Consider the following 57671-nt stretch of genomic DNA (forward strand, 5'->3'; position numbering starts at 1 on the left):
GACCCATGTGCGTTACCGCAATGACGATGTCGGCTTGTTGGCGCAATTTAGGCACCAATTTCTCTGCCACTTTAATGGGCGATTCAATCTTAATGTCTTCTAGGTATTCTGGGTTGCCCAATTTAACCGTATCGTCTGTTGTTAAACCCATTACGGCTACTTTTAAATCATCCACTTGGAAGATTTTGTAAGCATCAAACAATGGCTTACCTGTTTTCGCATCTGTGATGTTGGCCGATAGGAAGGGGAACCCCGCCCATTCTTGCTGTTGTTTCAGGACGGAAAGTGGGTTATCAAATTCATGATTACCCAATGCCATAGCGTCGTACTGCAACATGTTCATGCCGCGAAAATCTGGCTCAGCATCTTGCAGATCCGACTCAGGTACACCTGTGTTAATGTCACCGCCTGATAACAATAGCGAGTTGCCATCGTCTAGGGCCACCTCTTCTCGAATGTTGTCGATGAGGGTTTTACGAGCGGCCATACCGTATTCACCACGACTGTTTTGCCAAAAACGACCGTGATGGTCATTGGTGTGCAAAATGGTTACTCGATATTCTTTATCTGCCTGCCAATCAGGCTGTTTTGGTCCCATCATTGAACAGCCGGCAATGGCGAGGACAAGACTAGAGATGGCAAGATGCGTCACAAAACGCGTCGTTGATTTCATGTGGTGAGATTCCTTCATTGTGATATTGAGTTTGGTTGAACAAAGTCATTAATCGAATGCATTTATGTAATAGCACTTCTGATCAATTATTACTGAAATGTATCTTATCTTGGTGGTAAGTTCGAGAGATTAAGGAAAGAAAGTTGACCATTTGTACAGATTTTAATCAAATAAGCAAAAAAAAGCCCACTCAGCAAAGTAAAGCATCTGAACGGGCTAAAAAGCGTTTTGTGCGAAAAAACACAATGTGTTAGATAGTGCGCATAACTTTATTGATCCAGTCGCTTACCTGATTGAGTATCAAATACGACTGCTTTTGATGTATCGAACATCATTTCGATCACTGAGCCCGCATTTGCAGGGTAGGCTGGATTAGAGCGACAGTTGATTTCAGCATCACCTATGCGGGTGATGACCATGGTGTCGGCGCCCATTGGTTCGGTCACTTCTACCTCGATGTCTGTGGTAGTAACAAAGTCCTGACCTACCTTATGTGGCTGAGGTTCGGTAATCATTTCCGGACGCAGACCAAGCAAGATTGTTTGTCCAACATGCTGAGCAAGTGCTTCTGGTTTCGGGAATGGCAAGCTAACGCTAGACTTAGTTGCCAGTTCCAACATGGGTGTGCCATCGACAGAGACGACTTTTGCTGGAATGAAGTTCATGGCGGGCGACCCCATGAAGCCTGCGACAAACAAGTTGGCTGGATTATCGTAGATTTCCTGCGGTGTACCAAGTTGTTGTACTTCACCATCTTTCATGACCGCGATACGATCAGCCAAGGTCATGGCTTCGATTTGATCGTGGGTTACGTAAACAATAGTGGTGCCCAGTTTCTGGTGCAGTTTTTTGATTTCAGTACGCATTTCCACACGCAGCTTGGCGTCCAAGTTGGATAATGGTTCATCAAATAAGTAAAGCTGAGGACGACGAGCCAAAGCACGCCCCATGGCAACACGCTGGCGTTGACCACCAGACAATTGTGCTGGTTTGCGATCCAACAAGTGGCTGATTTGTAGCAATTCTGCGACACGTTGTACTTCAACATTACGCTCTTCTTTTGGTACTTTGCGCATTTCCAAACCAAAGGAAATGTTTTGCGCCACTGTCATGTTCGGGTACAAAGCGTAAGACTGGAACACCATGGCGATGTCACGATCTTTCGGGCTGGTGTAGGTCACGTCGTTATCGGCGATTAGAATACGACCTTCCGATACGTCTTCCAGACCTGCAATGGAATTCATCAGTGTGGATTTGCCACAGCCTGATGGGCCAACTAGGATAAGAAATTCGCCAGCCTCGATGGAAATATTGATGCCCTTTAGTACTTCAGTCGTACCGTAGCGTTTCTTCACATTATCAATGACTAAATTTGCCATGTTATTACTCCAAAATGTTATCTCACCCAAGCTGTTGAGGCTTGAGTGTTCGCTGCCGAAGGACTTACCCCTTCACGGCACCTGCTGTTAGACCGCGGACGAAATACTTACCTGCGAGCACATAAACTGCCAAAGTTGGCAAAGCGGCGATGATGGCAGCGGCCATGTCCACGTTGTATTCTTTACCGCCAAAGCTGGTGTTAACCAAATTGTTCAAGGCCACGGTGACAGGCTGAGTGTCAAAACCTGAGAAGGCCACACCGAATAAGAAGTCATTCCAAATCTGCGTGAATTGCCAAATCACGGTGACCACAATGATGGGCACAGAAAGCGGTAGAATGATGCGATAGAAGATGGTGAAGAAACCAGCACCATCAAGACGCGCTGCTTTCACTAATTCGCTCGGAATCGCTTGATAGAAATTACGGAAAAACAGTGTGGTGAAGGCCACGCCATAGACCACGTGTACAAATACTAACCCTGTGGTGCTATTCGCAATGCCTAACCAACCAAGGGTACGGGCCATTGGCAACAAGATGACTTGGAAAGGAATAAAGCAGCCGACTAGCAAAGCTGCAAAAAATAAATCACTGCCACGGAATTTCCACATGGAAATCACATAACCGTTAATGGCACCGAGTAAGGTCGAAATGGCTACGGCAGGCAATACGATCTGGAAAGAATTCAAAAAGTAGGGCGATATGCCTGCACAGTTGTTACCGGTACAAGCGCCGCCCCAAGCTTTACTCCAAGCACTTAAGTCGAGACTACCGGGAAGCGATAACAGGGTGCCCGTACGGATTTCTTCCACGTCTTTTAGTGAGGTTAACAACATCACCAAGAAAGGCATCAGATAGACGGCAGCCATGATCAGCAAAACCGCATACAGAGCAAAACGTAAGGCCTTTTCTATCCAAGTTGTTTGGCGGCCAGTAGAAGCATTACTCATGGCGTTCACCTCGCAATTCAGAGTACAAGTAAGGAACCAAGATAGCTAACACACAGCCCAACATCACCATAGCAGAAGCGGAGCCTAGGCCAATTTGACTGCGTGTAAAGGTGTGCGCGTACATGAAGTTAGCAGGTAAATCAGAAGAATAGCCAGGGCCACCATTGGTTAATGCGGCAACTAAGTCAAAACTCTTAATGGCAATGTGTGACAAGATGACCAAGGCACTGAAAAATACCGGCTTAAGCGATGGTAAAATAATGCGGCGGTAAGTGGTAAAGGTGCTGGCACCGTCTAGGTGAGCGGCTTTGATTAAATCACCATCCACACCACGTAATCCGGCTAAGAAAAGTGCCATAACAAAGCCCGATGCTTGCCAGACAGCGGCGATCACCAAACAGTACACCACCATGTCTGGATTGATTAGCCAGTCAAATTTAAAGTTCTCAAAGCCTAGATCGATCATGAGCTTTTCAAAACCGTTGGTTGGGTTAAGCAACCACTTCCAAGCGGTACCTGTGACGATGAAAGAAATCGCCATAGGGTAAAGATAAATGGTTCGGATTGCGCCTTCGGCACGAATCTTTTGATCTAAGAAAATGGCCAAGATCACACCAAGGAACAGGCAGATGAGGATAAATAGCCCACCAAATACACCTAGGTTGGTTAAGGCAACAATCCAGCGATCATTGTTAAATAGACGCTCATATTGATCGATACCGACAAATTTATAGGTCGGTAACATGCGTGAATTGGTAAACGACAGAATGGCGGTCCAAATCATGTAGCCGTAGATACAAACTAGGGTTACGATAACAGTCGGCGCCATCACGATTTTTGGCATCCAGTCAGCCAAACTAAGGCGTGCAGATTTCATAATTGATGCTTCACTTCAGAGAAGAAACAAAGAGGCTGGCCTGAGGGCCAGCCTCGATTACACTTGGCAGTTTTAGTCTGCCAAATCGGGTTTACATGCTGGCTTTAATTGCACGAGCAAGTTTGTCTACCGCTTCTTGAGATGTCATAGACTCATCGTTGAAGAAGTTGGTGACCACGTCAAAGATGGCACCTTGAATCATAGAGTTCACTGCCATGCCATGTGCCATACTTGGTACTAGATCACCCGTAGTAGAGCTTGCTAAGAAAGCGTCCATTGATGAGTGTGCACAAGTATCAAACTTTTCACGAGGCATGTTTAAGCGAGCCGGGATAGAACCCTTGTTCAAGTTAAAAGTTTCTTGGAATTTAGGCTCAAGAATTAAACGCGCTAGGTCTTTTTGAGCGTCTTGTTGGTCGCTACCATCAACGGTAAACATTGCCAAAGAGTCAATGTTGAAGGTGAAGGCGCCACTGGTGCCTGGTGCTGGGTAACAAACGTAATCTATGCCAGCTTTTTTACCCGCAGCGGTAAATTCGCCTTTTGCCCAGTCGCCCATGATTTGCATGGCTGCTTCACCATTGATCACCATAGAGGTTGCAATGTTCCAATCACGGCCAGAGAAACCTGGATCTACGAATTCACGCATTTGTTTGAAGGTATCAAAAACATCGACCATGTCTTGGCTACGAAGGGTTGTATCAGAAAGTGCAATAAAGGCGCTGTTGTAAAATCTTGAGCCTTTTGAAAGAGCAATGGCTTCGAACAGAGTCGCGTCTTGCCAAGCTTGGCCACCGTGTGCCAGAGGAGTGTAACCTGCGGCTTTGATTTTCTTGGCTTCGGTGATGAACTGATCCCAAGTGGTTGGGATAGCTGCGCCAGCTTTACGGAATACTTCAGGGTTTGCCCACATCCAGTTTACACGGTGAACGTTGACAGGTGCGGCAACATAGTGCCCATCGTACTTCATTACTTCGCTGACAACGCCAGGTAGGATAACATCCCAATCACCTTCTTCAGCAACGTCATCAAGGTTGGTTAGAAAGCCTAGATCACCCCATTCTTGAATGGTAGGTCCTTTGATTTGCGCAGCGGAAGGAGGGTTGCCAGCAATGGCGCGAGATTTTAGCACTGTCATGGCAGACTCACCGCCACCACCTGCGACTGCGAAGTCTTTCCAAGTGTGGCCTGTTTCAACCATTTCTTCTTTAAGAACATTGATCGCAGCAGCTTCACCGCCGGATGTCCACCAGTGAAGTACTTCTACTTCACCTGCTTGGCTGTGTGCAGCAGCCAATGAAAGAGCAACAGAAGTTAATCCTAAGGCAATTTTTTTCATGATAGAAACCTTTGTTATTGTTATTTCGTCTTGTCAAATACAGTTAGGTTTTGACATTGCATATTGTTTTACGTTTCGACTCCGTCACCTGATTAATCAGTCATCTCTGAAAATCAGCTTAACTTTTGTTCGAATTGACGAATTTAGCAAAGTAAAGAAAGTACGAGGGTAAAGTAGAGCAACCTAATGTAACAAAGTCTTGCAAAACAGTATTACTCCACTGCATTTAATGGCGAGGTAACCAGACTTTGGCTTCCAAGCCTTGCTTAGGATGGTTGCTCAATGTCACTTCACCACCATGCGCACGGGCGATATTGCGTGCAATACTCAAACCTAAGCCCATGCCAGTAGGGTGGCCATTGTGTTCATCAATTAGGCGAGTATAAGGTTGAAAGACCTTATCTATCTTGTCGAGCGGAATGCCGGGACCTTGATCGCAAATACGGATACAAACGCCTTCTTCATTATCTTCTATATGAATCGTGGCGCGTTTACCGTAGTACAAAGCGTTATCCACCAAATTACCCAAACAGCGTTTAATGGCGAGTGGCTTACCAATATATGGATAGTTAAGTTCGCCTTTTAGAATGATTTTGAGGCTGTGTAAGTTGGCCGTCATCTGCATGTCTTTGAGCATTCGACTTATGTCCACTGCGACACGATTTTCATGAATGTCTGTCTCTTTTACACTCTGTAGTGCGCCTTTTACCAACATGTCCAAATCTTCAAGGTCGCGGATCATGGCGTCGCGAATGTCGTCTTCATCAAGCATTTCAGCGCGCAAACGTAGGCGAGTAATGGGGGTTTTTAAATCGTGGGAAATGGAGGCAAACAATTTTTCTCTATCATTCAAATAGCGTTGAATACGGCGCTGCATGTCGTTGAAGGCTTTTGCTGTGTTGCGTACTTCAACACTGCCGTCTTCTTTGATGGGTTGCCAATCCCCCTGACCAAATCGTTCTGCGGCGCGCGCTAAGGTGGCGAGAGGTCTTGTGACGCGGCGTAAAATGATGATGCTTAACAACAACACTGTCATTACTGACATGGCCATGGAGAATAAACGATCACCACTTAAGGCGGTGGTATCATCCAAGAAGTAGGGATCGGGCATCAGACTGGCAAGATACAGCCAATCTTTTTCATTGATCGGGATTTGAATGACAATAATAGGTGGCGTCAGTGGTTTTACCAATAAACTGTGGTGTCCCCAACGTTCGGGTAAATCGATAAGGCGGGTCTGATTGTTAATAACGTGCAAATCGCTGGGGCTAGAAAAAGTGATTTTGGCGTTGTTGATACCCAATTGTTTGACCAGCGTCGATTGCACTTCCTGTTTGACTATGTCTTTTAAAGGAGAGTCTGCCAGCGGGTTAATCAAGATTTCTTCTTTATTCAGAGTGACAAAAAATCGTGTGCCCCCCATGTCTTGCAGTTGGTCTATTACTATGTGTCGGTAATTGGTTGGTAAAGAGGTGAAATAGCTGACGGTGGCCGCAATACGAAACGCCATGTGTTTAGATACTTCACGGACATTTTGTTCTGTGTCGGACTCTAATTGGCGTAACCAAAAGCTTGAGCTGATGAATTGCGCACTGGCCACACCCAGTGCCATGATGATGAGAATTTGTCCCGTTAATGATTGCGACCAAGTTTTTAAGCGTGTTGCAAAATTGTCTGAACGATTAGTTGACATGCTCTTCTGCTCTTACCGATGCGGTCAGAATATAGCCTTGACCGCGAACGGTTTTAATCAGTTGGGGATGGCGAGCATCTTCACGCAGACGATGACGTAAACGACTGACGTGCACATCAATAAAACGATCTAATGGTGCACTGTCTCGGCCTCGAGTATTTTCAGCAATGTGTTCACGCGTCAGTACTTCTCCTGGATTGTCTAAGAACAGCATTAAAAGGTTGTAATCCGCACCTGATAAAGATTCTTTTTCTTGCTGGTAATGTAGCTCGCGTGACAGGGTGTCTAAAGTAAAATCCGCAAAATGATAAAGGCGAGGGTTCTCATGATGCTGTGCGGGCTCATGGCTGATTTCGATTTGCTCCATTCGTCTTAGAATGGCTTTCATTCTGGCCAGTAACTCACGAGGGTTAAAAGGTTTGGCTAGGTAGTCGTCGGCACCAATTTCTAAGCCAATAATACGATCCATTTCATCGGAATTGGCGGTCAGCATAATGACGGGAACGTGGGACTGTTCGCGTAAGGCTCGACAAATGGAAAAGCCATCTTGCCCGGGTAGCATTATGTCTAAGATGACCAAATCAATGTCTTGTTCCGGTCGGAAGTCTGCCAAAAAGGCTTCTCCAGAATCGGCACTGAAAACGGTAAACTGATGCTTTTCCAAATAGGATTTGAGCAGGATTCGAATGTCATCATCATCGTCTACCACATAGATACGTTTGGCTTTGGTCATGCTATTTGCTCAGTGTTATAGTCTTTTTTATTGGCATTGAGTCTAACAAGAAAGTCGCGGTGAACCAATTCGCAGTCGGCATAGTGAGCGTGGACGAGAGAGTGAGTTTGTGATTATAGGTTAGAGATTGCACTATTCGTTTTAAATAAATTAAATTGATTTAATTGTTTCTGCCCTGCATAATTTTTCGGCTAGTCTTACCCTTGTTTATTTTTTTAAGAGATCAACACAATGACAACGAAAGTGATGGCTTTTGGTGAAGCCTTAATTGACTTTTTATCCAATGGCGCGACCCAGGCAGGAGAACTGGAATCCTTTACTAAATTTCCGGGTGGAGCGCCTGCTAATGTAGCGGTGGCGGTTGCGCGTTTGGGGGGGGATAGTCACTTTGTTGGTCAAGTGGGAGACGATGCTTTTGGTCACTTTTTGAAAGCGTCACTGGATCAATATGGCGTCGATACGGGAAAAATGTTGATGACCAAAGAAGCAAAAACCGCATTGGCTTTTGTGAGTTTGGACGAGTCTGGTGAACGCAGCTTTGAATTCTACCGTAGTCCATCGGCAGACATCTTGTTCCGTGAAGAAGATTTTGAGGCGGCTTGGTTTACTGATACCAAGGGGGTATTTCATACCTGTTCAAATACCTTAACAGATGCGGACATCACCAAAGCCACCTTGGCTGGTATTCAAATGGCGAGACACGCCAATTGGATTGTCAGTATTGATGTGAACTTGCGCACTAACCTATGGCCAAATGGACAAGTCGACACTCAGCGCGTGATCGATTGGATGCAATCGGCGGATGTGGTGAAGGCCAGCTTAGAAGAGTTGGCAGTGATGGCTGAAGATCCTTTTGCTTTGATTGAAGAGTCACTGCAAGCAGGTGTGACCTTGTTTGTATTAACGGATGGCGGCAAGCCAATTCGTTTCTATACCAAGGGCGAAGTGGAAGGCACAGTGGCGACGCCTAAAGTAGAAGTAAAAGACACTACGGCAGCGGGTGATGCCTTTGTTGGTGGTTTACTGTATCAATTGGCTGAACAAGGGGGCAATCGTCAATCTTTGATGAATTTATCACAACAAGATCTACATAATGTGATTCGTTTTGCGGCAGCTTGTGGTGCGGATTCGGTGACTAAGTTAGGTGCTTACCCTTCTTTACCAAACCTAGAGCAGGCAGAAGCGCAATTAAAGCGCTTTTGAACACCACTGTTTGACGTGAATTTAGGCATTTCTGTTAAACGGTTAAGAATAAATTCAGCGAGTTAGCAGTAATATGAAAAGCGTGTCTTGATCACGCTTTTTTTGTGTCTGTAGAGTTCTGACTTGAAGCAAAGAAATGTTAGAAAAAATGATCACTTAATCGATTTTAAAGAACTTTAACACCCTGAAATATAGTTAAAAAAACAACCCTGTTTGTTTTTTGAACAAAAATAGGAATGAAATAGTGCTCGCTTTTTTGCCAAAGTCTACTAAATTGAAAAAACAATTAAGATAATATTAAGGATATATGAAGCTTGAAGCTGGGCGTTTGATTGTTAATAATCAAAATCCTTCTTAATCCTTATAGAAGAACATGATTACCTTGTTTCGACTCATGATAATAACAAACAAAGGCAAGCTTAGGGTTTCCTTGGCGAGTCTGTAAGGAGCAATGATGAAAAAATCAATTCTGTCCATGGCGGTTGCCATGACTCTTTCTGCCACTGCTGCTGGAGCAGCAGATCTAGTATTCAAGCCAGGCGAAGATTCTCGATTCCACTGGGAAAGCTACGAAGCTCTAAAATCTCTCGACCTTTCTGGTGAAACCATTTCTGTTTTTGGTCCTTGGTTGGGCGATGAGAAAGCTAACTTCGATCGTGTCATCGCGTATTTTGAAGACGCAACGGGCGCGCAAGTCGATTACGCAGGTTCTGATTCCTTTGAGCAACAGATTGTAATTGATGCGCAAGCGGGCAGTGCGCCAAATGTCTCTATTTTTCCTCAGCCAGGTTTGGCTGCCGATTTGGCGGCAAAAGGTTTCTTGACGTCGCTTAGTGACGATGTAAAAGATGCCATTGCAAAAGACTACGCTGCTGGCCAATCCTGGGTTGACCTAGCGACTTTTAAAGACGGTCAAGGCAAAGACGAGTTTTACGGTGTCTTCTATCGTGCTGATTTGAAATCCTTGGTTTGGTACTCTCCTGATAACTTTGCTGACGCGGGTTATGAAGTACCAGAAACCATGGAAGCGTTAAAAGCGCTTACCAAAGAGATAGTAGCAGATGGCGGTACGCCTTGGTGTATCGGTCTGGGTTCTGGCGCGGCAACAGGCTGGCCAGCAACGGACTGGGTAGAAGACTTGTTGCTTCGTACACAGCCTGCGTCTGTTTACGACCAATGGGTAACTAACGAAGTGAAGTTCGATGATCCACGCATTGTTGGTGCCATCGAAGAATTTGGTTGGTTCGCGCGCAATGACGAATATGTTGATGGCGGTGCCGGTGCGGTGTCTTCAACTGACTTCCGTGACAGCCCGAAAGGTTTGTTCCAGTCACCACCTAAATGTTACATGCATCGTCAAGCGTCTTTCATTCCTGCTTTCTTCCCAGAAGGAACTGAGCTTGGTTTGGATGCTGACTTCTTCTACTTCCCATCTTACGAGTCTAAGGACCTAGGTAACCCAGTATTGGGTGCGGGTACTTTGGTAAGTATTACCAATGACTCTAAGGGTTCTCGTGCGTTTGTGGACTTCCTTCGTTCGCCAATCGCTCATGAGTTGTGGATGGCGCAAAAAGGCTTCTTGTCGGCTCATTTGGGTGCTAACCCAGAGCTATACTCAAGCGATGCTGCGCGTAAGCAGGGTGAGATTTTACGTTATGCTACCACCTTCCGTTTCGATGGCTCTGATTTGATGCCAGGTAAGATTGGCGCTGGTTCTTTCTGGACTGGTATGGTCGATTACACTGGTGGCAAAGATGCCAAAGACGTTGCGGAAGATATTCAGAAAACATGGGATGCGTTGAAGTAATTCCATTTCGTAAAGCCCCTAAGTGATCTGTTTACTTAGGGGCTTTTTGTTATTTTTTGCCTGACAAAAGATGAAGGACGTGAGTCCTGCTCATCAAGAGATGTATTTTGGAGATGCTATGGCCCAGCTCGCTTCCGCATTAGCGATTATGATAATGGGTGTATTAGGATGTGCTGCCTATTTTTATGGATCTAATTTTGTATTAGATAAAATCTTTCCAACTAAGGATCGCCCAGCAGATCGTATTGCGCGTAACTTGCGCATCGCGAACAGTGTGCGCCCTTGGTTGTTCTTAGGCCCCGCCGTTCTGCTATTAACCTTTTACCTGTTTTACCCTGTGATCGACTCGTTCCGTTTGTCGTTTTTTGATCGCACTGGTGATGAGTTTGTTGGGCTTTCCAATTATGTTTGGTTGTTTGGCAGTGATGAGTTTTTCGAATCTTTCCGCAATAACATGTTGTGGTTGATCGTTGTTCCAACGGCGGCGACGTTTTTTGGCTTAATCATTGCGACCATGACGGACCGCATCTGGTGGGGCAACATTGCTAAAAGTCTGATTTTCATGCCGATGGCCATTTCTTTCATTGGTGCCTCGGTTATCTGGAAGTTTATTTACGATTTTCGCAGCGGTGACGACGCACAGATTGGTTTGTTGAATGCCATTGTGGTGTTTTTTGGTGGTGAGCCGCAAAACTGGATCACCATTCCTTTCTGGAACAACTTTTTCTTAATGATCATTCTGATTTGGATTCAAACGGGCTTTGCTATGGTGATCTTGTCTGCCGCGCTGCGTGGCATTCCAGATGAAACCATTGAAGCCGCGGTATTAGACGGTGCGAACGGTTTACAAATTTTCTTTAAAATTATGGTGCCGCAGATTTGGGGAACCATTGCCGTGGTGTGGACCACCATTACCATTCTGGTGCTGAAGGTATTCGATATCGTGTTGGCCATGACCAATGGCCAATGGGATACACAAGTATTAGCTAATCAGATGTTTGACTGGATGTTCCGTGGCGGCGGTGACTTTGGCCGTGGTGCGGTAGTCGCAATTGTTATTATGGTGTTGGTCATTCCTATCATGATTTGGAACATTAAGCGTGCCAACGCAGAAATGGAGGGTCGTTAATATGATTGCCTCTTCAAAGCGTACGCCGTTAACTTTTTTGGTCCATGCTACCGTATTGTTCTTGGTGGTGATTTGGACTATCCCAACCGCGGGTCTGTTTATTTCTTCGATTCGTGACAAAGACCAGTTGTCTGTGTCAGGTTGGTGGACAGCATTATCCACTTCGGAGCAACGCCTAGTTGCGCGAGCTGAAACGCCGCAATCGCAAGTGCAAGAAGGCGATTTATTTGTTATCCGCGGAAATTTGTTGGAAGGTGGAAGTGGTGAAATAGCGCGTTTTGGCTATAGTTCATTAAAGCCCGAAGACTTTGCCGTTGGTGAAGTCGCTGAAATGAAAAAGGGCCGCTCTTTACAAGTGAATGCGAATGGAGATTATGTCTTGTCTTCGCCAACCGAATGGAAAGGCTCTCGCGGACAACGTATTTTCTACACTGCTGAAGTGCCACCTCGATTCACCTTAGATAACTACCGTGAAGTATTAAGTGCAGAAGGACTTGGACAGTCTTTCATTAATTCCCTAACAGTGACAATCCCAGCCACCATTATTCCCATATTGGTAGCGGCTTTTGCGGCGTATGCTTTGGCGTGGATGCGTTTTCCTGGACGTGCTTTGCTGATTGCTGGCGTGGTGGGGTTACTGGTGGTTCCTTTGCAAATGTCATTGATACCTCTGCTAAAGAGTTACAATCTAATTGGTGAATTTTTTGGCGTTGGTTCAAAAACCTATGTGGGGATATGGCTGGCCCACACGGGCTTTGGTCTTCCATTAGCGATTTATTTACTGCGTAATTACATCTCAGGTTTACCTGGTGAAATTATTGAGTCGGCACGTGTCGATGGGGCGTCTGACTTTGATATTTTCCGCAAAATTATTTTGCCTTTGTCTTTCCCTGCGCTGGCCTCTTTTGCCATCTTCCAGTTTCTTTGGGTGTGGAATGACTTGCTGATTGCCATGGTGTTTTTGGGGAACAATCAGGAGCATTTGGTGCTGACGGGGCAATTGCGTGAGTTATTGGGTTCTCGTGGCGGTAACTGGGAGATCCTGACAGCGTCAGCTTTCATTACCATCATTATTCCGTTATTGGTTTTCTTCAGCTTGCAGCGTTATTTAGTACGCGGTTTGCTGGCAGGTTCTGTGAAATAAACCACCTAAGCGAGTGGGTTGAGCTCAGCTCCCCGCTCAAGGTAAGCATTTAGATTGAGGCATTAAAATCATGGCTGATGTTAAGTTAACCCATGTAAAGAAAATTTATTCGAACAAAGTTGAAGTTTTAAAAGACATCAATTTGGACATCAAACAAGGTGAATTCATTGTGTTTGTGGGTCCATCTGGTTGTGGTAAATCAACCTTATTACGCATGATTTCTGGATTGGAAGAGATTTCGGCTGGTACGTTGGAAATCGATGGACAGGTGGTAAACGATATTCCGCCAGCCTTGCGCGGCATTGCCATGGTATTCCAAAGCTACGCTTTATATCCGCATATGACGGTCTATGACAATATGGCGTTTAGCTTGCAAATTGCGAAAGCCAGCAAAGAAGAAATCGATCAACAAGTGCGTAAAGCGGCAGACATGCTGCAATTAACGCCTTATCTTGATCGCTTGCCAAAAGCCTTATCTGGTGGTCAGCGTCAGCGTGTAGCGATTGGCCGTGCCATAGTGCGTCGTCCTAAAGTCTTCTTGTTTGATGAGCCTTTGTCTAATTTGGATGCGGCGTTGCGAGTGGCAACACGTATGGAAATTGCCAATCTGAAAGACAGTATGCCGGATTCAACTATGATTTATGTCACCCACGATCAGGTTGAAGCCATGACCTTGGCAGATCGTATTGTGTTGTTGTCAGCGGGCAACATTGAACAAGTGGGTTCACCTTTAGAGTTATATGAAAACCCTGCCAATGTGTTTGTTGCTAAGTTTATCGGCTCTCCGGCGATGAACATCTTGCCGTGCCGTATTGAGAAAACGGGTGAGCAAACAGAACTGTCTTTGTCGGCAGACATGTCGGTAACCGCGCCAATCTCAACCGCGGCCAGCGAACAGTCTAAGGCGGCTTTCTTTGGTATTCGTCCAGAAGATTTAAGCGTGGTGGCGACGGCAGAAGAAGGTTTCTTATCGGGTAGTGTGTCTTTTGTTGAATCCCTAGGTGAAGCAACCTTGCTTTACGTACAAGTACCGGGCTGTGAAGACATGGTGATTGCGAAAGAGTCAGGCACTTTGAATACCCAACGTGGTGACCAAGTTCATTTGTCTGCATTGCCAGAAAAAATGCATTTATTCGACGAGCAAGAATTGTCTTACCGTCGCTAATTTTCAATCTGATTGTTGCTTGGGATGAGGCGCTGCCTTGTCGCAAATTTATTGTTTTTGGAGAGTCAATATGACAACCAATTTGAATTGGTGGAAAGGCGGGATCATTTATCAAATCTACCCGCGTAGTTTTATGGATGCTAATGGCGACGGTGTGGGCGATTTGGATGGTATTACCAGTAAGTTGGATTACGTAGCGTCGTTGGGAGTGGATGCCATTTGGCTGTCACCGATCTTCACTTCACCAATGAAAGATTTTGGTTATGATGTTTCGGATTATTGCGATATTGATCCAATGTTTGGTAGCTTGGAGGGTTTCAAAAAACTCGTGAATCGTGCACATGATCTGGGTTTGAAGGTCATGATCGATCAGGTGATCAGTCATTCGTCTGATGTGCATCCTTGGTTTGAAGAAAGTCGTCAGGACAAGACTAATCCGAAAGCGGATTGGTATGTTTGGGCTGATCCTAAGCCAGACGGTTCGCCACCAAATAACTGGTTGTCTATCTTCGGTGGCAGTGCTTGGAAATGGGACAGTCGTCGTTTGCAATACTACTTGCACAACTTCCTTGAGTCTCAGCCAGACATGAACTTTCATCATCCGGAAGTGCGTAAGGCGCATCTAGATAATATGCGTTTTTGGCTAGAGTTGGGAGTCGACGGTTTCCGCTTGGATACGGTGAATTTTTACTTCCACAGTAAAGGCTTGGAAGACAATCCTCCAGTACCACCGGGCGAGCCTAAAACCAAAGGTGCGCCAGAAGATAACCCATACTCTTACCAGCGTCATGTATACGATCTAAGTCGTCCAGAAAACTTGGCATTCCTGAAAGAATTGCGTGCTTTGATGGATGAATTCCCTGGCAGTACCACTGTGGGGGAAATCGGTGATGATTTTCCTCTGAATCGTATGGCGGAATACACTTCTGGCGGTGACAAACTGCACATGGCTTATACCTTTGATTTGTTGAATAAGCCCCATTCACCTGCTTATATCCGTGATGTGTTGAAAAACATGCAGGACATAGTCGGCGATGGTTGGCCATGTTGGGCGGTTTCTAATCATGATGTAGTTCGTTCACGTACTCGCTGGGGGGCGAATGAAGATGCTGAAGCTTATCCGTTGATTGTTACCGCCTTGATTGCTTCTATTCGTGGCAGTGTTTGCCTATATCAAGGAGAAGAGCTTGGTTTACCGGAAGCGGATGTACCTTATGATCGCATCCAAGATCCATATGGTTTTCCGTTGTGGCCGGTTTTTAAAGGTCGTGATGGTTGTCGTACTCCTATGGTTTGGGAAAACAAGACCCAAGGCGGCTTCTCAACGATTGAGCCTTGGTTACCAGTGGATAAAGATCACTTGCCATTGAGTGTGGAAGAGCAAGAAGCTAAGTCGGATTCTTTGTTGCATAAGATGCGTCAGTTCATCAAATGGCGTCAACAACAACCCGCTCTAGTGAACGGTGAGTTAACCCAGATTGATGTTGCTAATGGTGAGTTAATTGCCTTTGTGCGTGATTACCAAGAAGAGTCTTTGCTTGTGGTATTGAATATGACAGGTGAAGAACAAGTTGCCACTTTAAACACTGGTGATTTAGAGCTTCTTGAAGGTCATGGTTTCCAATGCCAGTTATCGAATCAAACTTTAACTTTACCTGCTTATCAAGCTTGTTATGCGCGTCAGCGCTAAGGACGTGGTGACTTTTGCTGGTTTGTTGTTTATTGGGATCCAGTAGAGGTCGAGGTATTCGTACTTGTTAGAAAGCTTGATAGAATACTTGAGTCTTGTATTAAGGAGAAATGGCCTCTCTGTTAAGAGTGCTTGAAAGGTATGAACATTCCTGCTCACTCTTGCCTTGAAAGGTCGTTTCTTTGATAAGAGCGATGTTTAGAAGACTTATTCGCACCTTCTTTAGGCAAATGGAACTGAATCGGCAAGGCTCTTATTTCTAGTGAGTGTTCATATGAAGAAAAACATAAAAAAGTTGACCTTGAAAGATGTAGCGGAACGCTTAGAGGTCTCCACCGCAACCATTTCAAACGCCTTTAATCGACCAGATCAATTATCGGCGAGTTTGCGTGAAAACATTCTGGGTGAATGTGAAAAAATGGGTTATTTTGGCCCGAATGCGGCAGCACGTAGTTTGCGTACAGGGCGAACTGGTATTGTGGGTATTGTACTCTCGGATGACTTGAGCTACAGCTTAACCGATCCGGTTGCTAATCAATTTTTGAAAGGCATGGCGGAGGTTTTTGAAGCGAATGAGTACAATATGCTGCTGTTGTCTTCTGATCAGGTAGAACAAGACGCCCAAAGTCGCATGCAATCTTCCATGGTAGATGGCTTTATTGTTTATGGACACAAACCTCAACAGTGTATTAATGCGCCTTGGTTAATGCCCAACAAAAACATCATCACAGTGGACAGTTTTATTCCCGGTACCACCTCGGTGAATGTGGAAAACCACAGCGGTGCTTATACTATTGCCAAACATGCCTTGACGCATAATCCACAAAGTGTGGCTATTTTAGGCTTGAGTTTATTAGATACCGATCGTGTCTGTCGTATTCGTGAAGATGAGTTGTTTGATCGCGCTGCATCGATCTCGATTCAACGTTTATACGGTTATTTTGAAGCTCTCAAAGAGCATCAAATTGTTGTACCGTCAGAGTGTATTTGGAATATTCCTGAAAACAATCACAAATTGGCTTATCAAGCGGCTAGAGAAGCTTTGACCATGGCCAACCGTCCACAACTCTTACTTTGCATGAGTGATTGTATTGCCATTGCTGCCGTGCAAGCAGCATTGCAGTTAGGCATTCGTGTACCAGAAGATCTGCAAGTAGTGGGTTTTGATGGCATAGCTGAAAGTGAGAACTTTCATCCCTCTATTACCACCATCCATCAACAAACAGTGGAAAAAGGGCGTGTCGCAGCAGAAGTCTTTTTAGGGTTACGCGAAGCGAAAGACGTAGTGTTAGAGACAGAACTGGTAATACGTGAGAGCTGTCCAGCCTTGTAAGGCTGAAAGATGATATTTAAAGCCAGTAGTGGCCGATGTTGGCTTCTAGATCCATATGATAGGCAATTTGGGCTTGTAGTAGTTCCGCCGATGATAGGGCGTCTGTCAATGCGTGATGGGCTTTGTATCTCGGCAAATGGTAGCGTTGTCGACACGCATCTAAACGCAGGGACGGTGCTTTACCGAAGCGTTTCCACCATGGCTTATGCTGCGCCTGCCGTTCTATGTCCATGGTATCCAGTACCGGAAAATACAAAGGGTAACCATAGTGTTTTAAGGAGGCTTCTAGGAGGAATTGCCTTTCAATCGCCACGCAATGCACTACGACAACCTGTTTTGACATGACATCTAGAATGTCGTCCAAAATGTGATCCAATTGTGGTGCGTCGGCGAGCTCAGAATGGGTGATTTCGTGAATGGTCACCGATTCGGCATGCAAAGTTTGCTTGGGCTGCGCCATCCAGTAGCTGGCCCCCTGACAACGAATGACATTGTGTGTCATGGGCATCAACCCCAAGCTGATGATCTCGTCGTTTTTCGTATCTAAACCAGTGGTTTCAAGATCCAATGCGAGTAAAGGCACATCCTGTAAAGGTGTCTCGGCAGTAATCATGCCAGCTTGATAATAGCGCTTTAAGGCCCCTTCAGGCGCTTCTTCTGCCCATTTTTTGAAATGTTCTGGCCAATCAAACGGCGTTATGTGTTGATTAGAAATACGTACTGTCATAACTTAACTGCGCTTCCCCGCATAGCGGAACTTAATAAATTCTTGTTGACGAGCGACGATGTCAAAAGCGTCTCTAAGATGACGTTTTTCAAAGGAAGACAAATTGGCAGGATTTACGTGGTTATTTGGCGATTCTCCCGTATCGATCTGTTCTTTTTGGTGTCGAATACGTACCATGCCAATCATTTCCAGTGCCAGAGCCAAATCTTTGGCGCGACCATCAGGTAATAGGCTTGCGCCTTCAATGTCTTCAAGGCGCTCAAGCGTATTTAACTTATCACTACCAATGGCTAAGGCATGTACGCGAACTATGTCGATGATAGGTGCAATGCCTCTTTCTTTGAGGTTAAAAGTACGTGACTGCTTGCCTTCTCCGTCCAATACGAATTGGCGGAAAAAACCGAGTGGTGGCTTCCTTTGGTTGGCATTGCGTGCCATAAAGGTTAGAAAGCTGGCGTGTTCTTTTGCTTCTTTGCGTATGTGTCGATTGATCTGTAGTGCGAGACTTTTATCACCATATATGCCCCGTAGATCAAAGAAGATGGACAATCTTAATAAGGCTTCTGCTTTGGGCTCACGAATCCATTGACTGAAATAGTCTTTCCACACGTGTAATGGTTGACGCCAGCGTGGATTGGACGCCATGATGTCGCCACTACACAAGTCGTAACCGCATTTGTCTAAATTCTGACAGACCCAATTACTGAGTGAAGTAAAATACTCACCATGTACTTTAGCGTCGTATTTATCACTGAGAATCAGGGCGTTATCTTGGTCGGTTTTAATGGTTTGTTCTTCTCGAGCCTGTGAACCCAAGGCAACAAAGCAGTATGGCACTGGCGGTTTGCCAAATCTTTCTTCTGCTAATTGGAGTAGGCGTTTTACAAAGGCGATACCAATGTGGGACATGGCATTACCTATCATTTGTGTATTCGCATCAGCCACTACCAGTTGAGTAAAGGTATGGGTCATTTTACGGCTGATACTTTGCAGACCTTCAATGTTGCTTTGCTTAAAAATATCACTGATTAAATAAACGCTGCCATGACTTTCTCTCTGAACAATATCACCTGCGCTAATTACGCCAATAGGCTTACCATCTTTAATGATGGGTAAATGATGAACATTTCGCGCCATCATTTTGAGAATGGCTTCAGAGGCGTAATCGTGGCTATCGAGGACAACAGGGTCAGGTGTCATGATGTCGGCGATGGGGGTGTCAAAAGCCAGTCCCTTTGACAAAGCACGGGTGCGCAAATCGCGGTCGGTGACGATGCCAATCAGCTCTTCTTGATCTGTGATTAGCAAGCTGGATACCCGATGTTCTGTCATAATTTGCGCGGCGGTTAGTAAATTTGAATCCGCTTGAGTGGAGATTGGCTGACGCCTTAATAAACTGGTTACTGGACAGGTCATGAGTGAAACGTCAGAAGTTTGTGAGTCCATAGCGAGACGCAGACGTACTTCACGAGCCAGTTCGAAAAAGTCCGAAAAGGTATCGTTTTCTTCATACAGCTTGAGAAACCAACGAGCAGGAATGCGATACAGTAAGCTGTCTTCGATGGTTCTCATCTTTTGTGAAGATTTACCACCTCTAAGTATAGAGGCGTAACCGAAAAGTTCTCCTTCGTTCATGCGACGTATCAGTTTATTGTCTTTATTGAGCGCTTCGATTGCGCCACTGCGGATGAAGAAAAGGGTGTTATTCAAGGCGTTGGTAGAAATGACCCATTCTCCTGCACGCACATACTGAATCTCGATTTCTTTTGTCATGTCTGCCAAGGGGGCTTCATCTGCAATGTCATTGAAGGGAGCGTACTGGCAAAGCGCGTCTAAAATTTCGGTTAATTCAATATCCATAGTGAAACCTTTTATTGCAGATAGGGCGAGACTAGAGTAATCATGCCAATGACGATGAACAGTAGGCAGGCTAATTGACGGGTGCGCTCAGGTTTTATTTTATCCATCAACCAGCGACCGGCAAAAACCACTGGTACATTGGCTAACATCATACCTAACGTAGAGCCTAGCAAGACCGCCCACACGCTGCCATAGTGTGCGCCAAGTAATACCGTAGCGATTTGTGTTTTGTCGCCGATTTCGGCCAAGAAAAACAACATGAAAGTGGCGCAGAAAGCACCGTATTTCAATAATTGATTGTCTGTACTTTCGTCCTTATCGGGAATCAATAACCATAAACCTACGGCGATAAAGCTAACACCCACAATCCAATTCATTATATTGTCTGGAAGCCATTGTGCTAATTCTGCTCCAAACCATGCCGACACAGCGTGATTCAATAAGGTGGCGAACAAAATACCCAATACTATGCTGGTTTTTGAGGCAAATCGGGTCGCTAGAAACAGAGCCAATAATTGGGTTTTATCGCCCATTTCGGCTAAGGCAACGGTTGAAGTAGAAGTTAACAGTGCTTCCATTAGTTGATGTGTCCTAGGTGGGCGATAATACAAAAGACAAATAACTTGAGCCCACCAGAGTCAAGTTCTTGTCTTAAGTCTCATCAATCCTGTACTTGGCATCAGGACTTCTTTGCCATGAGCATGAGGCCCAATTATGTTGACAAAGAATCTTCGTAAAACGAAGAAGATTACTCCCCTAAGATGCGCAGATAATAGAGTATTTTTCCTATTGAAACAAGAAGGGCGGCCTAGGCCGCCCGTTGAATACTTATTAAGGTTTACTTATACAAGTGAATGTCACTGCGTAGACCTTTCCATAAACTGATACACATGATCAGCATCAATAGAGTGAAAGGTAGTCCGATAGTGATAGCAGCCGCTTGAATCGCACCAAGCGCCTCAGAACCACCACCAACAAGTAGGGCAATGGCAATGATGCCTTCCAATACGGCCCAGAAAACACGCTGAATCATAGGCGCATCGGTTTTACCACCGGCGGTAATACCGTCGATTACCAACGAACCAGAGTCAGAAGAGGTCACGAAGAACACCAATACCAGCACAATACCGACAAAAGACGTGATGGCGGTTAGTGGTAGATTTTCGAACATCTGGAACATGGCTAAAGAAGAATCACCAATGCCATTGGCTAGGGCGCCAACGCCATTTTGGACTTGTTCAATGGCGGAACCACCGAAAATTGCCATCCATACTAGGGTAACTAAGGTAGGGACAAGCAATACCGCAATGATGAATTCACGAATGGTACGACCACGAGACACACGTGCGATAAACATACCAACAAACGGTGACCAGGAGATCCACCAAGCCCAGTAGAATACTGTCCAACCGTGGTAGAAGGTTTCATCTTCACGACCAATCCAGTTACTTAGTGGAATGATGTTTTCAACGTAGTTCAATAAGAAAGCACCGAGAGCAGCGAAAATAGCGCCGGTATGACCAACAATCACAATGAAAATAGCCAATGCGGCTGCAATGATCATATTGACGTTTGAAAGGAGTTTCACACCACCTTCAAGGCCCCGCGCTACGGAGAAAATGGCCACTGCGGTAACCACACAAATGACTAAGATTTGTGTGGTTAAGGTGTTTGGGACGCCAAATAGGAAAGCCAAACCACTGGTGGCCTGTTGAGCACCAAAACCAAGTGATGTTGCCAAACCAAAGATAGTCGCAATCACGGAGATAATGTCGATCACATGACCGATTCCGCCCCATACTTTTTCACCGAATAATGGGTAAAAAGCAGAACGAATAGTCAGTGGTAGACCTTTGTTGTAAGCGAAGAACGCCAGAGATAGCGCAACAACCGCATAAATAGCCCATGGATGAAGACCCCAGTGGAACATGGTTGCGCCCATGGCTAAATCTTTTGCTTCAGGAGTGTTTTTCATAACTTCAAATGGTGTGCCATACCAGCCTGTATAGTAAGCAACTGGTTCTGCCACACTCCAAAACATCAGGCCAATTCCCATTCCTGCCGCAAATAACATACAGAACCAAGTAAGGGTAGAATGTTCTGCTTTGGCTTCTTTACCACCAAGACGAATTTTGCCGAATGGCATGAGGATCAGTGCTAAACAAAATAGAACAAAGAGGTTACCGGCGACCATGAAGAACCAATCAAAATTGCTGATAGACCAGTTTTTCGCGCTAGAAAGTAAGGCGCTAGCATCGGAAGGGAAAAGAATACTGCCAATGATGAAGGCGAGTATGATGATAGCACTGGTACTGAAAACAGGGTTTAACACATCCAAACCGAGAAATTGGACGTTATCCTGACCCACTTTGTAAGAAGTGTTGTATTCCGCCCGACCATTGTCAGGTGTTTGATTACTCATAATATTCTCCTGAATGAGTGAAAACGCAGCCAGCCTTTTCTATTTCACGATGAAAATTACATGCATTAGAAACAGTGGCCTTTTATAACCCTATAAGAGTCGATTATTGAGCAATGTTCTTATCGCGACTTATTCTGTTCTTTTTTTGATCATATGAATAAGAACCAACTTAAAATTCAAAAAGTGTGAATGTTAAGAGGTCAAAATAAAACGGAATCTTCATTATGAAATTAATGATTGGCTGGCATCACTATTTGATAGTTCCAACTAGACTTGAGTAAAAAGACCATTAAAGACGATCTTTTTACATCGTCGAAGTAAGCGTCACATCAATTTATTTAGATGTCAAATTATATGAAGCAAGTTGAACCTTATCTAAAGAAAGAGTTCGAGTAATTCGTTGAGGAATAGTTTGCCTTTTTCTGTGGTTTGAATACGTTGATTTTGCCAAGCTTGAGCATCCAATAAGCCGCGTTTTAAAGCGGCTTGGCAAGAATTTACTAAATTTTTTGGTATGTTTTCTTGTGCATATTGTTGATATTCCAATAGATTAAAGCTTTCAAACAGGCGTAAGCGATTCATCATGAATTCTAATGGCATTTCATGTGGTGCAATGGTTTCCTTTGTAACTAGGGCAGCAGGCAAGTTATTGAGATAATGATTTGGGTGACGAGTCTTTCGAGTACGAAATATTTGACCATTAACTAATGTGATTTTGCCGTGTGCGCCAGCCCCTATGCCGAGATAATCTCCGAAGCGCCAATAGTTCAGATTATGGGCTGCTTGGCGACCTGTTTTGGCGTTGGCCGAGACTTCATATTGATGGTAGCCATGTTGGCTTAGCAATGTTTGTCCTGTGTCTTGGATTTCCCATAAGGTGTTGTCTTCTGGTAACGCGGGAGGGCGGCGATAGAATTCGGTATTGGGTTCAATGGTCAATTGATACCAAGACAGATGTTCCGGGTTCAGCTCAATCGCCAGAGACAAGTCTTCCATTGCCATGGCCAGGCTTTGTTCTGGCAAACCGTGCATCAAATCCAAGTTGATGTTATCAAAACCTGCAGCGCGTGACTTTTCCACAGCATGAATGGCTTCTTCTCGGTTGTGGATTCTTCCTAGAGTTTTCAACAGCTTGGGTTGAAAACTTTGAATGCCAATGGACAGGCGGTTGATACCTGCTTGGCGAAAATGGCGAAACTTTTCTTGCTCGAAGGTACCGGGATTGGCTTCCATGGTGATTTCTGCCTGCTCTGCCCATGTCAGCTTGCTGCGCAGCGCATCCATTAAGCGATAATAAAAGTCTTCGCTCATTAAGCTGGGAGTGCCGCCACCAATAAAGGCGGTTTGAATAGGACGATCAGCCACATACGCCATGTTTTCGTCTAAATCCGCAAGCAGTTGTTGGAGATAGGCTTCTTCCGGTAATTGATCGTTTTGATGAAAGCGATCCGCTTGGTGGGAATTAAAGTCACAATAGGGGCACTTCTTCACACACCAAGGCAAATGGATGTAAAGACTAAGTGGCGGTAACTGGATAGTCACTTAGAGGCACCCTGTTGGAAGGCCGCTAAAAGCTGTTGTAATGCTTTGGCGCGATGACTGATTTGGTTTTTCACTTCTTTTGGTAAGCTGGCTGCACTGCAATCGCACTCGGGCACATAAAATAACGGGTCATAACCAAAGCCTTCTTGACCTGTTAACGATTCCAAAATTCGGCCTTCCCATACGCCATGAAAGACTTTCGGTGTTGGATCGTCTTTGTGACGCATATAAGCTAATACACAATGGAAGCGGGCGCTTCTTTGTTCCGTTGGAACGCCAGCCAGCTTTTGCAACAGTAGCTCATTGTTTGCCTGATTGTTGCCATGTTCACCCGCAAATCGAGCCGAATAAATGCCGGGAGCACCGCCTAGATAATCCACTTCAATTCCGGAATCATCTGCTAATGCAGGCAAGCCCGTTTTTTCGCAAGCATGACGTGCTTTTAATATGGCATTTTCGATAAAGCTTAAACCGGTTTCATCGGCGTCTTCTACGGCAAATTCTTTTTGCGCTTTAACGTCAAAACCAAGGTCGCTAAGCAGGGCGTTAAATTCTTTGATTTTACCTGCGTTATTACTGGCTAATACGAGCGTTTTGTTCACGGGGTTGTCCTCAAACTGAGTTTCCGTCAGGCGGTCATGGCATGGACAGCCTGACGGAGGAATTAGGCGTTACGACTGATGTGGAAAATCGCCGTTTCACTAAAAAGGTTCGGCATGGAGCGAATCCACCAATGGTCTTTGAGTTGACCATCTACTGCTGCCCAACGTAATACTTTGATGTTCTTTTCTTGACACAAACGTTCAAAATCCTGAAAGGTAAAAAAGTGGATGTTGGGTGTGTCGTACCAGTTGTATGGCATAAATTCGGATACTGGCATTCGGCCTTTCAACGCCAAATGTAAGCGGCTGCGCCAGTGACCGAAGTTAGGAAAGGTGATGATGCATTCTTTGCCAATGCGCAGCATTTCGTCGATCAGTAAATCAGGGCGACGGAATTGCTGAAGGGCATGGGTCATTAAAACAAGATCGAAACTTTGATCTTCAAAATTCTGCAAACCTTCATCAATGTTTTGTTCTAAAACAGGAATGCCATTCTGAATACAGGTATTTAAATCGTCGGCACCGATTTCCAAGCCATAACCGCTGATTTTCTTGTGATTGATCAGGTGATGCAATAATTCACCTGGGCCACACGCCAAATCCAAAACACGTATGTTGGGTTCAATCCATTCATCAATGATTTCTAAATCAGGACGCATTGGCGGACTCCTTGTGCTGACTCTCAGCAGTCACTTGATTGGCGATGCGCGTTAAAAAACTATTCAAGGCTTTCATATAGCGAGGGATTGGAAATAAGAAGGCATCGTGTCCTTCACTGGCTTCAATTTTTGCGTACGACACCGCTTTTCCAGCTTTGATTAATGCGTTGACAATTTCTTCACTGCGCTGTGGCGAAAAGCGCCAGTCTGTGGTGAAGGAGACCAATAAAAACTCACACTTGGCGCGGCTTAATACCGCGGCTAAATCGTCATCAGTTTGTGCCGCGGGATCAAAATAATCCAATGCTTTGGTCATCAACATATAAGTATTAGCGTCAAAGCGCTTGGTAAAGGCTTCGCCTTGGTAGCGCAAGTAACTTTCAATCTCGAATTCAATACCATAATTGTATTGGTAGGCGTCATGGCGCATCTGACGACCAAACTTTTCTCCCATGGCATCGTCGGACAAATAAGTAATGTGTCCTAACATGCGAGCAAGACCTAAACCATTCGTTGGTACTGAATTGTTGGCCAGATATTGCCCTTCAAAAAATTGCGGATCACGACGAATAGACTGACGTGCTACTTCATTGAAAGCAATGTTTTGAGACGATAATTTGGGGGCCGATGCAATGATAACGGCAGCCTTTAATCTCTCAGGATAGCGGATGCTCCATTCCAGAACTTGCATACCGCCAAGACTGCCGCCGACGATGGCTGCAAAGTTGGCAATACCGAGTTGATCCGCTAGGCGCGCTTGGCTTTCTACCCAGTCTTCTACTGTGACAATAGGAAAATCAGCTTGCCACGCCTGACCTGTGGCAGGGTTTATACTGGTGGGACCAGTCGAACCGCCGCAGCCGCCAAGGTTATTCAACGCAATGACAAAGAAATGATTGGTGTCGATAGCTTTGCCGGGACCGATGGCAGAATCCCACCAGCCGGGTTTTTTATCTGTTAGATGGTGATAGCCGGCTGCGTGATGATCGCCACTCAGAGCATGGCAAATCAGAATAGCATTGGAAGCGTCCTGATTCAGTGTGCCATAGGTTTCATAAATCAGCTGATACGATGCCAAAGTTTGCCCGCAAGCTAAGGTTAGAGGCTCGTCAAATTGCGCTGTCTGAGGTGTGACTATGCCCACAGAATCAGCAGGAATGGCGTCTGGCATGGGTTTTGATAATCCTAATGAAATATCCATGTTTCCATGAAAATGATGAGGAAACAGACTCGAAAAATAATCCACACAGTCTAGCGGCTGAGCGGAATACCATCAAGTGAAGATAGGACAAATGCCCCTATTTAGACAAAGAGACTAAATGGGGGGCGCTTGCGTGAATGTAGGTTAGGCGAGGCTAAAAACACGCGTTTTCTCTGCCAGTTGTTGTGATAACTGCTGAATCTGTTGCGTCTTGTCAGCCATGATGTCGATTGATCCTGTATCTTCTGTCAGTTGCTGAGCAATTTGGTCCATTTCTGCGCTCATTTGTACCGCTGTGCTGGCTACATCTTGGATGGCTGCCGCCATGGAATCCGTTGATTGTGTGCCTGTCATGGCGAAGCTTTCAATATTACGCATGGCTTCTTCAGCTTTACTGCCATTTTCACTGATGACACTTAAGTTGGATTTACCGCTTTCCATGGTGGTGATGGCGGAGTGAGTAGAAGTTTGAATGGTGCTAACAATTGCTGTGATATTTGACGTTGCCTCCACGGTTTTTTCCGCCAAAGCGCGAACCTCGTCGGCCACTACAGAGAAACCTCGGCCTGCTTCACCGGCGCGAGCTGCTTCAATGGCAGCATTCAGTGCCAATAAGTTGGTTTGATTAGCAAGATCGTTGATCATGGCAATCACATTATCTATGTCTTTTGATAGTTGGCCGAGATGGTTTAATTGTTCACTGATGACCTGTACCACATTGACTGTATCATTGATGCTGGTTAATACTTTGTTGATGGTATCAGCGCCCGCTTTCGCAGATTGGTAAGTATCATTCGATTGGTTTTTCAACAAATCTGTAGTGTTAGAAAGTTCAGTCAGTCGGCTGGAAATGTCGTCTGTGGCGGTTGCCAGTGAATCAGTTCGTTGGTTCACCATATGGTTGCTGCTGGAAATATTGCCGATGGTGTTGTTCAAATCGGTCGACATAGTGGTAAAAGTGTCTGTCGTGGTGACCACATCTTTAAGCACACTATTTAATCCTTTGGCCATCTCATTTAGGGAAGTGCCCAGCAAATCAAATTCGTCATTACGCTTGGTGTTGATTGCCACTTGGGTTGTCATGTCACCTTGTTTGACATTATTCAGGTCATTGCCAATGCTTTTCAAAGAAGCGTTGACACTGCGGCCAATAGTAATCATCAACAAGGTTGCCAACACGATAACCACTAAGCTTACAGTAAGTAGGGTGGCGTTGGCTTGGTTGGAGCTATTTTCCGAGTCAGCTTCTGCATTAATAATCAGTTGCTCAATGTGTTTACTGGCTTCGAATTGACTACTGCTAAAGGTGTGCTTATGACTATCAAAGGTCGCTTCAATGTTTTCTAAGGCTTGAAACTCTTCACCGTATTTTAGGATGGCATCACGGTAAGCGTTTGCGGTGACACCGTGTGTACTTTGAAAACCGAAGTTCGAAATACGGCGGTTAAACTTCTCGAAATTACTATTAAATTTCTCAAGGTTGTCCGTTGTCGGATCGGACAAATAGCTGGCTTCGGCTTGTCTTACACTAGAAAATTCACGCTTTAATAAACTTAAGCTGCTGATATCGTCAGTGAGCTTAGTACCAAGTTGATCTATCTCACCGCGCATTCCTGAGGTTGAATCAAAGCCAATAAGGTTTTGTTTATTCACCAAAGCAAGAAGCGATTGGCTATATTCTTCTATCTTGATTAAATTGCCTTTAAGTAATGTTTTGAGCTCGTCATTACTGGCTAATGTCATGTTTTCTTGGATAATATTTTCGTTGTATAGAGCCTGATCTTTTACCTTTTGAACATATTGTTCAATATTGCTACTGGTTACAGAACGCAAGTTGTCAGCACTGGCCAGCATATTAATGCTGACTTGATCATTTGATGCCTGAATTTTTGACAGTGTCCTAAGTTCGTTGTTTGCATTTTGCTGCGAAGATAAGCCTTCAATAGCAACAAACGTCACCAAGATAAAGCCAACAATGGCGGAAACGAGTAACAGTGCGAGTTTGGATTTAAAAGAAAGGTTACTAAGCATTACTTACACCTACCTGCCTTTTGAGCGGTTAATGGATCATTGTTTTTTATGTGAGCGGTATGCAAGTATCATGCAAAAAATCAATGAGATGCGTAAAGTAGTGAAATTCTATTCTGAGGTAAAGAGGAACTTTTTAATTTGCTCTTTTTTGGTGCGATTGACATTTATAGTTTAAAATTAGCTTCCTTAAGTGGCTTCTCTAGAAGGCTGGTGTCTTACAAGTCATAGTAAATTGATGGCTAGGAAAGGTGATTGGTTACATCGAAGAGTCGATACACTAGTTGCCCTGCGTTTTTTTCTTTCATCAACTGCCAATGAATCGGCAAGGGTGGCAATGGCGTTTCCTTTTCCGTCTCTATGTAAATTAAGGCACGATCTGCTAACCAGCCTTGTTGTAACAGAGGAATCATTTTTTCTAGCCAACCTTTGCGAAAAGGGGGGTCAAGGAATACTAGGTCAAATTTTTGCTGGGCCGATTGTTGTAAGTAGCCATCAGCTCCTTGAGTGATGACCTGTCCATGTCGAGCTTGCAATGTGGCTAGGTTGTGTTGCATTTGTTTGGTGACGACTCGAGAGCTGTCTACAAAGGTCACCTGTTTAGCGCCTCGGGATAACGCTTCTAAGCCTAGGGCGCCAGAACCACAAAATAAGTCTGCGCAAACAGCACCAGAGACATAAGGATTGATCCAATTAAAAAGAGTTTCGCGAACTCTATCCGGTGTGGGTCTTAAGCCCTCGACATCAGGAATGGGCAATTGTCGTGAGCGCCACTCTCCTCCAATGATACGTAATTTTGCGCTTTTGTTTTTACCGCTATTGTGCTTAGAAGACGAACGTTTTGTCATTGGTAAACCTGAATTTCTTGGTATGTTTGTGTGTCAAATAATTCTTTTAATGCTTCTTGGTAGGCTTGGAAGTTGAAATTATCCACAGCGTCTCGATAGTTGTTAGCGAATTTTTCTAGCGTCAGCTCTGTATCTTGGTGACTTACTTGGCTGGCAATCTGCCCCCACCATGTAGGAGACTGAGCATTTTGCTCAATTTGTCGCAATAATTGTTCACGAAGTGAATTAAAGGTGTCTTGATCATTGCTTGATGGAATTTGTTCTGCAAATACAAAGCTTTTAAGACTCAATTGAGGTGCTCCGGTAGGTGGCGTTCTAGCGTCTAGGGTATCATTTAGATGATATTGTATATTCCAACCTACCCACGGATGTTGAGGCGCTAATGTCAGATTGAGTTGAACAAAATTGACTTTTTCTTCGTTATTAAGTTTGTTGACTAAGTCAGCGCCCCATATTTGTAAACTGAGCCATTGAGTCACGTTACTTAATGACGTAAGAGCCACCGCGCTTCGAGTCTGCCAAAGCTCACCATGATGTCGCTGAATTACCGTACTGACTGACGTTATTTGTATATCATTTTCTGTCGTGTTGGGAGAAAAGTTCTCAGTAATGGCATTCAATGCTGCTTCTACGAGGGCTTTACTTCTATCAGACAAGTCTCCGATTAAGTAGATAGCGGAGACGGATTGGACCATGTCTTGGTAATAATTGTTTACTTCTGAAAGACTGAATTGCTCTTGTGGTAGCGTGCTGTGTTTTACAAACAGTACTTGTTCTAGTTCGTGTAGCGGCTCGTGTTGATAAGGGTCGCGGTTAAGCCAATTGGTGTAGGTGCGTGCTTTGAATTTGGTTTCTGTTAGCCAAGTTTTAGCGAGCTTTAATGCTGGAATCAGATAATTTGGGTCATTGCTGATGGTGAGTCCAATGACTTGATTCTCATGATCATAATAGGTCATGGCGCTTGCGGCTAAAGGAGAGAGGCGCTGATTGATCGATGCAGTACTAAGGGGTAAGGAATCGCTCATTAACATAGCCATAGTGGACTGAATGAGTTTGGTATTGGTATTGGCAGCGCGAAAGCTAAAGCGGATTTCCAGTTTATCGCTGCCTTGCCAGTCTTTTTGATTTAGCCAGACAACGGGAATATTCGATTTTGTTGACCATTCTTGGATACTTGTTTGCGGCAAGTTTGCACTTGGTGCAGTGAGATTAAGTAGCCAAATTGCCAAGGTAGAGAACAGCATAATGACAGCCAACATTGGGCGGCTGAAAAGAGGCTTATTTTTATCGCGCATTAGAGCACCTTTAGAAGACCGTAACACAGGTTAAATAGTGTAAAAACAGGCCTGATTGCTAATCAGAATGATGATAAAATAATCATTTTGTGCGTCCACCACAATGACGCAGAGTCTTATAATAGCATTTCACTGGTGTTTACTGCATCAGCCAAAACGAAGAGATGAGTTTAATGGAAGTTGTGAATCAAATTATTACTTTTTTTACCCCATATTTTGGTGAGTACGCCCGCTTTGTTCCTATGATAATTGGTATCCTGTTGGCGGTGTTTGCCTTGGTGATTCGTCGTCGTTTTGTCAACAAAATGAGAGCTGATATTGCTGTCGCTAAACAAAAAGATGCAGATGCTCGTGAAGCAGAAAAGCCTTCAACTGCAGCACAAGATCCTTTATCACAAGCCATGACCACTGACCCAGAGCCTTTGGTGAGTGAACAATCTGTCTCAGAGCGCCCTGAGACGCAACAGGCTATACAGGTTGAAAAGACGGAAGAAGAGCCAGCTTTGTCTTGGTCAGAGCGCATTAAATCCGGTCTGTCTCGTACCCGAAGTGGTCTAGGCAATGGTTTGTCTTCTATCATCAGTGGCAGTAAAAAAGTTGATGATGACTTGATGGAAGAACTGGAAACCCAGTTGCTTATGGCCGATGTGGGTATCGACGCAACACGTACTCTGATCGAAGGCCTTACTGAGAAGTTGAATCGCAAAGAATTAAAAGACGCCGATGCTGTGATGACACACTTAAAAGCGGATATGCAAGCGATTCTAGGTTCGTCACAACAAGAACTTGAGCCAAGCAACGCGGACGGTCCTTTTGTTATTTTGATGGTGGGTGTTAATGGCGTTGGAAAAACCACTACTATTGGTAAGTTGGCGAAAAAGTATCAAGCACAAGGTAAGAGTGTGATGCTCGCCGCTGGCGATACTTTTCGTGCTGCTGCGGTAGAGCAGTTGCAGGTTTGGGGGGAACGAAATGATGTGCCTGTGGTGGCGCAACATACAGGAGCTGACTCGGCTTCGGTTATCTTTGATGCGATTGAGTCTGCAAAGGCGAAAAATATTGATGTCGTGATTGCCGATACAGCGGGGCGTTTGCAAAACAAACAAAACTTAATGAACGAATTGTCTAAAGTCGTTCGTGTGATGAAAAAGTTGGATGAAAGTGCCCCGCATGAAGTGATGTTGGTGTTGGATGCTGGCACGGGGCAAAATGCCATTAGCCAAGCGAAACTGTTTTCAGAAGCCGTGGGGGTATCGGGTATCACGCTTACCAAGCTTGATGGTACTGCGAAAGGCGGTATTATCTTTGCTATTGCCAAACAATTTGGCTTGCCGATTCGCTATATTGGCGTTGGTGAGCAAGCGGATGACTTACGCCCGTTTATTGCCCAAGAATTTATTGATGCTCTGTTTGCAGGGGATCAAGACTAGTCACCTTTGAATCAGGAAAGTGAAGCAGAGTGGAAATCGAATTTCAGCGCGTAGGTAAAAAGTACGACAGTGGTCAGGAAGCCTTGTCGCAGGTGAGTTTTCATTTGCAGCAAGGTGAAATGGCCTTTTTAACTGGCCACTCTGGTGCAGGTAAAAGTACCTTGATGAAGCTCATGATGATGATTGAGCGTCAAACATCGGGGCAAATTTTTATCAACGGTATTGATTTACGAACCTTAAGTCGCCGCGCCATTCCACAGCACAGGCGTCGTGTTGGTGTGGTGTTTCAGAATCACCAATTGCTGTTTGATCGCAGTGTCTTTCACAATGTTGCCTTGCCTTTGCAAGTCAGTGGTGCCGATCATGAGCAGGTAGCTAAGCGAGTGCGAGCCGCGCTGGATAAGGTGGGTCTGCTGGATAAAGAGAAGTACAACCCTATGGCCTTGTCTGGTGGTGAACAGCAAAGGGTCGGCATCGCTCGTGCTGTGGTAAACAAACCCCAGTTGCTGCTGGCGGATGAGCCAACGGGTAACTTGGATCCTAAATTGTCTGCAGAAATCATGAACCTGTTTCAAGAGTTTAATCGTGTTGGTGTCACTGTGTTGGTTGCCAGTCACGATTTGGCTTTGGTGGCGCGTATGCGTCATCGCGTATTGACCTTGAATCAAGGTCGAATGGTCAATGATGGAGGGTTTGCTTAATGGCACAGAAGCCCAATCAACGAGGCGCCACACGTGCCTCTGTGAAAGCCACTAAGCATCATTGGCCGTCGCGGAATCGATTTAACATAAGTTTGTATTTCCGTCAGCATAAAACCACCTTGACGGAAAGTTTTACACGTTTGTTGACTTACCCACTTGCCAGTGCGATGACTATTATGGTGATTGCCATTGCTTTGTCCTTGCCGGGCGGTTTGTATGTGGCATTGAAAAATGTGCAAACCGTTACCGATCAATGGGAGCAGCAGTCTGTCATTACCCTTTATCTTTTCCCCAATTTAGAAGACACCGAGGCATTGGCGTTGTCACACCGTATTTCAGCGCAAGCTGATGTAGATACGGTGGAGTACATTTCGAAAGAAGAAGGCTTGAGGTACTTTGAGCGATCTAGTGGTTATGAACAAACACTGTCCTCTTTGTCCGAAAATCCTTTGCCAATTGTGTTGAGAGTGATCCCGCGGGAGTCGGTAGACGTAACGACATTGTCTAGCTTACAAGTGCTACGTGATGAGTTGGCCAACAATCCAGAAGTAGAAATCGCCGAATTAGATGCACAATGGTTACAACGCCTTGCTAATATCTTGAGTTTTGGTCAGCGTTTTTCCTATGCGTTATCGGTATTATTGGTGATTGCCGTGTTTCTTATTGTGGGGAACACCATTCGTGTAGCGGTGGAAAATCGTCGTGATGAAGTACTGGTAATGAAGCTGGTAGGAGCGACGGACGCTTATATTCGTCGTCCATTTTTGTACATGGGTTTTTGGTTTGGTTTGCTGGGTGGAATCTTCGCCAGCCTATGTATTTTGGTGCTTAGCTGGTGGGTGAGCGCCCCTGCCGAGCGCTTGATTGATTTATATCAAAGCGATTTTCAATTGCAGACTTTTAATGCAGATGAGATTGTTTTATGTTTAACTATTAGTGCATTAATTGGTGTGGTTGGTGCTTGGATTGCAGTAAACCGACACATCAAAGATATGGAGCTGCAGTGAGATAAAGCGGCGATCGCTCAACAAATTGCATTCGCCACGTTATATCCACATTTATGTCACACATATGCAGAATTAACTTGTTAGTATTTTTGTCATACAAGGTATGAACAATTAAAAGGTGGAAATAGAGATGGGTAAAGCTCTTCAGCCTATAGATATGATGACTCCAGGTCAGAACCTTGAGTCTTATGTGCAAACAGTAAGTCGTATTCCGATTTTAACTGCTGACGAAGAAAAAGCCTTAGCAGAACGTCTTTATTATCAAGAAGACTTGGAAGCGGCGCGTACACTGGTCATGTCGCATTTGAGATTTGTTGTACATATTGCGAAAAGTTATTCCGGTTATGGATTAGCTCAAGGTGATTTGATCCAAGAAGGTAATGTTGGTTTGATGAAGGCCGTAAAACGCTTCAATCCTGAAGTAGGTGTGCGTTTGGTGTCTTTTGCGGTGCATTGGATCAAAGCTGAAATTCATGAATTTATTCTGAAAAACTGGCGTATTGTGAAAGTGGCAACCACTAAAGCGCAGCGCAAAATGTTCTTTAATTTGCGCAGTGCGAAAAAGAGCTTGTCATGGTTTAGTAACTCTGAGGTCGAGTCGGTGGCGAATGATCTTGGTGTGACGCCAGACGTGGTTCGTCAGATGGAAGGGCGTTTAAGCGCTTCTGATATGGCATTTGACGCTTCTGCAGACGATGATGACGACAGTGCATTTCAAGCTCCGTCACAGTTCTTGGAAGATCATCGTTCTGATCCAGCTATGTTGTTGGAAAACGGTAACTGGGAAGAAGATTCTAATCAGCGTCTAGAGCTTGCTATGGCAGACTTAGATGAGCGTAGTCGTAATATTTTGGTGCAGCGTTGGTTGTCTGATGGTAAATCAACATTGCATGAACTGGCCGATGAATACGGTGTGTCTGCTGAGCGTATTCGCCAGCTTGAAAAGAATGCCATGAAGAAAATTCGTTTGGCGATGGGTGATGGTCAGTTTGACTGATTGACCCTAGGTTAATTAAAAGCCCTCTTGGTGAGGGTTTTTTTGTGTCTGAATATTCTTTAGCTAAGTCATGGCAACGTTAAAATACGGGGTTTATTGACTACGCAGTTGGTCACCAGGAATAAAACGCCATGTACGAATGATTTCCAGCTTATCCACTTCTTTTTTTAGTTCCGTAGGGAAGGTCTGAAATGGTTCGGCGAGACGCACAATTCGCATCGCGGCATCGTCTAATACACGAATGCCCGAAGAATGCAGTACCTCAATATCGTCCACATAGCCGTTAGGTAAGATGACAACCGCCAAACGTAACTCACCATACAAATGATTGCGTTTAGCCTCGGCTGGGTAATGAATATTGCCGATACGTTCTATACGGCGACGCCAATCATCAAGATATTTCGCATCGACGGCGGCTTTGGCTGATACGGACGTTAAACGTCTGATACGAGGGCGCTTGGCATAGGATTGGCGCTGTTGATCAAGCAAGGCTTCTAGGGTGGCGATATCATTGGATAAATGACTGGGGATCTGAGTTTCGCCACGAAAGCGTTCTTCTAATGTTTGTGGTTCTTTTTCGACCTCTTTCGCCACTTCGAGTACTGCTTCTTGATCTTGTGTTGCAAGCAGGCTCGGCTCGTCAATGGGGTCTGCTGAGGCCAGTTGGGGTTGTACTGGCGGTGAAATTTCTTGAATGTTATCGGAAAGGAATTGCGCCTCTTCTGTGGTAGTGAGCTTTTTCTTGCGTAATTCAGTACCGCTTGCCTGTTGGTTAGCTTGGGCTATGAAATCGGCATCTACTGGCGCTTTGGTGGTATGCTGCACCAAGGTCACTTCTAAGGTTTTTGGCTTTGGGGAGGGCAGTTCAAAATCAAAACTCACTAAGATCGCCAGCAGCAAATGCACACTGATGGCGATAAAAAGGGTAACGGAAAACTTATCAATCACACGCATGATATTAGGCTAAGCGTTTCTCTATGGCTGCGATTAATGTCATGGCAATATTGAGATCAAATTGCTGGTCTAATTCCCTGACGCACGTTGGGCTAGTGACATTGATTTCAGTTAAGTAGTCGCCAATAACATCTAAACCAACAAATAAAAGCCCTTTTTCCTTTAAAGCAGGAATCACTTGCTGACAAATCCAACGGTCTTTGTCACTCAGTGGTCGACCTTCACCACGTCCACCAGCAGCTAAGTTTCCTCGGGTTTCACCAGATGATGGAATGCGTGCTAAAGCGTATGGAACAGGCTCACCATCAACGATTAAAATGCGCTTATCGCCCTGTTTGATTTCAGGAATGAATTTTTGCGCCATGATCTGTTCTGTGCCCATCTTGGTAAGGGTTTCAATAATCACGCTGACATTAGAGTCATCTGGCTTGAGACGGAAAATGGACGTGCCTCCCATACCATCTAGTGGTTTAAAGATGACGTCTCCGTGCTCTTTATGGAAGGCTTTTAGTAAATCCGCACGACGAGTCACCAATACCGGTGGGCAACATTGTGGGAATTGTGTCGCAAAGAGTTTCTCATTACAGTCGCGCAGACTTTTGGGATCGTTCACTACCATGCAGCCATCGCGCTGAGCTTGCTCTAAAATCATGGTGCTGTAAACAAATTCACCATCGAAAGGCGGATCTTTACGCATCAGAATGACATCTAAATCGCCTAAAGCAATGCGTGATTCTTCACCTAAATCATAGAAGTGTTCAGGGTCTTTATGAACTCTGAGTGAACGAGCCATGGCATAGGCTTTACCATTGTCGAGAAACAGATCTTTTTGTTCCATGTAGATGAGTTCCCAGCCTTTTTCTGCAGCGGCCCATAACATGGCAAGTGAAGTGTCTTTTTTATAGCTAATGGATGCGATGGGATCCATTACCATTCCAAGTTTAACGGTCATTCTGTTACGTCCTCAAAAACGAGTGTTCGACTTTGTTCAATTCAGTCGAAACATATCTACTGATGCTATAGAAATATGGGGGCGCTGAGAAGAAAAAATAGCCCTGTTTTTTCAATAGTTTGGGAGGGTGGCGAAATTTCCTTATTCGCTGTAATGAGGCAAAGAGCCGAGACAGTACTCGGCTCTTTAAGAGCGTTTTACCAGCTACCGGAGGCGTCGTCTGCATCAATGAACAAGTCGTCAGCGCTTGGTCTATCTGAAGGCAACAAAGGTTCTTCTATTGGCGCTTGCTGTGTATCAGGTGTCGTCTTTTCCGCACTTTCTTGTTCAGCACTTGGTAAGACAGTGGCTTCGATGCTTTTTAGCTCATCCGTCGCTGTTTGCTGGGTTGGCACAGCTGCTGGTTGTTCAAACTCATCTTTAAAACCCAGTAAGGGTGGACGATAAATACGGAACGAGCGCATTAGCTCACCCTTGGCGTTAAACAAACGAAACTCAGAGAATAGCTCGTCATAGTCAGCGTTGACGTAATCTTGGCGCGCCTGGAAGAGTTCGTTTTCACTGTCCAGAACGTCTAATAGGGTGCGGCGCCCTAAACGGAATTGTTTTTCGTAAGCCACTTGAGACTCTTTGGTGGCAATTACATAATCACGTATATGCTTTTTTTGACCGGTTGTAGCCTCAAAAGCCGCCCAAGCAAGTCGTACTGTTAACTCTGTATCGCGAATCGTATTTCGACGAATCTCTTTCGCTTGATTGTTTTGTTGAACAGCCACTTCTTTTTGACGCTTGTAGGAACCACCACTATAAATGTTGTAGTTCAATCGAATCATTGCTAATAAGTCTTCATTTGGCCCTTCGTTTCCGTCTAGGTTGTTGTTCCAAGTTCGCTCCAAAACAAAGTTGACACTTGGGTATTTGCTTGCATCGGTAATTTTTTGGATGCTTTCTGTGGCAGCGACATCCCAATATGCTCCTTCAATAGCGGGATTCTTCGCCAGTGCTTGCTTGATGGCGCTTTCTAGGTCTTTGGGCAATAGGTCGCGATCAGGAACAGGGTAAATTAAATCTTCTGGTGGTAGTTCGCCGACCACTTTGTTGTAGTTGCTTTCAGCGTTAAGTAGATTGTTGATTGCAGCAAGATAATTGGCATGTGCTTTGGCAAGGCGCGCCGTAATTTGGCTTAAGTCCGACTGACGACCAACACCTGTGTCGCTTTTCAGTTTAATCTGTTTGTGGATGCGCTGGTGAGTTTCTAAGTTCATTTTTGCCAGATTCACTAACTCTCGGAAGCGTAGAATATTAGCGTATGATTGAGCGACTTCCAGAGCGGTGTTTTCAACGGAAATCAGAGCACTCCAACGATCTGCTTCCGCCTCATTAAACAAGCGATCCACTTCGTTTTGTGTAGCAAAGCCATTGAAAATGGGCTGATTTAAGGACAAAGAAAGTTCGCGACGTGTTAAGCCGATATCGTCGGAGTTACTGTCGTCAGCGTAGGTGGTTTCGTGACCAATACCTGCGTTTAAATCGACACTGGGGAAGTAACCATTGCGTCTTGCTAGATCTATGTTTTCTTTTGATTCACGATATTTCGCAATGGCTTGACGCACTGTTGGGTTGTTTTCAATTGCGATATAGGTGGCTTCTTCAAGCGTGAGCGCGGCACTGGTTGTAGGTAGCATAAGTGCCCATATGCAAAACATGCATGTAATGGCTGTTCGATTAAACATGTATTTCAGAGTCCTGTCTATGTACCAAAATAAATAGTAAAACGGATAAGCTAACGTGTATGTAGGGATTCTGTTAGCTTATTTTAAAATATGCGTTTAATGTATATCGCCCCATAAGGTGTTAATGACACTCAATGCCACCACTGGTGCGGTTTCTGTACGTAATACTCTTGGGCCTAAGGAAATCGGATAAAAGCCTTTTTTTTCAGACAGTTGCACTTCATTTTCTGTCAAACCGCCTTCCGGGCCGATAAGTAGTCCTATGTGTTGATCTACCCCTAGAGTATAGTGCTTGATAGGTTTTTCGCTATGATGATGCAGGGTGAACTTTAACATTTGGTTACATTCATTGAGCCAAGCTTCGAGGGGCATTGGCATGCGTACTTCCGGAACTACACCACGACCACACTGTTCGGCGGCACTGATGGCGACTTGTCGCCAATGAATGAGACGCTTTTCAATACGCTTGTCTTCGAGCTTTACTTCGCAGCGTTCACTGAACAAAGGTTGGATAGCAAACACGCCCGCTTCAACAGACTTTTGAATGGCGTAATCCATTCGTTCACCGCGGGACAAAGTCTGTCCAATGGTCACTTTTACGGCGGACTCGTTGTTTAATTCCTCAAATTCCCCGATTGCTATATTGGCAGAGCGTTTCTCTACAGCGCATAAAGTCGCTTGATATTGTCCACCTTGACCATTGAAAACGCGCAACGGGTGTCCTGATTTGAGTCGTAATACTTTGCACAGGTGTTGGAAACTGGTATCAGGCAAGGTCAGCGTTTGGTTTTCACTGAGTTCAGCATTGATGTAGATTCGTGGGATTCGCATACCTTGTCCTAATGAAAAAGCCTTTTAAATAACAGATAAAAACGCAAAAGCCTTCTCGTGCGAGCACGAGAAGGCTTTTTATAACGGAAATTAACGCAATTATAAACCAGCAGCGTTACGCAATAGCTCGGCTTTGTCGGTTTTTTCCCAAGTAAAGTTATCGCCGGTACGGCCAAAGTGACCATAAGCCGCTGTCGGTAAATAGATTGGACGTTTCAAATCCAGCATTTTGATAAGGCCAGCTGGGCGCAATTCAAAGTGCTCGCGTACCAATTCAACAATTTTATCGTCACTGATTTTACCCGTACCAAAGGTGTTGATACTGATAGAAGTTGGTTCTGCTACGCCGATAGCGTAAGACACTTGGATTTCACATTTGTCCGCTAAGCCGGCTGCAACGATGTTTTTTGCCACGTAACGACCAGCATAAGCCGCTGAGCGGTCTACCTTAGAGGGGTCTTTACCAGAAAACGCGCCACCGCCATGACGAGCCATGCCGCCATAGGTATCTACAATGATTTTACGTCCTGTTAAACCACAGTCACCCACTGGGCCACCGATAATGAATTGACCGGTTGGGTTGATGAAGTATTTGGTGTCTTTAGAAAGCCATTCTTCTGGCAGAACCGGTTTGATGATTTCTTCCATCACGGCTTCACGCAGGTCTGCTTGTTTTACGGCAGCACTGTGTTGCGTTGAAAGAACCACAGCATCGATAGCGCATGGTTTACCATTGCTGTCATAGCGAAAAGTTACCTGACTTTTTGCGTCTGGGCGCAAGAAATCTAGCGTGCCGTTTTTACGAACTTGGGCTTGGCGCTCAACCAAACGGTGTGCATAGGTAATAGGAGCAGGCATCAATACATCGGTTTCGTTAGTGGCAAAACCGAACATTAGGCCTTGGTCACCGGCACCCAATTCTTTTTCGTCGGCTTCATCGACACCTACGGCGATGTCAGCAGATTGTTTACCGATGGCGTTCATTACAGCACAAGATTCCCAGTCGAAACCCATGTCTGAACTGTTGTAGCCGATGTCACGAATTACGCCGCGAGCGATTTCTTCGATATCAACCCAAGCGTTAGTACGTACTTCACCTGCTACTAACACCATGCCTGTTTTTACAAGGGTTTCGCAAGCAACACGGGCTTCTTTGTCTGCTGCCAAAATGGCATCAAGAATGGCATCGGAAACCTGATCGGCGACTTTATCTGGATGGCCTTCAGAAACGGATTCCGAAGTAAATAATGAATATTCTGACATGTTTAGTGCCTCTATCAATAAAATGAAAAAGCGCTAAAAAGGCATAAAAAAACCCGCTTAGCATGAGAGTCGCTAAACAGGCATCTTATCGTGCTTCTGTTTAGCTGATTTTATATAGCGTCCGCAAGCCGAAACAAATCGACGCTTTGAGCGGTGAATAATGTCGGAAAATTTTTTAAATAGCAAGTTGGGGCACGCATTTGTGCGAGGCAAAAGGTGGTTTTTTTGATAGCATGGTGCAGATTTTAAGAGAATGCATTTTCTTGGCCCTAAAATGAGGCAAATGAACGGAGTTGGCATTGCATGCTGCTTCAGTCTATGGAGAATGTTTCTTCTATTGTTCGTCAAGCTACCAGGAGTGGAATAACCATGCCGTCTCGGAAACAACTCGCGAATGCCATACGTGCTTTAAGTATGGACGCTGTTCAAAAAGCTAAATCAGGTCACCCAGGTGCCCCAATGGGGATGGCAGACATTGCAGAAGTATTATGGAATGACTATTTGAAGCACAACCCGTCTAATGCTAATTGGGTGGATCGTGATCGTTTTGTATTGTCTAACGGTCATGGCTCTATGCTGATTTATTCTTTGTTGCATTTATCTGGTTACCACTTACCGATTGAAGAATTGCAGCAATTTCGTCAATTGCACTCAAAAACGCCAGGTCACCCAGAGTATGGTTACACTGATGGTGTTGAAACCACCACTGGTCCACTAGGCGCAGGTATCAGTAATGCAGTGGGGATGGCAATTGCGGAGAAGACCTTGGCGGCACAATTTAACCGCGACGGTCACCAAATCGTAGACCACAATACTTACTGTTTCTTGGGCGACGGTTGTTTGATGGAAGGTATTTCCCATGAAGCTTGCTCTTTGGCTGGTACACTTGGCCTTGGTAAGCTGATTGCATTCTGGGATGACAACGGTATTTCCATCGATGGTCACGTTGAAGGTTGGTTTACAGACGATACACCAAAACGTTTTGAGTCCTATGGTTGGCATGTCATCGCAGCGGTTGATGGTCACGATTCAGCAGCCATTAAAGCCGCCATTGAGGCTGCAAAAGCGGAAACCAGCAAGCCTACCTTGATTTGTTGTAAGACCATCATAGGGTTTGGTTCACCTAACAAATCCGGTAGCCATGATTCTCACGGTGCGCCTCTGGGGGAAGAAGAAATCGCCGCAGCGCGTGAATTCCTTGGCTGGCCGCATGCGCCATTTGAGATTCCTGCGGATGTTTACGCAGGTTGGGATGCCAAGCAGGCGGGTGCTGCTCGTGAAACCCAATGGCAGGAAAAGTTTGCCGCTTACCAAGCAGCATTCCCTGAATTGGCAGCAGAATTTGAGCGTCGTGTGATCAAAGGTGAATTGCCTGCTGACTTCGAACAAAAAGCTCAAGCTTTCATTCAAGAATGTCAGGATAAGGGTGAGAACATTGCTAGCCGTAAGGCATCACAAAATGCCATTGGTGCATTTGGTGCCATGTTGCCTGAATTGTTAGGTGGCTCAGCCGACCTTGCAGGCTCTAACTTAACACTTTGGTCTGGCTCAAAAGGTATTCAAGATGATCCAGCGGGTAACTACATTTACTACGGCGTGCGCGAATTTGGTATGAGCGGCATCATGAATGGTGCCTCTTTACACGGTGGTTTCATTAACTATGGCGCGACCTTCATGATGTTTATGGAATACGCGCGTAACGCAGTGCGTATGTCTGCTTTGATGGGCATTCAAAACGTGTTTGTTTATACCCATGATTCTATTGGTCAAGGGGAAGATGGTCCGACTCACCAACCGGTTGAGCAACTTGCTAACCTGCGCATGACACCGAATATGTCAGTATGGCGTCCTTGTGATGGTGCGGAAACGGCAGTGGCTTGGAAAGCGGCGATTGAGCGTCGTGATGGCCCAACGTCCTTGGTGTTCTCTCGTCAAGGTTTGACTGCTCAAGCTCGTAATGCAGCCACTTTAGCAAATGTAGCGAAAGGCGGTTACGTATTGCAAGATTGTGCTGGTACGCCGGAACTTATTTTGATCGCAACCGGTTCGGAAGTAAGTTTGGCAGTGGCTTCAGCGGAAGCGCTAACGGCACAAGGTAAACAAGTACGTGTTGTGTCTATGCCATCTACCGATGTATTCGATGCACAAGACGCAGCCTACAAAGAGTCAGTATTGCCTAAAGCGGTCACTAAGCGTGTGGCAATTGAAGCGGCTCATGTGGACTACTGGTACAAGTACGTCGGTTTTGAAGGCGCTACTGTCGGCATGACAAGCTTCGGTGAGTCTGCCCCTGGTGGTGACCTAATGAAACATTTCGGCTTCACCGTCGATAATGTGGTTGCTACAGCTGAGAAGTTACTTTCAGCGTAACTTGATCAAAGTGGAAAAGAGACGCGATAGAGCGTCTCTTTTTTCTTTTTATTGCGATAAGTAGTGAGACTATGTTGCGAATCGCTATTAATGGTTATGGTCGAATCGGCCGATCTGTGTTGCGGGCCTTGTACGAAAATGGTTACCGTAAACAGCTTCAAGTGGTGGCAATAAACGAGTTGTCTGATATAGAGACGATGAGTTATTTAACACGCTATGACACAACCCATGGCCGGTTTCCGCAATCGGTTACCACGCAAGATGATTGTTTGTTGATTGGTGACGATCGTATTCGATGTTTTTCCAGTGCAAATGCGAATGGCGTTGACTGGGCATCCCTAAATTTGGATTTGGTATTGGAATGTTCTGGCAGTTTTAGTGACACTGCTGGTGCACGACAATACATTGCGGCAGGTGTACCTAGACTCTTGTTGTCTCAACCCGCAGACGCGGATGTTGATGCTACTTTAGTGTATGGCTATAACCATCACACGATTCAAGCTCACGACCAAATTGTGTCAGCCGCTTCTTGTACGACCAACTGTTTGATCCCTGTATTGGATGTGTTGCAAGACTTTTGTGGTGTGATACATGGCACCAGTCAAACCATTCACTCAGCGATGAACGATCAACCCGTGATCGATGGTTACCATACAAAAGATTTACGTCTAACCCGCGCTGCACTCAGTTCCATTATTCCCGTTGATACGGGGTTGGCTAAAGGCATTACTCGGTTAATGCCAGAGTTGGACGGTAAGATGGGCTGTAATGCCGTGCGTGTGCCGACATTGAATGTGTCATTGATTGACTTGGTTTTGCGTACCGAGCAGCCAGTGACCTTACAGCAAATTAATCAGCTGTTAGAGCAAGCGTCACAAGGCAAATATCAACATATTATGGGCTTTACCCGTGAGCCTCATGCTTCGGTGGATTTCAATCATGACTCGCGTTCTGTCATCATTGATGGCACTCAGACCCAAGTCATTGATGGTCACATGGTGAAGATCTTATGTTGGTTTGATAACGAATGGGGTTACGCTAATCGTATGTTAGACGTGGCAAAGCATTGGGCACAGCTGATCTCTGCCTAATGCTGTTAATAGGATGGTTAAAAGATAATAATTGAGGACATACCCATGACGGTAATTAAGATGAAAGACTTGGATCTCTCCGGTAAGCGAGTATTGATCCGTGAAGACCTGAACGTACCTGTAAAAGATGGCAAAGTGACCAGTGATGCTCGCATTCGCGCTGCGTTGCCAACCATTCAATTGGCTTTGCAAGCTGGCGCGAAAGTGATGGTGATGTCGCATCTTGGTCGTCCAACAGAAGGTCAGTATGAAGGCGCTTTTTCTATGTTGCCAGTGGCGCAACACTTGTCGAGCTTGTTGGGACAAGAGGTTCCAATGGTGAAAGACTGGTTAGATGGTGTTGACGTCGCTACAGGGCAATTGGTGTTAGTTGAAAACGTGCGCTTTAATCCAGGTGAAAAGAAAGACGATGAAGCGTTAGCGAAAAAAATGGCCGCTTTGTGTGATGTGTTTGTGATGGATGCTTTCGGTACGGCCCATCGTGCGCAAGCCTCAACTCATGGGGTGGCTAAATTCGCACCAGTGGCTTGCGCAGGGCCTTTATTGGCGGCTGAATTGGAAGCCTTGGAAAAAGCTTTGGCGAAACCTGCTCGTCCTATGGCAGCAATTGTTGGTGGTTCAAAAGTATCCACTAAGCTAACGGTGCTTGAATCTCTTTCTGACAAGGTGGATCAACTGATCGTTGGTGGTGGTATCGCCAATACTTTCTTGGCTGCGGCTGGCTTCCCTGTAGGTAAATCACTTTACGAAGAAGACCTAATTCCACAAGCCAAAGCTTTGATGGCGAAAACCAGTATTCCATTACCTGAAGATGTGGTGGTTGCCACTGAGTTTGCTGCCGACGCTAAGGCGACCATTAAAGACGCGAAAGACGTTGCTGCCGATGACATGATTTTGGACATTGGTCCTAAAGCCGCGGCCGCTTTCTCTGCTTTGTTGGAAGAATCGCAAACTATCATTTGGAATGGCCCAGTTGGCGTATTCGAATTTGATCAGTTTGGTGAAGGTACCAAAGCCTTGTCGATGGCCATTGCCAACAGTGCAGGCTTCTCTATTGCGGGCGGTGGTGACACACTGGCGGCGGTAGACAAATATGACATTGCCGGACAAGTGTCTTATATTTCAACAGGTGGTGGGGCTTTTCTTGAATTTGTTGAAGGAAAAGTACTACCAGCAGTTGCTATGTTAGAGTCACGCGCGCAAAATTAATGTTATTAAGAACAGCATAAGACTGTTTTACATAATAAAGGCTAAAAGCCTAGGCCAATGACCCAATGAGGTTAGTGGCAAATACGAGAGAGTGACCTATTCGACAGTATGTTGAATATGACAATAACGATAAGGCGTAAGCCACACTTAATCTGCATTGGGCAGATGAGGTGATAACAAAACTGAGTGCACGGGAAACGTTGCACTGTCTGTAATACCTAAAATATTAGACAAATTGTCAGAGGAAACCTTTTATGCCTTTAATCAGTATGCGCCAGTTACTGGACCATGCCGCAGAGCACAGCTATGGCTTGCCCGCTTTTAATGTCAACAACATGGAGCAGGTCAAAGCCATTATGGAAGCAGCCGATGAAGTAAATTCGCCTGTTATCATGCAAGCCTCTGCTGGAGCCCGTAAATACGCAGGCTCGCATTTCTTACGTCATTTGATTGCCGCTGCGATTGAAGACTTTCCGCATATTCCTGTGGTGATGCACCAGGATCACGGTACGTCTCCAGCAATTTGTCAGCGTTCTATTCAACTAGGTTTCTCCTCTGTAATGATGGATGGTTCCTTAATGGCTGATGGCAAAACCCCTGCAAGCTACGAATATAACGTTGATGTGACACGTCGCACAGTTGAGTTTGCTCACGCTTGTGGCGTGTCTGTGGAAGGGGAGCTTGGTGTACTAGGCTCTTTGGAAACAGGTCAGGCAGGTGAAGAGGATGGCGTTGGTGCTGAGGGCACCTTGTCTCACGATCAAATGCTAACAGACCCACAAGAAGCGGTGGATTTTGTTGGCGCTACGGGCATTGATGCATTGGCAGTTGCCATAGGAACCAGTCACGGTGCTTACAAGTTTACTCGTCCACCAACGGGTGACATTCTGGATATTGAGCGTATTGCGACTATTGTAGAGCGTCTGCCAAATACTCACATTGTGTTGCACGGTTCTTCGTCTGTGCCGCAAGATTGGTTGGCGATCATCAATGAGTTTGGTGGTGATATTCCAGAAACCTACGGTGTGCCTGTAGAAGAAATTGTCAAAGCCATTCGTTACGGTGTGCGCAAAGTGAACATTGATACGGATTTACGTTTGGCTGCAACCGGTGCGATTCGACGTAGCTTGGCTGAGCACAAAGGTAACTTTGATCCACGTAAATACCTTACAGAAAGCATTAAAGCGATGAAGGCAGTTTGTATTGATCGTTATGAAGCCTTTGGTTGCGCTGGACAGGCATCGCGTATCAACACCATTGATTTGGAAGAAATGGCTGTTCGATATGAGCATGGTGAGTACAGCAACGGCCGTACGTTCTAGTCGTTTTCTTAAAGCGATAATGGTCAATGTTTTGAATAGGGTATTAGTCATTTTGGTGAATGAGTAGTTTTTGCGTTTTTTTAGAAAAAACTTGTAAAAAATAGTTGACCATCAAAATGATTTGCCTATAATGCTCGCCATTCCTTGCGGGAGTGGTGGAATTGGTAGACACGCTGGATTTAGGTTCCAGTGCTTCACGGCGTGAGAGTTCGAGTCTCTCCTTCCGCACCATATTTTAAAAAGCTGACTTTATGTCGGCTTTTTTTATGCCTGAAATTTATAAAGGATCAGTTAATTTCCTTGCCAACGTCATTTCTTGTTTCGCATTCGCTGAAAGTTCGATATTTTTGGATAATTCTAGGGAATTATCTTTTAGTAGGAAAATAGGCGAAAAGATGCGAAAACTTTGGTGTGTGTTGGTGTGGGTTCAGCTAAGTTGCTTGAGTGTCATGGGCTTTACTGCCAGCTTAGCCGATCAAGTACTCACCGAGCAGGCCTTCTTTCAACTCCAGCCACAACAAAGTCCGTTGTCTGAGCAGTTCACTGCCTTAGTGAATTCGCCACCTAATCCTCTTAGAGTGTCGCAACAAGAAGCCATTCGTGTGGTGTTTTTGCTATTTGGCGAACGGGATACTTGGCAGAATCAATTGACGTTGAGTGCATTTCGTAAACGTATGCGCGAATTGGGTATTGTCTATCGATTGGATACTTATATTGACCGCTCGGGCAGTGGCGTGGATTTTATTCCCCATTTAGATGTCATGGTGGCTGAATCGGATTATATAGTAGCAACCAAGATGAGCCTTGACTTGAAGCGTCTTTATGAACGTTTTCTATTGGCTGATAATAACAAGCTGATTTTGTTTGATTTCGCTGCACCACTTCGCCATTGGTTACAGCAGCCTCCGTTGATTTATCTTGGCTTTGACCAAGCTAAAGCTGTACAGCAGTTGGCCAGTTACCTTGATCGTCAGTTACCTGAGCAGGCAATGATATCCGCTTTGGTGTTGCCGGATGACTACATAGGGCAAATGCGTTGTGACCATTTTATTGATGAAATGCAACACTATGGTCGATCAATTGTCGATATTTATGTGGTTAACAATGATCAGCAACAGGCTTTTTTGCGTGCCCAATCATTACTGACCGCTAGTGATCCAGCTGAGTTCATTTTTAGTTGCACACAGAATATCGCTAAAGGAGTGATACAGGCTTTGCAAGCACAACCAAGTTTAGAGGTTCAAACCAACGTATGGGGTCCATTTAATGGTAATGTCAGTGACATTAAAACACCGCATATCAAAGCCATTACTTTATTTTATTGGGATGATGTGGCGATTGCCATTGCGGAAGCGATCAAACTGGATATGGAAGGGCGTAATTCGGCTAACCTTTATATGGCGCGCTCGTCCTTATTGCTAGGCGATATTGACCGTGAAACTTTGAGTTTAATGTTACAGCAGGCTTATCACTATTCGGTGAAATCATGGCGTTAAGAATGAGTTTAAAAGATCGTCTAAAACAAAGAATATTATTGATAATGTTGTGTTTGTTGCTTTTACTGGCGGTTGGTACGGTTTATTTTGCTACTTTGTTAGAGCGAAATGCCAATAAGACTGCATTGGCTTTGAAACACCAAGTAGTTGAACAAACATTGGCTTCTTATTTAGCTCGGGCTGAGACCGAAATGAGCTTTATTGTCAAAGATTTAATGATGCAAAATTATGCCAAAGGTCAAGAATTAGATTTGCTATTTAGTCACCATGAAGTGCTGTTTTCAGGCGGTTTGGACTTTTTCTATATTACTTGGAAAGATGATCGTATTGCGATGGATCCAAGAGCTCGCCTTTTTACACAAGTTAGCTTTAATCCGTTATTGGAAAAGGCATTGTTAAATCGTTGGATGGCAGTGTTTACTCAGGATGGTGCTGTATTGTTGCAATACAAAAAGAAAATTGTCTCTGCAACTGGAGAGAATTTGGGTTTTTTATACGGTTTTATTTCGCTCAACGATAACCTTACTCTCGGCAATGAATTACTGACCAGTGTCGAAGTGACTGCTGTTCGTTTGTACGATGCTACAGATGGGCGTGTTTTACTTGATGAAAAAACGTCGAATGATGGAGAGCAGGCATTTGCTACCTTGACCTATCGTTTTCCGTTGGCCACCTCTGTGCAAGGCGATTTTCTTTTAGAGGTTGAGCAGAGAGAAGCGTCCAGCGGAAAAATATTTGTTTTAGCTTGGCCGCTCTTGGGCTTCATTATAATTTGTTTGGTTGTATTTAACTGGTTAGTTAATTTTTATATTAATAAGCTGATTTTCGTTCCCTTGGAACAAACTCTATATCGTAAGAAAGAGGCGACGACACTTTTTAAAGAGTTACAACCTATTGAAGAGCAAAGTAAACAATATCGCGCAGCAATCAAAGCCAAAGGTGATCAATTTGATTTACTCGTAGAGTCGGTACATAGCGCTATTATTTTCTGTAATGAAGTGGCTGAGTTACAGGTGGTAAATAAAGAAGCTAATGAAGTTTTTCCTGAGGCGTCACGCGCTCGAACCTTGTTTGATTTTCTCCCAATTGCCCATCATCAAAGTATTCAAGAAGCTTTAAAAGGTGCAGTAGGGAGAGGCTTTGAAATGACGTTAGATAGGTTGGGGCGTATCTATCAGTGGCGGTTGTTTTCTTATCATAATGAATATGGCTATCGCGGTATCTTACTGGTGGGTAGGAACATTACCAAAGAAACCAGTTTAATGTGGCAGTTGGAGCAATTACAGCCTTTATCCAGTGCGGTCGAGAAACAGGTGGATACTCAAACTTTACAGGGTGAATTAGCTTATTTGACTCATTTGCCTTCGCAAATTAAGACTTCTCAGTTTCAAGGTTGGCTAAGTTTAACGCTATCTATACTGGATGATATTCGTACTTTGGAAGACGAAGTGGAATATCTTGTATTGGGTGATTTGTTGATAAACGAGAGTGCTTCCACAATGAAGTTGATGGAGGTTGAGGGTAATCGAGCATTACTAGAAGTGCCGCTGGCGTTGGCTAACCGGTCGCTGGCAGCAGGTAAAAATATTCGGGCCTTGGTGCGTTTGATCTTTATGATGGTGTTGTCTAATGATCTGGCCGAGCGACGTCTTACCATTCAAGCTAAGGCAAATGAACTGGAAATTGTTGCTATGCACGATATGACGAATCGCAGTCTATTTATGTGGATGGTGAAAGCGCTGGCGAGCAATCTTGGTGCGCAATATAAAATTCTTCGAAATAATGCTTTGCAATTTACTTTACCAGTCGCTTGGCATGAGCAAACAGAACAAAAGATTTTTCAAGACTTAACGACCCAGGAAAAGTCAATTGCATGGATTGCCAACGATTACCAGAATCCAGAGTTGATTAGTGATGCTTTGCAAAGATTGGGCTGTAAAGTGAAGGAGTTTGTATCGGCTGATAGTTTCTTTACTGAATCCAGCACCATAGTGAAGTACGACGCGATTTTCATTGGATGTGATCAGGATACATCGGGTCAGAAGAAAATGACCCAAACTCTGCAAGTAAAACATGATAGGCAGGCCTTACCTATTGTGTGGGTGAATAGTGTATTCAGTGAAGTTAAACAACTAGAAGTCTTTCAGTTACAGGGTTGTCCATTTGATTATAGTGTGTATCGAATTTTATTGCGGGCTTTAGAGCGTGATGGTGTGATGCCTCTTTACCAACCAAATAAAGAAGGCTCTTGGCTCATGGTAGGTGGTAGCCGAGTGACGAAAGCTATTTGGTATAACGAGTTAGAACGACAACATATCGCTACTCAATGGTTGACCGATCTTAGTAGTTACGACCTAGTTTTGCCATATCACCCGGAGGCTGTCATTGTGCTGTTAACACCTCAGTCTAACGAGTTATTGACAGAGTTGATTGCCGCATTTCCAAAGGTAAGTATCTTTACTATTCAAGATTGGCAATACAGACCAGACAATGTGGCTTTGATTAGATTACAATCTCCCCATTCAGACGATCAGATAAATCACTTTATTAGGAGTATACATGAGCGTAATCGGACTAATTGGCGCTATGGACGAGGAAGTGGCAGTCATCAAACAATGGATGGCGAATCTTAAAGAGCAAAATATTGCAGGTTGTGATTTTTACACAGGCCAATTTGAAGGCAAGCAAGTGGTACTGCTTAAGTCCGGTATTGGTAAGGTTAATGCGGCGCTTTCTACCACTTTACTTTTGTCTCAGTTTAAACCTGATTATGTTATTAACATTGGTTCTGCTGGTGGCTATGATGCCGAGCAAAAGGTTGGGGATGTGGTGATTTCTGATCGCGTTATTCATCATGATGTCGATGTTACCGCATTTGGTTATGTTATGGGACAAGTGCCTAGTATGCCAGAAGCTTATAGGGCAGATGTGGACTTGGTAGAAAAAGCCAAACGTGCTCTTGAAAAAGCGACGACGGCGGGCGCTAAAGTGGGCTTGATTGGCACAGGTGATAGCTTCATGAGCGATCCTGTTCGTGTTGAGTTGGTGCGTGAAACTTTTCCTGAGCTGGTGGCCGTTGAAATGGAAGCGGCTGCGGTTGCACAGGTTTGTTATAAATTCGGAACCCCTTTTGTTGTGGTACGCGCTTTGTCCGATATCGCAGGCAAAGAGTCTCCACAGAGTTTTGAAGAATACTTAAAAGTTGCGGCAGAAAATTCGTCCTTAATGATTCAACAAATGTTGCGAGACGGATAGTGTGACTTTGCGGCTAGTTAAGCGATTTTGCGTCGTTATTATGACTGGTTTAGTGAGTGTGTTCCATTTATACGCGCAAGCGCAGCCAGTGACTTTAGTGGATAAAGAAGCGGATGTTAGCCTAAACACCATGGTGAGTTCAAACGCCACTTTGACCGCGTTCAAAGATGAGAAAAAGCGTCCTTGGTGGCAAACCACCCATACCAGTTTGTCGAGAACGATAGGGCGTTGGTCTAATAATACGGACGCCTTCTTGTCGGGAAAAGAAAGTGACGGTCAGTCCGATAGCTTTGTGCAGATGCGACTTGGCCCAGTCTTTAAAGAAGGTGATAGTAGTGGTTTCTTTGATTTCAAAGCGCGCATGAAGCTGCCAAATACCGAAAAACGCTTGCGTGTAGTGGTCAGCTCTAATGCTGATTCACTGGTACCAGAAAGTGAGCGTGGTGAAGCTTCTGAACAAGAGTCGGTGCTGGAATCGGCACTGCAAACCAGTTTTTCTGCAGCTGTGCGTTTTGTTCGTGATGACCTAGGTTCAGATTTTGATATGGGAGTGCTGGTGGATTTTCCGTTAGACCCTTTTATGCGTTTACGTTTCAATCAAGGTCACAGCCATGAAGACTGGAGCTGGTATCAAAAGCAAGAAGCCTTTGCTTATTACTCTAAGGGCGTGGGGGCTCGTTACGGTATAGGGGTAACGAATTATCCCAGTGAACAATTCCATTATGGTGCGGACTTCAGTGTGGTGTGGCTGGATCAAGAAGGTGAATTTTTTGGTCGGGAAAGCCTGTTTGCCTATCAAGTGCTGGACGACAAAAACAACCTGAGCTATCAGTTGAGTTTCCTACAATCTGGGGAGCACAGTTTGGAATCTGACAGTGTGCTATATTTTGTGCAATACGAAAGACGCCTTTACCAAGATTGGCTTAGTGCGCAGCTAAAACCTCAAATGACCCATGAAGCTGAAGAAGATTATCAAGGCGCTTGGTCATTGACCTTATCTATGGTTATTTTACTGGGGCCTCAATATTTAAACTGAGGCTTATTAGATTTGTCAGTGATAAATTCGTATAATGCCGCGCCACTATGCTGAAGCCTGTTGTCAGTAACCTCCGCCATCTTAGAGAACCGTCATGAGACCTGATCAAATTCAACCTGAACACTATTCAACGCAGCTTGCTGAGAAGCAAGAAGCCCTAAATGAATTGATGGCGGGGTTGCCATTGCCGCCTCTAGAAGTCTTCGAAAGTGCGCCAAGTCACTACCGGATGCGCGCCGAATTTCGTATTTGGCACGATGGTGATGATTTGTTTTATGCCATGTTTGATTCAGCGGATCCGAGAACCCCGATTCGTACCGATCAATTCCTTGCAGCGTCTCCCTTGATCAACAAATTGATGCCTGAGTTATTGGATGCGATTCGTGACATTACCCTATTGCGTCATAAACTTTTTCAAGTGGATTTCTTAACCACTACAACTGGTGAGGCACTGATTAGTCTTCTGTATCACAAACCCATTGATGACGAATGGAATGCCGCTGCTCGCGAGTTAAATAAATCTTTTCCAGCTTGCCACTTTATTGGTCGTAGCCGTAAACGTAAGCAAGTACTTACTCGTGATTTTGTAATGGAAACCTTGACGGTGAATGGACAGCAATTTCATTACCAGCAAGTAGAGAACAGTTTTACGCAACCTAATGCTGGTATTAATGAAAAAATGCTTGAGTGGGCGCTGGATATCACTCAAGGAGCGAGCGGCGACCTGTTGGAAATGTATTGTGGTAATGGCAACTTCTCAATCCCGCTGGCGCGTCAGTTTGAGCGCGTGGTGGCGACGGAAATTTCAAAAGTGTCTGTCAATTCAGCACAACTCAACATCGCCATAAATGGTATGCAAAATGTGCAAGTGGTTAAAATGGCCAGTGAAGACGTGTCAGCCGCGTTGAATGGTGATACAGAGTTACCAAAAACCTTGTTGCAAGCGGGCATGAATACCTTGTCGCCAGAAGTCGTGTTAGTCGATCCACCAAGAGCTGGGTTGGATGATGCGACGATTGAATTGATTCGTAAAGTGGATTCTATTCTTTACATTTCTTGTAATCCAGAGACATTGAAAACTAACTTAGAGTCTTTGCTCACCAGTCATGAAGTGGTGCGATACGCCATGTTTGATCAATTTCCTTATACTCATCATGTGGAAACGGGTGTTTATTTAAAACGCAAAACTTCTGTTTAACAAGTTGGTGGACTTTTTCGTAACTTCTTTAAGTATCAAGGGAGTATTTAGTAGCACTATTCATGAGTTTTGTTCTTATCATAATGAATCACATTTCAGTATTCTGAATACGACAAAGAATGTTCTGTGTTACCATATGGCCTTATTTTTTCCCCCACCCTGAAACAGAGAAGTCGAACGAGCCATGAGCAACACTTCATTAGACAAAGAGAAGATTAAAATCTTGTTATTGGAAGGTGTCCATCAGTCTGCATTAGATGCACTGAACGATGCGGGTTACACCAATATTGAATACCACAAAACAGCCTTAGCGGAAGATGAGCTTATCGAGAAAATCTCGGAAGCGCACTTCATTGGTATTCGCTCTCGCACGCAATTGACTGAAAAGGTATTGAGTCATGCTAACAAGTTGGCAGCGATTGGTTGTTTCTGTATTGGTACCAACCAAGTGAATTTAGAGGCAGCCAGTGCGAAAGGTATTGTGGTTTTTAACGCGCCTTATTCTAATACTCGAAGTGTGGCTGAGTTGGTGCTGGGTCAATTGATTCTATTGTTGCGTGGCATTCCTGCAAAAAACGCTGCCTGTCATCGTGGTGGCTGGATTAAATCGGCAGTAGGTTCGTACGAAACCCGTGGTAAGCGTTTGGGTATCATAGGTTACGGTAGCATAGGTACGCAGTTAAGTGTGTTGGCGGAGTCATTGGGCATGGAGGTGTGCTTCTATGACATAGTGACTAAGTTACCATTGGGTAATGCTCGTCAAATCAAAAGCTTGAAAGAGTTGTTGGCAACCAGCGATATCATCAGTTTACATGTACCGGAAACAGCATCCACTAAAATGATGATTGGTGCTAAAGAAGTTTCTTATATGAAAAAAGGCTCTATCTTCATTAATGCTTCTCGTGGCACAGTAGCGGACTTGGACGCCGTGGCGGAAGCTATTAAAGCCGGCGACCTGGCCGGCGCGGCAGTGGACGTGTTTCCAGTTGAACCAAAAGGTAACGATGAAGAGTTTGTATCACCATTGCGTGGTCTAGATAACGTTATCTTAACGCCACACATTGGTGGTAGTACGATGGAAGCGCAAGAAAACATCGGTGTTGAAGTAGCAGAGAAACTGATTAAATTCTCTGATGTGGGTACTACTATTGCTGCGGTTAACTTCCCGGAAGTTGCGTTGCCGGCACAAGCAGATGATCATCGTATTCTGCACATTCACGAAAACCGTCCTGGTGTGTTGTCTAAGATCAACTCAATCTTTTCTGAGTACGGTATCAACATTACAGGTCAGTACTTAAGAACCACTGAGAAATTGGGTTACATGGTTATGGACGTGGATTCCGAAACAGCGGAATTGGCATTGGAGAAAGTGAAACTGGTTGAAGGAACAATCAAAGCGCGCGTATTGTTCTAAGCGTTTGTTTCTCTAGTTGAATTAAAAAAATCCAGCTGCGGCTGGATTTTTTTGTCTGACACTTTTTTATACCGGATGGGGCTGTCTCGATCAGTGAATACCCAGTGTGGTGGTAATATCTTGAATTTTCTGTTTGATATTGTCCGTCACGCGAGACATAAAGGCTTCTGATTCATTAGCTTGTTCGCGAATGTTGCTAACGGCGTTATTTAAATTGCTCATGCCTACTTTTTGCTCTGCAGCATAGCCTGTGGCTTTATTGGCTAAATGAGTCGATTGTTGAGATTTTTCCAAGACATCTTGTGCGGACTGTCCTAAAGCTTGTGTCAGGCTGATTTGCTCGGTTGAAGACTTTTCGATTAATTGTAGGTTGGTCTTGAGCTTGCCAGTGGCGTGAGTAAGTGAAGCAAAAATTTGTGTAATCTCTTCCAGAGACTGTTGAGTTCGATTCGATAAGCTTCTTACTTCCGATGCCACAACGGCGAACCCTCTTCCATGTTCTCCTGCTCGAGCCGCTTCTATTGCTGCATTTAGTGCCAATAAATTGGTTTGTTCCGATATATCTTTGATGCCACCAACAATGGTCGAAGCACTTAAAACCGAGTTTTCAAGATTGTTAAGGGCATGTTGACTGCTATTAAGGCGGTCGACGGTAATTTCATTGGCTTTGACAAGAGAAGCCGCTTGGTCGACACTGTGTGTCATAGCTGTGTTGGTTTCTTGCGCGTAATTTGCCACTTCTTGTGCACGAACTTCGGCTTTGTTGGCCAAGACTTCGACTTGGTTTGACATACCCAGTGTATTGTCCAATTCTTGTTTGGAATTAACGCTTATTTCATGCACTTGCGCAAAGGCATTAAGCATTTCATTTAGAGATACTGAGATATTATTTAGCTCTGTATCTCTTTGTTGTTTCTGCACGCTGACTTGCTCTAAATAGCGGTTGAGGTAGTGCGCTACATCAGATAACTCATTTTTGGTTTTACCCACTTTAAGGGTCTGGATATTTTGATGTTCAACCAATTCTTTAACCGCGTTGTATAGATCTTTAGCACTTTTTACCACGACCTTATTAGTGAATAGGTGTACTGATATTGTGGTGATAACCATGAGTAAGACAAAAAGTGAAAAAGCAATTAGAGTTTGTAGTTGCGTATTTTCCGCACTTTGTTGAATGCTACTGGTACCTGCTTTTAATGTGCTTTCAAGTTGCTCAATTAGGCCGCGGATTTTCATTTGTGCCGCAGTCGCTTGTTGTATGCCAGCCAAACTGGAACTGACGTCTTTTAAATAACGGTTCGACCAGGTGTTGAGTTCACTTTTGACCTCTTCTAATGGATCTGTCGTTTCATCATTTTCTTCGGAAGCCCAGCCCATCAAAGCAGACAAATCGTCTTCGGCGTTAGTGTCTTGATCGCCTTCTAGGTCAAGAATTGGTAAGGCATTAAATTCTGCAATATGGCTTTTAAAGTCATCTAGTGCTTGTCGCAGTCGTTCGAGGTTTTCCTCGGTTGTATTAGCTAGATATTCGTCTTTAGCACCGCTGACATGCGCCAAATCCGCGTATAAATAGGCTTGACTGGCTAAGTAAGGAGCGGCCTGAGTTAGTCCATTTTTTTCTTTGTATTTCGCTATTTTATCTGCCATTGCATCCAATGAGAGTAAGGTTTGTAGTTCATTATTTTCTATTAAAGCAAAAGGACTGCCTGCTAGTTTACCCGCCGCTCTAACGTCTGATCCCAAACTGTTCAAAATTTCAGTCAATGATGCTTGGATAGGTTCTTTAATTTGCGTAGGCAGGGCGTTCAGGGTTGGGTTAATTTGCATTTGAATAAATTCTTGAGCGGATTGCAATTTTGATGCTTCACCTGAAGATAAATAACTTTCAATTTGTTGTTTTAAATCAATAGCAGAATATTCCCATACCTGTGCGTATGAATTACTTTCCGAAAATGCACTGCGGAACTTCATTAAGCTCCATATTAATAAGACAATCAGCATGACAGCAATAATGAGGTAACTTATTGTCGTAGTTCGCGTGACGTTGGATATTTTCAATTAGTGGCCTATTTACAAAACATTACGTGAGGCGGTCAGACTAAATTTATTCTGTTACCGTTTTGTGACTGGAGAGAAAGAGAAGAAGGTGACGAGCATGAAATGTTTTTTGGATGGCCTAAAATCAATAAATTGATAGCGACACAAAAATGATTGGATACGACACAGGGCGCATCAAGATAGCTATTTTTTATTGCTATTTTTCACAATAACTTACATCGTCACTGAATAGTCACGATAACAGGTTAGATTAGCAGTATTATTAAACGCGCGTTTAATAATTGTTGAACTTTTGTGTTATTTCCGTTTTGATAATATGACAACAACTAATGAAAAAGGAGCTCGAGCATGACCCTTTCACGTCGTCAGTTTGTAAAAGGTGCCTCTATTGCAGGTGCCGTTGCGGCTACGCCATTTTCAATCAATCGCGCTATTGCAGCTAATAAAGAACTACGTATTTATGCGTGGGCTGGCTACATCACGGATGAAATGTTAGCGGACTTCAAAGCCAAAACAGGTATTAATGCTACCTTTACACCCTATGGTACAAATGATGAGCTAATGAACTCATTGCGTGCGACCGACGGTACGGGGTTTGACATTATTATGCCAACTGTTGACCGTGTACCAGGTTATGTTGACTACGACCTAATCCAGCCTCTGGATGTAAAGCGTGTCAATTGGAGCGGCTGCCTTGAAAGTGCTCTAGAAGGTTCTGATGTTGGTGGTATTGTGAATGGCAAACGTTACTTTGCACCATCGGATTGGGGTACAGAAGCCATTACTTATAACACACAATATGCAGATGTTGACCCAAACAACCTAAGTTACGGTGACCTATGGAAGCCTGAGAATGCTGGTGGTGTGACAGTACGTGGCCATTCCGCTCTAGTTGGCATTGGTTTGTGGTTAGAAAAAGCGGGTAAATTGCCTTACCCACTTCTAGAGTCTTACAAAAATGAAAAAGCCATGCGTGCTAACTTCGATGTGATTCTAAAAGTGGCGGTTGAAAACAAGGCGTCTATCGCTCAGTTCTGGTCGACAGAAAACGAAGCG

At 44.6% G+C, this 57671-nt stretch carries 46 protein-coding genes, 1 tRNA gene and 1 riboswitch (2 of these 48 cut by a window edge); of the genes, 23 read left to right on the top strand and 24 right to left on the bottom strand.

The window, feature by feature from the left end:
* From ushA to ACXAH2_RS12285, 7 genes are all read right to left on the bottom strand, one after another.
* Window positions 1–673: the beginning of a bifunctional UDP-sugar hydrolase/5'-nucleotidase UshA gene (ushA, locus tag ACXAH2_RS12255; protein WP_475078853.1), read on the bottom strand. It extends 935 nt beyond the left edge of the window; only the first 673 of its 1608 coding nucleotides appear in the window; the start codon lies at window positions 671–673; its stop codon lies off the left edge, out of view.
* Between the two features lie 269 nt (window positions 674–942).
* Window positions 943–2052, bottom strand: coding sequence for an ABC transporter ATP-binding protein (locus ACXAH2_RS12260; RefSeq protein WP_475078855.1), 1110 nt, complete (start codon window positions 2050–2052; stop codon window positions 943–945).
* A gap of 64 nt (window positions 2053–2116) precedes the next feature.
* Window positions 2117–3001 (bottom strand): carbohydrate ABC transporter permease, encoded by an 885-nt coding sequence (locus ACXAH2_RS12265; RefSeq protein WP_475078857.1) that lies wholly within the window; start codon window positions 2999–3001, stop codon window positions 2117–2119.
* The gene (locus ACXAH2_RS12270; RefSeq protein WP_475078859.1) at window positions 2994–3878 is read right to left on the bottom strand and encodes a carbohydrate ABC transporter permease; all 885 of its coding nucleotides are present in this window, start codon (window positions 3876–3878) and stop codon (window positions 2994–2996) included. Before ACXAH2_RS12270 ends, ACXAH2_RS12265 begins: the two co-directional genes overlap by 8 nt.
* A 91-nt stretch (window positions 3879–3969) precedes the next feature.
* A complete protein-coding gene (locus ACXAH2_RS12275) occupies window positions 3970–5217 on the bottom strand; it encodes an ABC transporter substrate-binding protein (RefSeq protein WP_475078860.1) in 1248 nt (415 codons plus the stop codon).
* A 226-nt stretch (window positions 5218–5443) separates the two neighbouring features.
* Entirely contained in the window at window positions 5444–6910 is a 1467-nt protein-coding gene (locus tag ACXAH2_RS12280; protein WP_475078862.1) for an ATP-binding protein, read from the bottom strand.
* Window positions 6900–7643: a response regulator gene (locus ACXAH2_RS12285; RefSeq protein ID WP_475078864.1), complete on the bottom strand. Its 744-nt coding sequence runs from the start codon at window positions 7641–7643 to the stop codon at window positions 6900–6902. Before ACXAH2_RS12285 ends, ACXAH2_RS12280 begins: the two co-directional genes overlap by 11 nt.
* A gap of 231 nt (window positions 7644–7874) precedes the next feature.
* Between ACXAH2_RS12285 and ACXAH2_RS12290 the strand changes: the two genes are divergently transcribed.
* From ACXAH2_RS12290 to ACXAH2_RS12320, 7 genes are all read left to right on the top strand, one after another.
* Window positions 7875–8846: a carbohydrate kinase family protein gene (locus tag ACXAH2_RS12290; protein ID WP_475078865.1), complete on the top strand. Its 972-nt coding sequence runs from the start codon at window positions 7875–7877 to the stop codon at window positions 8844–8846.
* 454 nt (window positions 8847–9300) lie between these two features.
* The gene (locus ACXAH2_RS12295) at window positions 9301–10653 is read left to right on the top strand and encodes an ABC transporter substrate-binding protein (protein ID WP_475078866.1); all 1353 of its coding nucleotides are present in this window, start codon (window positions 9301–9303) and stop codon (window positions 10651–10653) included.
* A gap of 118 nt (window positions 10654–10771) precedes the next feature.
* A complete protein-coding gene (locus ACXAH2_RS12300; RefSeq protein WP_475078868.1) occupies window positions 10772–11782 on the top strand; it encodes a carbohydrate ABC transporter permease in 1011 nt (336 codons plus the stop codon).
* 1 nt (window position 11783) lies between these two features.
* On the top strand, window positions 11784–12926 hold the full coding sequence (locus ACXAH2_RS12305) for a carbohydrate ABC transporter permease (protein ID WP_475078870.1): 1143 nt from the start codon (window positions 11784–11786) through the stop codon (window positions 12924–12926).
* Between the two features lie 70 nt (window positions 12927–12996).
* On the top strand, window positions 12997–14091 hold the full coding sequence (locus tag ACXAH2_RS12310; protein WP_475078872.1) for an ABC transporter ATP-binding protein: 1095 nt from the start codon (window positions 12997–12999) through the stop codon (window positions 14089–14091).
* Window positions 14092–14161: 70 nt separating this feature from the next.
* Complete coding sequence (locus tag ACXAH2_RS12315) at window positions 14162–15781, top strand: alpha-glucosidase (RefSeq protein WP_475078874.1); 1620 nt, start codon at window positions 14162–14164, stop codon at window positions 15779–15781.
* A gap of 274 nt (window positions 15782–16055) precedes the next feature.
* On the top strand, window positions 16056–17114 hold the full coding sequence (locus ACXAH2_RS12320) for a LacI family DNA-binding transcriptional regulator (RefSeq protein WP_475078876.1): 1059 nt from the start codon (window positions 16056–16058) through the stop codon (window positions 17112–17114).
* Between the two features lie 16 nt (window positions 17115–17130).
* Here ACXAH2_RS12320 and ACXAH2_RS12325 read toward each other — a convergent pair whose 3' ends face one another.
* The 11 genes from ACXAH2_RS12325 to ACXAH2_RS12375 all read right to left on the bottom strand — a co-directional run bounded on the left by ACXAH2_RS12325 (window position 17131) and on the right by ACXAH2_RS12375 (window position 30298).
* Window positions 17131–17841, bottom strand: coding sequence for a 3'-5' exonuclease (locus ACXAH2_RS12325; protein ID WP_475078878.1), 711 nt, complete (start codon window positions 17839–17841; stop codon window positions 17131–17133).
* Window positions 17842–17844: 3 nt separating this feature from the next.
* Window positions 17845–19701, bottom strand: a complete 1857-nt coding sequence (locus ACXAH2_RS12330) for a DUF294 nucleotidyltransferase-like domain-containing protein (RefSeq protein ID WP_475078879.1) — start codon at window positions 19699–19701, stop codon at window positions 17845–17847.
* Window positions 19702–19712: 11 nt separating this feature from the next.
* The gene (locus ACXAH2_RS12335) at window positions 19713–20279 is read right to left on the bottom strand and encodes a TMEM165/GDT1 family protein (protein WP_475078881.1); all 567 of its coding nucleotides are present in this window, start codon (window positions 20277–20279) and stop codon (window positions 19713–19715) included.
* 85 nt (window positions 20280–20364) lie between these two features.
* A riboswitch (yybP-ykoY riboswitch) is annotated at window positions 20365–20470 on the bottom strand.
* Window positions 20471–20539: 69 nt separating this feature from the next.
* Window positions 20540–22123 carry a BCCT family transporter gene (locus ACXAH2_RS12340; RefSeq protein WP_475078882.1) on the bottom strand — a complete coding sequence of 528 codons (1584 nt, stop codon included), beginning with the start codon at window positions 22121–22123 and terminating at the stop codon, window positions 20540–20542.
* A gap of 375 nt (window positions 22124–22498) precedes the next feature.
* The gene (hemW, locus tag ACXAH2_RS12345; RefSeq protein WP_475078884.1) at window positions 22499–23665 is read right to left on the bottom strand and encodes a radical SAM family heme chaperone HemW; all 1167 of its coding nucleotides are present in this window, start codon (window positions 23663–23665) and stop codon (window positions 22499–22501) included.
* Window positions 23662–24267, bottom strand: coding sequence for an XTP/dITP diphosphatase (locus ACXAH2_RS12350; protein ID WP_475078885.1), 606 nt, complete (start codon window positions 24265–24267; stop codon window positions 23662–23664). The genes hemW and ACXAH2_RS12350 overlap by 4 nt, the downstream gene beginning before the upstream one ends.
* Window positions 24268–24329: 62 nt before the next feature.
* A complete protein-coding gene (gene metW, locus ACXAH2_RS12355; protein ID WP_475078886.1) occupies window positions 24330–24926 on the bottom strand; it encodes a methionine biosynthesis protein MetW in 597 nt (198 codons plus the stop codon).
* A complete protein-coding gene (gene metX, locus ACXAH2_RS12360) occupies window positions 24916–26097 on the bottom strand; it encodes a homoserine O-succinyltransferase MetX (RefSeq protein ID WP_475078926.1) in 1182 nt (393 codons plus the stop codon). Before metX ends, metW begins: the two co-directional genes overlap by 11 nt.
* Before the next feature lie 174 nt (window positions 26098–26271).
* Window positions 26272–28158, bottom strand: coding sequence for a methyl-accepting chemotaxis protein (locus ACXAH2_RS12365; RefSeq protein ID WP_475078888.1), 1887 nt, complete (start codon window positions 28156–28158; stop codon window positions 26272–26274).
* Window positions 28159–28397: 239 nt separating this feature from the next.
* Complete coding sequence (gene rsmD, locus ACXAH2_RS12370; RefSeq protein WP_475078890.1) at window positions 28398–29003, bottom strand: 16S rRNA (guanine(966)-N(2))-methyltransferase RsmD; 606 nt, start codon at window positions 29001–29003, stop codon at window positions 28398–28400.
* Window positions 29000–30298, bottom strand: coding sequence for an insulinase family protein (locus ACXAH2_RS12375; protein WP_475078891.1), 1299 nt, complete (start codon window positions 30296–30298; stop codon window positions 29000–29002). Before ACXAH2_RS12375 ends, rsmD begins: the two co-directional genes overlap by 4 nt.
* 173 nt (window positions 30299–30471) lie before the next feature.
* On the opposite strand from ACXAH2_RS12375, the gene ftsY reads away from it, so the two are divergent.
* The 4 genes from ftsY (at window position 30472) to rpoH (ending at window position 34433) form a co-directional block, all read left to right on the top strand.
* Window positions 30472–31728, top strand: coding sequence for a signal recognition particle-docking protein FtsY (gene ftsY, locus ACXAH2_RS12380; protein WP_475078893.1), 1257 nt, complete (start codon window positions 30472–30474; stop codon window positions 31726–31728).
* A gap of 29 nt (window positions 31729–31757) precedes the next feature.
* Window positions 31758–32429: a cell division ATP-binding protein FtsE gene (ftsE, locus tag ACXAH2_RS12385; protein ID WP_475078894.1), complete on the top strand. Its 672-nt coding sequence runs from the start codon at window positions 31758–31760 to the stop codon at window positions 32427–32429.
* Complete coding sequence (ftsX, locus tag ACXAH2_RS12390; protein ID WP_475078896.1) at window positions 32429–33436, top strand: permease-like cell division protein FtsX; 1008 nt, start codon at window positions 32429–32431, stop codon at window positions 33434–33436. Before ftsE ends, ftsX begins: the two co-directional genes overlap by 1 nt.
* A 130-nt stretch (window positions 33437–33566) precedes the next feature.
* A complete protein-coding gene (rpoH, locus tag ACXAH2_RS12395; protein ID WP_475078897.1) occupies window positions 33567–34433 on the top strand; it encodes an RNA polymerase sigma factor RpoH in 867 nt (288 codons plus the stop codon).
* A gap of 93 nt (window positions 34434–34526) precedes the next feature.
* On the opposite strand, the gene ACXAH2_RS12400 is transcribed toward rpoH, so the two are convergent.
* The 5 genes from ACXAH2_RS12400 to metK form a co-directional block, all read right to left on the bottom strand.
* The gene (locus ACXAH2_RS12400; protein ID WP_475078898.1) at window positions 34527–35387 is read right to left on the bottom strand and encodes an energy transducer TonB; all 861 of its coding nucleotides are present in this window, start codon (window positions 35385–35387) and stop codon (window positions 34527–34529) included.
* A gap of 4 nt (window positions 35388–35391) precedes the next feature.
* Window positions 35392–36339 (bottom strand): glutathione synthase, encoded by a 948-nt coding sequence (gshB, locus tag ACXAH2_RS12405; RefSeq protein ID WP_475078900.1) that lies wholly within the window; start codon window positions 36337–36339, stop codon window positions 35392–35394.
* Window positions 36340–36536: 197 nt separating this feature from the next.
* On the bottom strand, window positions 36537–38024 hold the full coding sequence (locus tag ACXAH2_RS12410) for a TolC family outer membrane protein (protein WP_475078902.1): 1488 nt from the start codon (window positions 38022–38024) through the stop codon (window positions 36537–36539).
* A gap of 144 nt (window positions 38025–38168) precedes the next feature.
* Window positions 38169–38903, bottom strand: coding sequence for a 16S rRNA (uracil(1498)-N(3))-methyltransferase (locus ACXAH2_RS12415; RefSeq protein WP_475078903.1), 735 nt, complete (start codon window positions 38901–38903; stop codon window positions 38169–38171).
* 99 nt (window positions 38904–39002) lie between these two features.
* Window positions 39003–40166, bottom strand: coding sequence for a methionine adenosyltransferase (gene metK, locus ACXAH2_RS12420; RefSeq protein ID WP_475078905.1), 1164 nt, complete (start codon window positions 40164–40166; stop codon window positions 39003–39005).
* 369 nt (window positions 40167–40535) lie between these two features.
* Between metK and tkt the strand changes: the two genes are divergently transcribed.
* The 11 genes from tkt to serA all read left to right on the top strand — a co-directional run bounded on the left by tkt (window position 40536) and on the right by serA (window position 54557).
* Complete coding sequence (gene tkt / locus ACXAH2_RS12425) at window positions 40536–42536, top strand: transketolase (protein ID WP_475078906.1); 2001 nt, start codon at window positions 40536–40538, stop codon at window positions 42534–42536.
* Between the two features lie 71 nt (window positions 42537–42607).
* Window positions 42608–43627 (top strand): type I glyceraldehyde-3-phosphate dehydrogenase, encoded by a 1020-nt coding sequence (locus ACXAH2_RS12430; protein WP_475078908.1) that lies wholly within the window; start codon window positions 42608–42610, stop codon window positions 43625–43627.
* A gap of 45 nt (window positions 43628–43672) precedes the next feature.
* Window positions 43673–44836 carry a phosphoglycerate kinase gene (locus ACXAH2_RS12435; protein ID WP_475078909.1) on the top strand — a complete coding sequence of 388 codons (1164 nt, stop codon included), beginning with the start codon at window positions 43673–43675 and terminating at the stop codon, window positions 44834–44836.
* A gap of 254 nt (window positions 44837–45090) precedes the next feature.
* The gene (gene fba, locus ACXAH2_RS12440) at window positions 45091–46158 is read left to right on the top strand and encodes a class II fructose-bisphosphate aldolase (RefSeq protein WP_475078911.1); all 1068 of its coding nucleotides are present in this window, start codon (window positions 45091–45093) and stop codon (window positions 46156–46158) included.
* Between the two features lie 146 nt (window positions 46159–46304).
* Window positions 46305–46389, top strand: a tRNA-Leu gene (locus ACXAH2_RS12445).
* A gap of 164 nt (window positions 46390–46553) precedes the next feature.
* Window positions 46554–47654: a substrate-binding domain-containing protein gene (locus ACXAH2_RS12450; protein ID WP_475078912.1), complete on the top strand. Its 1101-nt coding sequence runs from the start codon at window positions 46554–46556 to the stop codon at window positions 47652–47654.
* A 2-nt stretch (window positions 47655–47656) separates the two neighbouring features.
* Window positions 47657–50287, top strand: a complete 2631-nt coding sequence (locus ACXAH2_RS12455) for a hypothetical protein (RefSeq protein WP_475078913.1) — start codon at window positions 47657–47659, stop codon at window positions 50285–50287.
* Window positions 50214–50909 (top strand): 5'-methylthioadenosine/S-adenosylhomocysteine nucleosidase, encoded by a 696-nt coding sequence (gene mtnN, locus ACXAH2_RS12460; protein WP_475078914.1) that lies wholly within the window; start codon window positions 50214–50216, stop codon window positions 50907–50909. The genes ACXAH2_RS12455 and mtnN overlap by 74 nt, the downstream gene beginning before the upstream one ends.
* Window positions 50910–50949: 40 nt before the next feature.
* Entirely contained in the window at window positions 50950–51945 is a 996-nt protein-coding gene (locus ACXAH2_RS12465; RefSeq protein WP_475078915.1) for a hypothetical protein, read from the top strand.
* A gap of 94 nt (window positions 51946–52039) precedes the next feature.
* Entirely contained in the window at window positions 52040–53143 is a 1104-nt protein-coding gene (gene trmA, locus ACXAH2_RS12470) for a tRNA (uridine(54)-C5)-methyltransferase TrmA (RefSeq protein WP_475078916.1), read from the top strand.
* 184 nt (window positions 53144–53327) lie between these two features.
* The gene (gene serA, locus ACXAH2_RS12475) at window positions 53328–54557 is read left to right on the top strand and encodes a phosphoglycerate dehydrogenase (protein ID WP_475078917.1); all 1230 of its coding nucleotides are present in this window, start codon (window positions 53328–53330) and stop codon (window positions 54555–54557) included.
* A 90-nt stretch (window positions 54558–54647) separates the two neighbouring features.
* Here serA and ACXAH2_RS12480 read toward each other — a convergent pair whose 3' ends face one another.
* Window positions 54648–56528: a methyl-accepting chemotaxis protein gene (locus tag ACXAH2_RS12480; RefSeq protein ID WP_475078918.1), complete on the bottom strand. Its 1881-nt coding sequence runs from the start codon at window positions 56526–56528 to the stop codon at window positions 54648–54650.
* A gap of 435 nt (window positions 56529–56963) precedes the next feature.
* On the opposite strand from ACXAH2_RS12480, the gene ACXAH2_RS12485 reads away from it, so the two are divergent.
* Window positions 56964–57671, top strand: the 5' portion of a protein-coding gene (locus ACXAH2_RS12485; protein WP_475078919.1) for an extracellular solute-binding protein. Its footprint extends 405 nt past the window's final position; the window shows 708 of its 1113 coding nt (coding positions 1–708); its start codon is at window positions 56964–56966; its stop codon lies off the right edge, out of view.

This window comes from Marinomonas sp. ABL3_031 (assembly GCF_056161265.1).

Excerpts from the sequence above, each read along its gene's own strand:
- ACXAH2_RS12465 (WP_475078915.1), top strand. The coding sequence starts at position 50,950 with ATGACTGGTTTAGTGAGTGTGTTCCATTTATACGCGCAAGCGCAGCCA.
- ACXAH2_RS12430 (WP_475078908.1), top strand. The coding sequence starts at position 42,608 with ATGTTGCGAATCGCTATTAATGGTTATGGTCGAATCGGCCGATCTGTG.
- ACXAH2_RS12280 (WP_475078862.1), bottom strand. The coding sequence starts at position 6,910 with ATGTCAACTAATCGTTCAGACAATTTTGCAACACGCTTAAAAACTTGG.
- serA (WP_475078917.1), top strand. The coding sequence starts at position 53,328 with ATGAGCAACACTTCATTAGACAAAGAGAAGATTAAAATCTTGTTATTG.
- ACXAH2_RS12375 (WP_475078891.1), bottom strand. The coding sequence starts at position 30,298 with ATGCGCGATAAAAATAAGCCTCTTTTCAGCCGCCCAATGTTGGCTGTC.
- ftsX (WP_475078896.1), top strand. The coding sequence starts at position 32,429 with ATGGCACAGAAGCCCAATCAACGAGGCGCCACACGTGCCTCTGTGAAA.
- ACXAH2_RS12325 (WP_475078878.1), bottom strand. The coding sequence starts at position 17,841 with ATGACAGTACGTATTTCTAATCAACACATAACGCCGTTTGATTGGCCA.
- ACXAH2_RS12285 (WP_475078864.1), bottom strand. The coding sequence starts at position 7,643 with ATGACCAAAGCCAAACGTATCTATGTGGTAGACGATGATGATGACATT.
- metX (WP_475078926.1), bottom strand. The coding sequence starts at position 26,097 with ATGCCAGACGCCATTCCTGCTGATTCTGTGGGCATAGTCACACCTCAG.
- ACXAH2_RS12290 (WP_475078865.1), top strand. The coding sequence starts at position 7,875 with ATGACAACGAAAGTGATGGCTTTTGGTGAAGCCTTAATTGACTTTTTA.
- ACXAH2_RS12305 (WP_475078870.1), top strand. The coding sequence starts at position 11,784 with ATGATTGCCTCTTCAAAGCGTACGCCGTTAACTTTTTTGGTCCATGCT.
- ACXAH2_RS12265 (WP_475078857.1), bottom strand. The coding sequence starts at position 3,001 with ATGAGTAATGCTTCTACTGGCCGCCAAACAACTTGGATAGAAAAGGCC.
- fba (WP_475078911.1), top strand. The coding sequence starts at position 45,091 with ATGCCTTTAATCAGTATGCGCCAGTTACTGGACCATGCCGCAGAGCAC.
- ACXAH2_RS12300 (WP_475078868.1), top strand. The coding sequence starts at position 10,772 with ATGGCCCAGCTCGCTTCCGCATTAGCGATTATGATAATGGGTGTATTA.
- ACXAH2_RS12295 (WP_475078866.1), top strand. The coding sequence starts at position 9,301 with ATGAAAAAATCAATTCTGTCCATGGCGGTTGCCATGACTCTTTCTGCC.
- ACXAH2_RS12415 (WP_475078903.1), bottom strand. The coding sequence starts at position 38,903 with ATGCGAATCCCACGAATCTACATCAATGCTGAACTCAGTGAAAACCAA.
- ACXAH2_RS12480 (WP_475078918.1), bottom strand. The coding sequence starts at position 56,528 with ATGAAGTTCCGCAGTGCATTTTCGGAAAGTAATTCATACGCACAGGTA.
- ACXAH2_RS12320 (WP_475078876.1), top strand. The coding sequence starts at position 16,056 with ATGAAGAAAAACATAAAAAAGTTGACCTTGAAAGATGTAGCGGAACGC.
- ACXAH2_RS12310 (WP_475078872.1), top strand. The coding sequence starts at position 12,997 with ATGGCTGATGTTAAGTTAACCCATGTAAAGAAAATTTATTCGAACAAA.
- ACXAH2_RS12315 (WP_475078874.1), top strand. The coding sequence starts at position 14,162 with ATGACAACCAATTTGAATTGGTGGAAAGGCGGGATCATTTATCAAATC.
- tkt (WP_475078906.1), top strand. The coding sequence starts at position 40,536 with ATGCCGTCTCGGAAACAACTCGCGAATGCCATACGTGCTTTAAGTATG.
- ftsY (WP_475078893.1), top strand. The coding sequence starts at position 30,472 with ATGGAAGTTGTGAATCAAATTATTACTTTTTTTACCCCATATTTTGGT.
- metW (WP_475078886.1), bottom strand. The coding sequence starts at position 24,926 with ATGCGTCCTGATTTAGAAATCATTGATGAATGGATTGAACCCAACATA.
- trmA (WP_475078916.1), top strand. The coding sequence starts at position 52,040 with ATGAGACCTGATCAAATTCAACCTGAACACTATTCAACGCAGCTTGCT.
- metK (WP_475078905.1), bottom strand. The coding sequence starts at position 40,166 with ATGTCAGAATATTCATTATTTACTTCGGAATCCGTTTCTGAAGGCCAT.
- ACXAH2_RS12410 (WP_475078902.1), bottom strand. The coding sequence starts at position 38,024 with ATGCTACCTACAACCAGTGCCGCGCTCACGCTTGAAGAAGCCACCTAT.
- ACXAH2_RS12400 (WP_475078898.1), bottom strand. The coding sequence starts at position 35,387 with ATGCGTGTGATTGATAAGTTTTCCGTTACCCTTTTTATCGCCATCAGT.
- ACXAH2_RS12260 (WP_475078855.1), bottom strand. The coding sequence starts at position 2,052 with ATGGCAAATTTAGTCATTGATAATGTGAAGAAACGCTACGGTACGACT.
- mtnN (WP_475078914.1), top strand. The coding sequence starts at position 50,214 with ATGAGCGTAATCGGACTAATTGGCGCTATGGACGAGGAAGTGGCAGTC.
- ACXAH2_RS12455 (WP_475078913.1), top strand. The coding sequence starts at position 47,657 with ATGAGTTTAAAAGATCGTCTAAAACAAAGAATATTATTGATAATGTTG.
- ACXAH2_RS12450 (WP_475078912.1), top strand. The coding sequence starts at position 46,554 with ATGCGAAAACTTTGGTGTGTGTTGGTGTGGGTTCAGCTAAGTTGCTTG.
- ACXAH2_RS12335 (WP_475078881.1), bottom strand. The coding sequence starts at position 20,279 with ATGGAAGCACTGTTAACTTCTACTTCAACCGTTGCCTTAGCCGAAATG.
- ACXAH2_RS12340 (WP_475078882.1), bottom strand. The coding sequence starts at position 22,123 with ATGAGTAATCAAACACCTGACAATGGTCGGGCGGAATACAACACTTCT.
- ACXAH2_RS12275 (WP_475078860.1), bottom strand. The coding sequence starts at position 5,217 with ATGAAAAAAATTGCCTTAGGATTAACTTCTGTTGCTCTTTCATTGGCT.
- gshB (WP_475078900.1), bottom strand. The coding sequence starts at position 36,339 with ATGACCGTTAAACTTGGAATGGTAATGGATCCCATCGCATCCATTAGC.
- ACXAH2_RS12435 (WP_475078909.1), top strand. The coding sequence starts at position 43,673 with ATGACGGTAATTAAGATGAAAGACTTGGATCTCTCCGGTAAGCGAGTA.
- ACXAH2_RS12270 (WP_475078859.1), bottom strand. The coding sequence starts at position 3,878 with ATGAAATCTGCACGCCTTAGTTTGGCTGACTGGATGCCAAAAATCGTG.
- rpoH (WP_475078897.1), top strand. The coding sequence starts at position 33,567 with ATGGGTAAAGCTCTTCAGCCTATAGATATGATGACTCCAGGTCAGAAC.
- ACXAH2_RS12365 (WP_475078888.1), bottom strand. The coding sequence starts at position 28,158 with ATGCTTAGTAACCTTTCTTTTAAATCCAAACTCGCACTGTTACTCGTT.
- rsmD (WP_475078890.1), bottom strand. The coding sequence starts at position 29,003 with ATGACAAAACGTTCGTCTTCTAAGCACAATAGCGGTAAAAACAAAAGC.
- ACXAH2_RS12330 (WP_475078879.1), bottom strand. The coding sequence starts at position 19,701 with ATGGATATTGAATTAACCGAAATTTTAGACGCGCTTTGCCAGTACGCT.